The 55,674-nt window shown below is 72.7% G+C and carries 56 protein-coding genes (1 of these 56 running past the window's edge); 36 read left to right on the plus strand and 20 right to left on the minus strand.

Going from position 1 to position 55,674, the window contains the following annotated elements:
* Positions 1-584: 584 nt before the first annotated feature.
* A complete protein-coding gene (locus tag ACTVAJ_RS23305; RefSeq protein WP_470390369.1) occupies positions 585-1,352 on the minus strand; it encodes a winged helix-turn-helix transcriptional regulator in 768 nt (255 codons plus the stop codon).
* Positions 1,353-1,462: 110 nt separating this feature from the next.
* Here ACTVAJ_RS23305 and ACTVAJ_RS23310 point away from each other — a divergent pair, with 110 nt between their 5' ends.
* From ACTVAJ_RS23310 to ACTVAJ_RS23350, 9 genes are all read left to right on the plus strand, one after another.
* Positions 1,463-1,720, plus strand: a complete 258-nt coding sequence (locus ACTVAJ_RS23310; protein ID WP_470390370.1) for a MoaD/ThiS family protein — start codon at positions 1,463-1,465, stop codon at positions 1,718-1,720.
* 34 nt (positions 1,721-1,754) lie between these two features.
* Positions 1,755-2,021 (plus strand): glutaredoxin family protein, encoded by a 267-nt coding sequence (locus ACTVAJ_RS23315; RefSeq protein WP_470390371.1) that lies wholly within the window; start codon positions 1,755-1,757, stop codon positions 2,019-2,021.
* 450 nt (positions 2,022-2,471) lie between these two features.
* Entirely contained in the window at positions 2,472-3,167 is a 696-nt protein-coding gene (locus tag ACTVAJ_RS23320) for a redox-sensing transcriptional repressor Rex (protein ID WP_470390372.1), read from the plus strand.
* A 149-nt stretch (positions 3,168-3,316) separates the two neighbouring features.
* Complete coding sequence (locus ACTVAJ_RS23325; protein WP_470390373.1) at positions 3,317-4,843, plus strand: glutamyl-tRNA reductase; 1,527 nt, start codon at positions 3,317-3,319, stop codon at positions 4,841-4,843.
* Entirely contained in the window at positions 4,840-5,799 is a 960-nt protein-coding gene (hemC, locus tag ACTVAJ_RS23330) for a hydroxymethylbilane synthase (RefSeq protein ID WP_470390374.1), read from the plus strand. Before ACTVAJ_RS23325 ends, hemC begins: the two co-directional genes overlap by 4 nt.
* Positions 5,800-5,902: 103 nt before the next feature.
* Positions 5,903-7,591 (plus strand): bifunctional uroporphyrinogen-III C-methyltransferase/uroporphyrinogen-III synthase, encoded by a 1,689-nt coding sequence (locus ACTVAJ_RS23335; RefSeq protein ID WP_470390375.1) that lies wholly within the window; start codon positions 5,903-5,905, stop codon positions 7,589-7,591.
* Between the two features lie 36 nt (positions 7,592-7,627).
* Entirely contained in the window at positions 7,628-8,626 is a 999-nt protein-coding gene (hemB, locus tag ACTVAJ_RS23340; RefSeq protein ID WP_470390376.1) for a porphobilinogen synthase, read from the plus strand.
* Positions 8,627-8,772: 146 nt separating this feature from the next.
* A complete protein-coding gene (locus ACTVAJ_RS23345) occupies positions 8,773-9,387 on the plus strand; it encodes a bifunctional DNA primase/polymerase (protein WP_470390377.1) in 615 nt (204 codons plus the stop codon).
* An 81-nt stretch (positions 9,388-9,468) separates the two neighbouring features.
* A complete protein-coding gene (locus ACTVAJ_RS23350) occupies positions 9,469-10,329 on the plus strand; it encodes a hypothetical protein (RefSeq protein WP_470390378.1) in 861 nt (286 codons plus the stop codon).
* 35 nt (positions 10,330-10,364) lie between these two features.
* On the opposite strand, the gene ACTVAJ_RS23355 is transcribed toward ACTVAJ_RS23350, so the two are convergent.
* The gene (locus ACTVAJ_RS23355; RefSeq protein ID WP_470390379.1) at positions 10,365-11,033 is read right to left on the minus strand and encodes a response regulator; all 669 of its coding nucleotides are present in this window, start codon (positions 11,031-11,033) and stop codon (positions 10,365-10,367) included.
* Positions 11,030-12,376, minus strand: coding sequence for a sensor histidine kinase (locus ACTVAJ_RS23360; protein WP_470390380.1), 1,347 nt, complete (start codon positions 12,374-12,376; stop codon positions 11,030-11,032). The genes ACTVAJ_RS23355 and ACTVAJ_RS23360 overlap by 4 nt, the downstream gene beginning before the upstream one ends.
* Before the next feature lie 204 nt (positions 12,377-12,580).
* Here ACTVAJ_RS23360 and ACTVAJ_RS23365 point away from each other — a divergent pair, with 204 nt between their 5' ends.
* Positions 12,581-13,249 carry an SdpI family protein gene (locus ACTVAJ_RS23365; protein WP_470390381.1) on the plus strand — a complete coding sequence of 223 codons (669 nt, stop codon included), beginning with the start codon at positions 12,581-12,583 and terminating at the stop codon, positions 13,247-13,249.
* 34 nt (positions 13,250-13,283) lie between these two features.
* On the opposite strand, the gene rraA is transcribed toward ACTVAJ_RS23365, so the two are convergent.
* Positions 13,284-13,766 (minus strand): ribonuclease E activity regulator RraA, encoded by a 483-nt coding sequence (rraA, locus tag ACTVAJ_RS23370; RefSeq protein WP_470390382.1) that lies wholly within the window; start codon positions 13,764-13,766, stop codon positions 13,284-13,286.
* A 254-nt stretch (positions 13,767-14,020) separates the two neighbouring features.
* On the opposite strand from rraA, the gene ACTVAJ_RS23375 reads away from it, so the two are divergent.
* The 5 genes from ACTVAJ_RS23375 (at position 14,021) to ACTVAJ_RS23395 (ending at position 18,358) form a co-directional block, all read left to right on the plus strand.
* Complete coding sequence (locus tag ACTVAJ_RS23375; protein WP_470390383.1) at positions 14,021-14,686, plus strand: phosphatase PAP2 family protein; 666 nt, start codon at positions 14,021-14,023, stop codon at positions 14,684-14,686.
* A 165-nt stretch (positions 14,687-14,851) separates the two neighbouring features.
* The gene (gene hemL, locus ACTVAJ_RS23380) at positions 14,852-16,147 is read left to right on the plus strand and encodes a glutamate-1-semialdehyde 2,1-aminomutase (protein WP_470390384.1); all 1,296 of its coding nucleotides are present in this window, start codon (positions 14,852-14,854) and stop codon (positions 16,145-16,147) included.
* A gap of 41 nt (positions 16,148-16,188) precedes the next feature.
* Complete coding sequence (locus tag ACTVAJ_RS23385; protein ID WP_470390385.1) at positions 16,189-16,824, plus strand: histidine phosphatase family protein; 636 nt, start codon at positions 16,189-16,191, stop codon at positions 16,822-16,824.
* A 222-nt stretch (positions 16,825-17,046) separates the two neighbouring features.
* A complete protein-coding gene (locus tag ACTVAJ_RS23390; RefSeq protein ID WP_013155353.1) occupies positions 17,047-17,145 on the plus strand; it encodes a 30S ribosomal protein bS22 in 99 nt (32 codons plus the stop codon).
* A 223-nt stretch (positions 17,146-17,368) separates the two neighbouring features.
* Positions 17,369-18,358, plus strand: coding sequence for a Rossmann-fold NAD(P)-binding domain-containing protein (locus ACTVAJ_RS23395; protein WP_470390386.1), 990 nt, complete (start codon positions 17,369-17,371; stop codon positions 18,356-18,358).
* 229 nt (positions 18,359-18,587) lie between these two features.
* On the opposite strand, the gene ACTVAJ_RS23400 is transcribed toward ACTVAJ_RS23395, so the two are convergent.
* Entirely contained in the window at positions 18,588-19,385 is a 798-nt protein-coding gene (locus tag ACTVAJ_RS23400; RefSeq protein WP_470390387.1) for an HAD family hydrolase, read from the minus strand.
* A 280-nt stretch (positions 19,386-19,665) separates the two neighbouring features.
* Between ACTVAJ_RS23400 and ACTVAJ_RS23405 the strand changes: the two genes are divergently transcribed.
* The 5 genes from ACTVAJ_RS23405 to ACTVAJ_RS23425 all read left to right on the plus strand — a co-directional run bounded on the left by ACTVAJ_RS23405 (position 19,666) and on the right by ACTVAJ_RS23425 (position 24,339).
* Positions 19,666-20,835 carry a putative quinol monooxygenase gene (locus ACTVAJ_RS23405; RefSeq protein ID WP_470390531.1) on the plus strand — a complete coding sequence of 390 codons (1,170 nt, stop codon included), beginning with the start codon at positions 19,666-19,668 and terminating at the stop codon, positions 20,833-20,835.
* Positions 20,836-21,071: 236 nt separating this feature from the next.
* Positions 21,072-21,767, plus strand: coding sequence for an LmeA family phospholipid-binding protein (locus tag ACTVAJ_RS23410; protein WP_470390388.1), 696 nt, complete (start codon positions 21,072-21,074; stop codon positions 21,765-21,767).
* A gap of 565 nt (positions 21,768-22,332) precedes the next feature.
* Complete coding sequence (locus tag ACTVAJ_RS23415) at positions 22,333-22,635, plus strand: TlpA family protein disulfide reductase (RefSeq protein WP_470390532.1); 303 nt, start codon at positions 22,333-22,335, stop codon at positions 22,633-22,635.
* Between the two features lie 556 nt (positions 22,636-23,191).
* Positions 23,192-24,037, plus strand: coding sequence for a sulfurtransferase (locus tag ACTVAJ_RS23420; protein ID WP_470390389.1), 846 nt, complete (start codon positions 23,192-23,194; stop codon positions 24,035-24,037).
* The gene (locus ACTVAJ_RS23425) at positions 24,034-24,339 is read left to right on the plus strand and encodes a DUF1416 domain-containing protein (RefSeq protein WP_470390390.1); all 306 of its coding nucleotides are present in this window, start codon (positions 24,034-24,036) and stop codon (positions 24,337-24,339) included. Before ACTVAJ_RS23420 ends, ACTVAJ_RS23425 begins: the two co-directional genes overlap by 4 nt.
* A 123-nt stretch (positions 24,340-24,462) precedes the next feature.
* Here the strand turns inward: ACTVAJ_RS23425 and ACTVAJ_RS23430 are convergent, their stop codons facing one another.
* The gene (locus tag ACTVAJ_RS23430; RefSeq protein ID WP_470390391.1) at positions 24,463-24,918 is read right to left on the minus strand and encodes a winged helix-turn-helix transcriptional regulator; all 456 of its coding nucleotides are present in this window, start codon (positions 24,916-24,918) and stop codon (positions 24,463-24,465) included.
* 89 nt (positions 24,919-25,007) lie between these two features.
* Between ACTVAJ_RS23430 and ACTVAJ_RS23435 the strand changes: the two genes are divergently transcribed.
* The 4 genes from ACTVAJ_RS23435 to ACTVAJ_RS23450 all read left to right on the plus strand — a co-directional run bounded on the left by ACTVAJ_RS23435 (position 25,008) and on the right by ACTVAJ_RS23450 (position 30,655).
* A complete protein-coding gene (locus ACTVAJ_RS23435; protein WP_470390392.1) occupies positions 25,008-26,243 on the plus strand; it encodes an MFS transporter in 1,236 nt (411 codons plus the stop codon).
* Positions 26,244-26,492: 249 nt separating this feature from the next.
* A complete protein-coding gene (locus tag ACTVAJ_RS23440; protein WP_470390393.1) occupies positions 26,493-28,586 on the plus strand; it encodes a hypothetical protein in 2,094 nt (697 codons plus the stop codon).
* Positions 28,587-28,671: 85 nt separating this feature from the next.
* Positions 28,672-29,928 carry a MurT ligase domain-containing protein gene (locus ACTVAJ_RS23445; RefSeq protein WP_470390394.1) on the plus strand — a complete coding sequence of 419 codons (1,257 nt, stop codon included), beginning with the start codon at positions 28,672-28,674 and terminating at the stop codon, positions 29,926-29,928.
* A gap of 10 nt (positions 29,929-29,938) precedes the next feature.
* Positions 29,939-30,655: a type 1 glutamine amidotransferase gene (locus ACTVAJ_RS23450; RefSeq protein ID WP_470390395.1), complete on the plus strand. Its 717-nt coding sequence runs from the start codon at positions 29,939-29,941 to the stop codon at positions 30,653-30,655.
* Between the two features lie 106 nt (positions 30,656-30,761).
* Here ACTVAJ_RS23450 and ACTVAJ_RS23455 read toward each other — a convergent pair whose 3' ends face one another.
* The 3 genes from ACTVAJ_RS23455 to ACTVAJ_RS23465 all read right to left on the minus strand — a co-directional run bounded on the left by ACTVAJ_RS23455 (position 30,762) and on the right by ACTVAJ_RS23465 (position 33,247).
* Positions 30,762-31,250, minus strand: a complete 489-nt coding sequence (locus tag ACTVAJ_RS23455; protein WP_470390396.1) for a GNAT family N-acetyltransferase — start codon at positions 31,248-31,250, stop codon at positions 30,762-30,764.
* 120 nt (positions 31,251-31,370) lie between these two features.
* The gene (gene ygfZ, locus ACTVAJ_RS23460; RefSeq protein ID WP_470390397.1) at positions 31,371-32,399 is read right to left on the minus strand and encodes a CAF17-like 4Fe-4S cluster assembly/insertion protein YgfZ; all 1,029 of its coding nucleotides are present in this window, start codon (positions 32,397-32,399) and stop codon (positions 31,371-31,373) included.
* A gap of 299 nt (positions 32,400-32,698) precedes the next feature.
* Positions 32,699-33,247 carry a nitrobindin family protein gene (locus ACTVAJ_RS23465; protein ID WP_470390398.1) on the minus strand — a complete coding sequence of 183 codons (549 nt, stop codon included), beginning with the start codon at positions 33,245-33,247 and terminating at the stop codon, positions 32,699-32,701.
* Between the two features lie 197 nt (positions 33,248-33,444).
* On the opposite strand from ACTVAJ_RS23465, the gene ACTVAJ_RS23470 reads away from it, so the two are divergent.
* Positions 33,445-34,218 (plus strand): GIDE domain-containing protein, encoded by a 774-nt coding sequence (locus ACTVAJ_RS23470; protein ID WP_470390399.1) that lies wholly within the window; start codon positions 33,445-33,447, stop codon positions 34,216-34,218.
* Between the two features lie 14 nt (positions 34,219-34,232).
* On the plus strand, positions 34,233-34,595 hold the full coding sequence (locus tag ACTVAJ_RS23475; protein WP_470390400.1) for a DsrE family protein: 363 nt from the start codon (positions 34,233-34,235) through the stop codon (positions 34,593-34,595).
* 100 nt (positions 34,596-34,695) lie between these two features.
* On the opposite strand, the gene ACTVAJ_RS23480 is transcribed toward ACTVAJ_RS23475, so the two are convergent.
* The 5 genes from ACTVAJ_RS23480 to ACTVAJ_RS23500 all read right to left on the minus strand — a co-directional run bounded on the left by ACTVAJ_RS23480 (position 34,696) and on the right by ACTVAJ_RS23500 (position 39,738).
* Complete coding sequence (locus tag ACTVAJ_RS23480) at positions 34,696-35,442, minus strand: phosphoglyceromutase (protein WP_470390401.1); 747 nt, start codon at positions 35,440-35,442, stop codon at positions 34,696-34,698.
* 211 nt (positions 35,443-35,653) lie between these two features.
* Complete coding sequence (locus tag ACTVAJ_RS23485; RefSeq protein ID WP_470390402.1) at positions 35,654-36,166, minus strand: YbjN domain-containing protein; 513 nt, start codon at positions 36,164-36,166, stop codon at positions 35,654-35,656.
* Positions 36,167-36,189: 23 nt separating this feature from the next.
* Entirely contained in the window at positions 36,190-37,488 is a 1,299-nt protein-coding gene (gene mshA / locus ACTVAJ_RS23490; RefSeq protein ID WP_470390403.1) for a D-inositol-3-phosphate glycosyltransferase, read from the minus strand.
* 109 nt (positions 37,489-37,597) lie between these two features.
* A complete protein-coding gene (locus ACTVAJ_RS23495; RefSeq protein WP_470390404.1) occupies positions 37,598-38,593 on the minus strand; it encodes an alpha/beta hydrolase in 996 nt (331 codons plus the stop codon).
* 167 nt (positions 38,594-38,760) lie between these two features.
* Entirely contained in the window at positions 38,761-39,738 is a 978-nt protein-coding gene (locus ACTVAJ_RS23500) for a YbgA family protein (RefSeq protein ID WP_470390405.1), read from the minus strand.
* Between the two features lie 86 nt (positions 39,739-39,824).
* Here ACTVAJ_RS23500 and ACTVAJ_RS23505 point away from each other — a divergent pair, with 86 nt between their 5' ends.
* Complete coding sequence (locus ACTVAJ_RS23505) at positions 39,825-41,138, plus strand: cryptochrome/photolyase family protein (protein WP_470390406.1); 1,314 nt, start codon at positions 39,825-39,827, stop codon at positions 41,136-41,138.
* A 34-nt stretch (positions 41,139-41,172) separates the two neighbouring features.
* Here ACTVAJ_RS23505 and ACTVAJ_RS23510 read toward each other — a convergent pair whose 3' ends face one another.
* A complete protein-coding gene (locus ACTVAJ_RS23510) occupies positions 41,173-41,703 on the minus strand; it encodes an O-acetyl-ADP-ribose deacetylase (RefSeq protein ID WP_470390407.1) in 531 nt (176 codons plus the stop codon).
* Between the two features lie 157 nt (positions 41,704-41,860).
* On the opposite strand from ACTVAJ_RS23510, the gene ACTVAJ_RS23515 reads away from it, so the two are divergent.
* From ACTVAJ_RS23515 to ACTVAJ_RS23525, 3 genes are all read left to right on the plus strand, one after another.
* Positions 41,861-42,223: a BlaI/MecI/CopY family transcriptional regulator gene (locus ACTVAJ_RS23515; protein WP_470390408.1), complete on the plus strand. Its 363-nt coding sequence runs from the start codon at positions 41,861-41,863 to the stop codon at positions 42,221-42,223.
* A gap of 5 nt (positions 42,224-42,228) precedes the next feature.
* The gene (locus tag ACTVAJ_RS23520; RefSeq protein ID WP_470390409.1) at positions 42,229-43,176 is read left to right on the plus strand and encodes a M56 family metallopeptidase; all 948 of its coding nucleotides are present in this window, start codon (positions 42,229-42,231) and stop codon (positions 43,174-43,176) included.
* A 134-nt stretch (positions 43,177-43,310) separates the two neighbouring features.
* Complete coding sequence (locus ACTVAJ_RS23525) at positions 43,311-43,610, plus strand: DUF2516 family protein (RefSeq protein WP_470390410.1); 300 nt, start codon at positions 43,311-43,313, stop codon at positions 43,608-43,610.
* A gap of 48 nt (positions 43,611-43,658) precedes the next feature.
* Here the strand turns inward: ACTVAJ_RS23525 and ACTVAJ_RS23530 are convergent, their stop codons facing one another.
* From ACTVAJ_RS23530 to ACTVAJ_RS23540, 3 genes are read right to left on the minus strand one after another with little or no spacing between them, the layout of a single operon-like run.
* Complete coding sequence (locus ACTVAJ_RS23530) at positions 43,659-46,034, minus strand: hypothetical protein (RefSeq protein WP_470390411.1); 2,376 nt, start codon at positions 46,032-46,034, stop codon at positions 43,659-43,661.
* Positions 46,035-46,072: 38 nt separating this feature from the next.
* Positions 46,073-47,032 (minus strand): neutral zinc metallopeptidase, encoded by a 960-nt coding sequence (locus ACTVAJ_RS23535; RefSeq protein WP_470390412.1) that lies wholly within the window; start codon positions 47,030-47,032, stop codon positions 46,073-46,075.
* Positions 47,029-47,913, minus strand: a complete 885-nt coding sequence (locus tag ACTVAJ_RS23540; protein WP_470390533.1) for a neutral zinc metallopeptidase — start codon at positions 47,911-47,913, stop codon at positions 47,029-47,031. The genes ACTVAJ_RS23535 and ACTVAJ_RS23540 overlap by 4 nt, the downstream gene beginning before the upstream one ends.
* A gap of 156 nt (positions 47,914-48,069) precedes the next feature.
* Between ACTVAJ_RS23540 and ACTVAJ_RS23545 the strand changes: the two genes are divergently transcribed.
* The 3 genes from ACTVAJ_RS23545 (at position 48,070) to ACTVAJ_RS23555 (ending at position 51,556) form a co-directional block, all read left to right on the plus strand.
* On the plus strand, positions 48,070-49,932 hold the full coding sequence (locus ACTVAJ_RS23545) for a DUF2207 domain-containing protein (RefSeq protein WP_470390413.1): 1,863 nt from the start codon (positions 48,070-48,072) through the stop codon (positions 49,930-49,932).
* 108 nt (positions 49,933-50,040) lie between these two features.
* Positions 50,041-50,466 (plus strand): D-aminoacyl-tRNA deacylase, encoded by a 426-nt coding sequence (gene dtd / locus ACTVAJ_RS23550; RefSeq protein WP_470390414.1) that lies wholly within the window; start codon positions 50,041-50,043, stop codon positions 50,464-50,466.
* A gap of 466 nt (positions 50,467-50,932) precedes the next feature.
* Positions 50,933-51,556 carry a VanZ family protein gene (locus ACTVAJ_RS23555; protein ID WP_470390415.1) on the plus strand — a complete coding sequence of 208 codons (624 nt, stop codon included), beginning with the start codon at positions 50,933-50,935 and terminating at the stop codon, positions 51,554-51,556.
* A gap of 197 nt (positions 51,557-51,753) precedes the next feature.
* Here ACTVAJ_RS23555 and ACTVAJ_RS23560 read toward each other — a convergent pair whose 3' ends face one another.
* Positions 51,754-52,458, minus strand: coding sequence for a response regulator (locus ACTVAJ_RS23560; protein WP_470390416.1), 705 nt, complete (start codon positions 52,456-52,458; stop codon positions 51,754-51,756).
* Complete coding sequence (locus ACTVAJ_RS23565) at positions 52,455-53,624, minus strand: sensor histidine kinase (protein WP_470390534.1); 1,170 nt, start codon at positions 53,622-53,624, stop codon at positions 52,455-52,457. Before ACTVAJ_RS23565 ends, ACTVAJ_RS23560 begins: the two co-directional genes overlap by 4 nt.
* A gap of 148 nt (positions 53,625-53,772) precedes the next feature.
* Here ACTVAJ_RS23565 and phoU point away from each other — a divergent pair, with 148 nt between their 5' ends.
* The 3 genes from phoU to ispF all read left to right on the plus strand — a co-directional run.
* Entirely contained in the window at positions 53,773-54,435 is a 663-nt protein-coding gene (phoU, locus tag ACTVAJ_RS23570) for a phosphate signaling complex protein PhoU (RefSeq protein WP_470390417.1), read from the plus strand.
* 313 nt (positions 54,436-54,748) lie between these two features.
* Positions 54,749-55,231, plus strand: coding sequence for a CarD family transcriptional regulator (locus ACTVAJ_RS23575; protein ID WP_026122741.1), 483 nt, complete (start codon positions 54,749-54,751; stop codon positions 55,229-55,231).
* Positions 55,232-55,265: 34 nt separating this feature from the next.
* Positions 55,266-55,674, plus strand: the 5' portion of a protein-coding gene (gene ispF / locus ACTVAJ_RS23580) for a 2-C-methyl-D-erythritol 2,4-cyclodiphosphate synthase (RefSeq protein ID WP_470390535.1). The gene runs 62 nt beyond the window's last position; 409 of the gene's 471 nt are visible here — the first part of the coding sequence; the start codon lies at positions 55,266-55,268; the stop codon falls past the right edge of the window.

Below are 55,674 nucleotides of genomic sequence, written 5' to 3' on the forward strand. Positions count from 1 at the left end.
GCGCTGCGCTTGGGACCGGGTCCGGGCGTCCTCGGGGCAGGTGTGCTGCCCGCCCGTCGCCCGCCACCGCCCTCAACGGACGCCTGCGGCGCGGCCCCCATCCATGAGCACCCCGCCGGCGCCCGGGCTGTGTTTGTTGTGGTCCTGCGCTGCGCTTCGGACCGTGTTCGGGCGCCTGGGAGGCGGTGTGCTTCCTTCTCGGCTTCGCCTGTCGCTCGTACCTCGCTACGCGGCTCGCCTCGCCCGCCCGTCGCCCGCCACCACCCTCAACGGACGCCTGCGGCGCAGCCCTCATCCATGAGCACCCCGCCGGCGCCCGGGCTGTGTTTGTTGTGGTCCTGCGCTGCGCTTCGGACCGGGTTCGGGCGCCTGGGAGGCGGTGTGCTTCCTTCTCGGCTTCGCCTGCCGCTCGTACCTCGCTCGCGGCTCACCTCGTCGTGCAGCACCCCGCCGGCGCCCGAACGGTGACCCCCGGGGGGGTGACCGTTCCGGGGAGCGGGACCTGGGGCGCGCGGGACGGCGACCGGGACCCCGTCGGTCCCGGTCGTGCCGACCGTGCTCCCCGCGCGGCCGCTCCGCCGCCGCTACGCCCCGCTGTTCTCCGGGGTCCGGGCGGCGGGCAGCGACTCGGCTCCCTCGCCCTGCCCCGGGGCGGCCTTGGCCACCGGGTCCGGGACGAAGCGGTAACCCACGTTGCGCACGGTGCCGATGAGCGACTCGTACTCCGAGCCGAGCTTGGCGCGCAGGCGCCGGACGTGGACGTCGATGGTGCGGGTGCCGCCGAAGTAGTCGTACCCCCACACCTCCTGGAGGAGCTGCGCCCGCGTGAACACGCGGCCGGGGTGCTGTGCCAGGAACTTCAGGAGTTCGAACTCCTTGAAGGTCAGGTCCAGGATGCGGCCCCGCAGCCGGGCGATGTAGGTCGCCTCGTCGATCACCAGGTCACCGCGGCGGATCTCGTCCGGGTCGTCGGAGCCCGCGTCGGCCGAGCCCACGGCCAGACGGAGCCGCGCCTCGACCTCGGCGGGTCCGGCGCTGGTCAGGATGAAGTCGTCGACCTGCCAGTCCGGGGTCAGCGCCGCGACGCCGCCCTCGGTCAGGACGACCAGCAGCGGGCAGTCCAGCCCCGTGGTGTCGAGCAGGCGGCAGAAGTTCCGGGCGGCTGCCAGGTCGGTTCGCGCATCGACCAGAATGGCGTCGACGGGAGCGCTGGAGCTCCCGTTGCCACCGGAGGCCAGGAGCGCGCCAGCCTCAGCGGGCGCCACCCGCACCGAGTGCAGGAGGAGTCCGAGAGCGGGCAGCACGTGGTCGGACGGTTCGTTCGAGTTCGTCAGTAGCAGCAGATGGCTCATGCGTCTCTTCTCGTCAAACCCGCGTGATGCGGACGATCGAAGGCGCCTTTGCCCCCGGTGAAGATTTGTCGAATACGTCGCCTCCGAGCAACACCAAGGATAATCAACAGATGGCGAAGTGCACTATCAGGTACTGGGCCGCGGCCAAGGAAGCGGCCGGAACGGCCGAGGAACACGTCGAGGCGGGGACGCTCGCGGAGGCCCTGGCGGCGGCGTGTCGGCTGCACCCCGACGACCGCTTCCAGCGTGTTCTCGGGGCTTCGTCGCTCCTGGTCGACGAACGGCCGGTCGGTCGGCGGGCGCACGGGGAGGTCGCCGTCACGGACGGCACTGTGATCGAGGTCCTACCGCCGTTCGCCGGAGGGTGAGCCCGTCGAAAACGGTTCGGAACACGGAGGAGACATGGACGAAACACCGGAATGGGCGCGGCGTGCGCGCGTCGTCGTTCTCGGCAAGCCGGAATGCCACCTGTGCGAGGAGGCGTGGTCGGTCGTCGAGCGGGTCGCCGCCGACGTCGGCGCGACCCGGGCCGAGGTACGGCTCGACGAGGTGAGCGGGGCCGAGCGCGAGGAGTACTGGGACAAGATCCCGGTGACCTTCGTGGACGGGCGCCGACACGACTTCTGGCGGGTGTCGGAGAACCGTCTGCGCACCGCGCTGCGTGCCTGAGGGGCCGCCGCGCCACTCCGCGGCGGGAAGGGATGCGACTTTTCCGGAGAATGCGGATGAAGCGCAACAAATCTTCCCATCGGATTCCCGCCGGACGTCCGGAATGCCCGTCTCGGCCATACCGGTTCCCGGTGCGGCGGCGGCCTTCCCCGAAGCGGCCGGGGAGGGCGCGCGCGACGCGGAATCCGCCTGCCCGTACCACTGTTCGCCCCCTGACCTCGCGCGGGGGAATGCGCCGCGGTGCGCCGTTCCTCTGTGCGGGTCCGGGGCCGCGGCGGGTGGGAACTTATGGAGCGGGTCTCACAGGGCACCCCACTTTGTGCGCGCTTTCACAAGCACGTAATCTGTGGGGCACAGACCAGTCGGGGAAGGACGACGCACCGGCCCCCACGGCGCGCCGATCAAGGCCCGCACCCCGTCCGCACCACAGCCGCTCAGGAGCGCCCGCCTGTGACCAGTCGTCCACACCGGCCCCGGGAGAGGGGAATCCCCGAAGCCACCGTCGCCAGGCTGCCGGTCTACCTCCGCGCACTCCAGGCACTCCAGGAACGCGGGATCCTCACCGTCTCCTCCGAGGCGCTCGCCACGGCCGCCGGTGTGAACTCCGCCAAGCTCCGCAAGGACCTGTCCCACCTCGGGTCCTACGGAACGCGCGGCGTGGGGTACGAGGTCGAGTACCTCGTGTACCAGATATCGCGTGAGCTTGGTCTCACCCAGGACTGGGCCGTGGCCATCGTCGGCATCGGCAACCTGGGGCGCGCACTGGCCAACTACGGGGGCTTCGGCTCGCGCGGGTTCCGTATCGCGGCCCTCCTCGACGCCGACCCCGGGGTGGTCGGGCGGAGTGTGGCGTCCATCCAGGTGCGGCATATTGACAGCCTGGAGGAGGTTGTGCGTTCCAAGGGCGTGTCCATCGGGGTCATAGCGACGCCGGCGGCGTCCGCCCAGGGTGTGGCGAGCCGGTTCGTGGAGGCGGGGGTGACCAGCATCCTCAACTTCGCGCCCGTGGTGCTCAATGTGCCGGACGGGGTCGATGTGCGTAAGGTCGACTTGTCCATCGAACTCCAGATCCTGGCCTTCCACGCGCAGCGCAGGGCCGACGGCGACGGCCGCGACGCGCGGACGGCGGGACTGGAACTGACGTGAGACCGACACCGGGGCCGTGAGGCCTGCATGAGCGGCGACGAGCGAGCGTGCGCCGCGTCTCGGGAGGGGCCGCACACGGGGCTGGCGAGCCGTACCCGAGTATGGAGAGAAGCTGTGTAGGCCCGCATAGGACGCATGGGAGAGATCGGATGAGTGTCCTGGCCGTGGGGTTGAGCCACCGGAGTTCACCGGTGGCGCTGCTCGAACGCGTCGCACTGAACGGGGAGACGCGAACCAGGGCGGTCGGCGACATGCTCGGCTCCGACTCCGTGAACGAGGTCATGGTGGTCTCCACCTGCAACCGCACGGAGGTCTACGCCGACGTCGCGACCTTCCACGGCGGCGTCGCGACCGTCACCGAACTCCTCTCCTGGCACACCGGTGTCCCCCTGGGCGAGCTCTCCGAGCACCTGTACGTGCACTACGAGGACCGCGCCGTCCAGCACCTCTTCTCCGTCACCTGCGGCCTGGACTCCATGGTCGTCGGCGAGGGCCAGATCCTCGGCCAGGTCCGCGACGCCCTCAAGGAGGGCCAGGAGCACGCCACCGTCGGCCGGGTGCTCAACGACCTCGGCCAGCGCGCCCTGCGCGTGGGCAAGCGCGCCCACACCGAGACCCACCTCGACCACGCCGGGGCGGACATGGTCAGTTTCGGCCTCGGCGAGGCGCTGCGCCACCTCGGCGCCCCCGCCGCCCCCGAGCCCGCCGAGGTCACCGTCGACCGCACCACCCCCGCCGAGGGCGTCGTCGCCCCGGCGGGCTGCCCCATGTCCGGTGCCCCCGCCGCCCCCGCCGACTCCACCCCCTCCGCGGTCTCCGGCACCGGGGTCGCCCGGCCCGCCCCCGCGACGCTGTCCGGTGTCCGTGTTCTCGTCCTCGGCGCGGGCTCCATGAGCGCCCTGTCCGCCAACACCGTCGCCCGCCAGGGCGCCAGCCGTGTGGTGGTCGCCAACCGCACCCACGAGCGCGCGGCCCGACTCGCCGAGTGCCTCACCGAGGCCTACGACACCGTCGACGCCCACGCGGTGCCCTTCGACCGTGCCGCCGCCGCCCTCGCCGACGTCGACCTGGTCATCTCCTGCACCGGCGCCCAGGGGCTCGTGCTCGCCGCCGACGCCGTCGCCCCGGCCGCCGAGGGGCGCCACAGACCCCTGGTCTTCCTCGACCTCGCCCTGCCCCGCGACATCGACCCCCACGTGCGGGACCTGCCCGGGGCGCGCCTGGTCGACATCGAGGACCTGCGCCAGGCGGCCGCCACCGGCACCGGCGGCACCGACCGCTCCGGGTCCCTCACCCTCGTCCGCGGGATCGTGGAGGAGGAGGTCGCCGAGTTCGGCGCCGTCCGCCGCGCCAACCAGGTCACCCCGACCGTGGTCGCCCTGCGCGCCCAGGCGCAGGACGTCGTCGAGGCGGAGCTGACCCGCCTGCACGGCCGCCTGCCCGACGACCTCGGACCCAAGGCGCGCGAGGAGATCACCCGCGCCATGCGCCGGGTCGCCGACAAGCTCCTGCACCGGCCCACCGTGCGGGTCAAGGAACTGGCCAAGGCGCCGGACGGCGAGTCCTACGAGGCGGCCCTCAGAGAACTGTTCGACCTCGACCCCCAGACCCCGGAGGCGCTCGCCGCCCCCGCGGCACAGACCCATGCGGAGCGCTCCGCGCAGGAGAAGGCATGACCGGCACCACCGCCAAACTCGGCACCCGTCGCAGCACCATGGCGACCACCCAGTCCCAGATGGTCGCGGACGCGATCACCGAGCGCACCGGGCAGGCGATCGAGCTGGTGCTCATCACCAGCTTCGGCGACGTCACCAAGGCCCAGCTCACCCAGCTCGGCGGCACCGGCGTGTTCGTCAACGCCCTGCGCGACGAACTGGAGGCCGGGACGATCGACTTCGCCGTCCACTCGCTCAAGGACCTGCCCACGGCCCCGGTGGACGGCCTCACGCTCGCGGCCATCCCCGAACGCGACGACCCGCGCGACGCCCTGTGCGCCCGCGACGGCCTCAAGTTCGCCGACCTGCCGCCGGGCGCTCGCGTGGGCACCGGCTCCCCGCGCCGCGCCGCCCAGCTCGCGGCGCTCCGCCCCGACCTGACCTTCGTCCCCATCCGCGGCAACGCCGAGACCCGCCTGGGCAAGATCGCCTCCGGGGAGGTCGACGCCGTGGTCCTGGCCTACGCCGGCCTCGGCCGGGTCGGCCGCCTCGACGACGTCACCGAGGTGTTCGACCCCGAGCAGATCCTGCCCGCGCCGGGGCAGGGCGCCCTCGCCGTCGAGTGCGCCGCCGGGCGCGCCGCCGGGGACCTGGCGCACCTCTCCGCCGTGGACCACGCTCCCACCCGCGCCGAGGTCGTCGCGGAGCGGACCGTGCTGGCCGAACTGGAGGCGGGGTGCGCCGCGCCGGTCGGCGCCTACGCCCAGTACCGGGACGGCCGGCTCCGGCTGCGCGCCGCCGTGGTCGCCACCGACGGCGGCACCGCCGTGCGCCGGGAGCGCGTGATCGACCTCGACTCACCCGAGGACCTGGCCGCCGCCACCGGGCTCGGCCGGGACCTGGCACGGGAGATGATCGCCGAGGGCGCCGACGGCATCGTCGCCGCGGCCTTCACCGAGAGGGACGAGACACAGTAGGAGCCAGCCGGCGGACCGCCCGCACGCCCGGTCCCGCCGCACCGCCACCGCCCCGGAACCCCGCACCCCGGGAGCAGGCGACCCACACACGAGGAGCCAGTACGTGAACGCCAACGCCAACCCCCAGCCCGAGGAGTCGCGCGCCGCAACGCGGTCCGGACACGTGGCGCTGGTCGGTTCCGGCCCCGGCAGCGCCGATCTGCTGACGCTGCGCGGCGCCGACATGCTGCGCCGCGCCGACGTGGTCATCACCCTCAACGAACCGGCCCGGGAGGAGCTCGCCGGATTCCGCGAGGGGCTGCTCGCGCACTGCTCCGACGACGTGTCCGTGATCCAGGCGGACGAGTGCGGCGGCGACGTCAACGCCCTCGCCGTCACGCGCGCCCGCGAGGGGCAGCGCGTGGTGCGCCTGTACTCCGGCGACCCGTTCTTCGGCTGCCGGGGCGGGGAACTGGTCGCCGCCTGCCACCAGGCCGGGATCGACGTCGACGTGGTCCCCGGGGTCTCCACCGTCACCTCCGTGCCGACCTTCGCGGGCATCCCGCTGCTGAACGACGGGAACCCCGAGGCGCGGATCCTCAACGCCCGCGACCACGGCGGCGCCGAGGTCGACTGGCACGAGGCGGCCGCGAGCGACGCCACGCTGGTGATCCTGGGCGCCGACGCGCCCCCCGGGGAGACCGCCGCACACCAGGGCCCCGGGATCGACGTGCTGTGCAAGACCCTCATCGCGGGCGGGCGCCCGCCGACGACGCCCGTGGCGGTCGTGCGCGCGGGCGGCACCACCCGCCAGACCACGGTCACCTCGACGCTCAACCGCCTGGTCGCCGAGCTCAGGGCCAAGGACGCCAAGGGCCACCACCTGACCGTGCCCGCGCTGATGGTCGTCGGGGCGCCCGTGGGCCGCCAGTCCGAACTGTCGTGGTACGAGACCCAGTCGCTGTTCGGCTGGCGCGTGCTCGTGCCGCGCACCAAGGAGCAGGCCGCCGCCCTGTCCGAGCAGTTGCGCGGCCACGGCGCCGTGCCCGAGGAGGTCCCCACGATCTCCGTGGAGCCGCCGCGTACGCCGCAGCAGATGGAGCGCGCCGTCCGGGGCCTGGTCACCGGCCGGTACCAGTGGGTGGCGTTCACCTCGGTCAACGCGGTGCGGGCGATCCGCGAGCGGCTGGAGTCCTACGGGCTCGACGCGCGCGCCTTCGCCGGGGTGAAGGTCGCCGCCGTCGGGGAGGCCACGGCCGCGGCCGTGCGCGACTTCGGGATCCAGCCCGACCTGCTGCCGCCCGACGACGTGCAGTCCAGCGCTGGGCTCGTGTCGGTGTGGCCGCCCTACGACGCCGAGATCGACCCCATCGAGCGGGTCCTGCTGCCGCGCGCGGACATCGCCACCGAGACCCTGTCGGCGGGCCTCGGCGACCTCGGGTGGGAGGTCGACGACGTCACCGCCTACCGCACCGTGCGCGCCGCCCCGCCGCCCGCGCCGATCCGCGAGGCGATCAAGGGCGGCGGGTTCGACGCCGTGCTGTTCACGTCCTCCTCCACGGTGCGCAACCTCGTGGGTATCGCGGGCAAGCCGCACAACACGACCGCCATCGCCGTCATCGGCCCGGAGACGGAGAAGACCGCCGTCGAGTTCGGGCTGCGCGTCGACGTCGTCGCGGCCAAACCCTCCGTTTCGGCCCTCGTGGACGCGCTGTCGGAGTACGGTGCCGCCAAGCGGCGTGAGGCGGTCGAGGCGGGCAAGCCCGTCCTGAAGCCGAGCCAGAAGCGCCGCGGTCGCCGCCGCAAGCTCTGAGCCGCCCGCATCCGACGACCACCGGGGAGATCCCACATGACCGCCTCCAGCCACGACGCCGCGTTCCCCGCGGTCCGGCCGCGCCGACTGCGCCGGGGCTCCGCGCTGCGCCGCCTCGTCGCGGAGACCCGCGTGCTTCCGGAGAACCTCGTCCTGCCGATGTTCGTCAAGGAGGGGCTGACCGAGCCGGCGCCGATCTCCTCGATGCCCGGCCAGGTGCAGCACACGCGGGACAGCCTGCGCGAGGCGGCGGCCGACGCGGCCGCGGCGGGCGTCGGCGGGCTGATGCTGTTCGGCATCCCCCGGGAGAAGGACGAGCGCGGTTCGGCCGCCGACGACCCGGACGGCGTCGTGCAGGCGGCCCTGCGGGACCTGGCGTCCGAGGTCGGTGACGACATCGTGGTCATGGCCGACCTGTGCCTGTGCGAGTACACCTCGCACGGCCACTGCGGCCCGCTGATGACCGACGGTCAGGTGGACAACGACCTCACCCTGGAGCGGTACGCGTCCATCGCGGCGGCCCAGGCCGAGGCGGGCGCCGCCGTGGTGGCGCCCAGCGGGATGATGGACGGCCAGGTCGCGGCGATCCGCGCGGGACTCGACGGCGCCGGTCACCCGGGGGTGCCGATCCTCGCCTACGCCGCCAAGTACGCGTCCGCCTTCTACGGGCCGTTCCGGGAGGCGGCCGAGGGCGCGCCCCAGTTCGGGGACCGCTCCGGGTACCAGCAGGACCCGGCCAACGCGCGCGAGGCGCTGCGCGAGGTCGCCCTGGACGTCGCCGAGGGCGCCGACATGGTGATGGTCAAACCGGGGCTGGCCTACCTCGACATCGTCGCCAAGGTCGCCGAGTCTTCGCCGGTACCCGTGTCGGCCTACCAGGTCAGCGGTGAATACGCGATGATCGAGGCGGCGGCGGAGCGCGGATGGCTCGACCGCGAGCGCGTCATCGTCGAGACGCTCACCTCCTACCGCAGGGCGGGGGCCGAGCAGATCCTCACGTACTGGGCGACCGAGGCGGCACGCCTGCTGCGGTGAGGGACCGGGCCCTCACGCCTCCGGTCGCGGCCACCGGGCGTCGGGCCACCAGCCACCGGCCGCGTCCGGACACGTACGACCGACCAGCGGGGGGCTCCATGACAGGTGTGCTGTATCGACGCAGAAGGCGGCACACGACCGAGAACATGATGGAGTCCGCGCTCCGCTACGCACGGCTGGGCTGGCCGGTCGTGCGCGGGGCCGCACCCGGTGAGGACCGGGCGTGCACGTGTGACCGGATGGGCTGCCCTGACCCCGCGGCGCATCCGGTCACCATGGCGTGGGGCGTGGAGGCGAGCACCGACACCGACACCATCCGCCGGTGGTGGACCGCCTCCCCCGACGCGAACGTGATCCTGCCGACCGGTCGGGTCTTCGACGTGTTCGACGTGCCGCGTGAGGCCGGTGTGATGGCGCTGGCGCGGATGAGCCACGCGGGTGTTCCGGCGGGCCCCGTCGCGGCGGTGGAGTCCTCGCGGTACCTGTTCTTCGTGGCGACGCGCTCACCGGTGGACGAGGACGAGTGGTGGTCGTGCCACCTGGACTGCGTTCCGGAGACGGTGGAGGCGACCCCCGGCCTGCGGTGGCACTGCCGGGACAGCTTCGTCCTGGGCGCGCCGTCGGTACTGCCGTCCGGAGGCCGGGTGACCTGGATCCGGGCCCCCTACGACGAGGGCGGATCGGTGCCGCTGCCGGACCCCATCGCGGTGCTCGACATCCTCGCGGACGCGAGCGAGGAGTTCGCCGGGAGGGGGCGCTGACCGGACCGGCGACCGGAGCGTCCGCGGACCGGAACCGGCCCGGCGGACCGGCCACGGGGACGATGGCATAGGTTCGTCCGGGTGAATGGACAGACCCCGCCCCCATCCGTACCGCCGTCCCCGTACGCCTCCCAGGACCCCGCCGTGGTGCCGGGCCCTGCGCCGGGCGCCCAGCGACCGCCCGGGCGGTCGCCCGGAGCGCCGCGGGCCCGCCGCGGGCGCCGGGTCCCGACCGCGGTCGTCGTCGGCGGAGCGGTCGTCGTGCTCCTGGCGGCGGCCGGCGGCGGATTCGTCTTCGGCGCCGTCCGGGCCGGTGCGGACATCGCCGCGTCGGCGGCGGAGTCGGCGCGGGAGGGCCGTGCGGACGGGACCCCGGCCGTCGTGGACGGAGCCGACCCCGGGGCCGAGGCCGAGGCGGCGGAGGGCACCGCCGACCCCGGCCGCGCGGACCTGGGCGGACCGCGGGTGGCGGCGGCGGGCATCACCTTCGGCGTTCCCGCCGGGTGGGAGCCCCTGGAGTCCCTGCCCCCGGACATGTCCATGACGGCGGACGGCCCCGATGCCGAGACCGCGCACGCGCTGACCCGGCCCGACGGCACGATCGTCGCCTACACCAGCGTGATCACCGCCCGGGGGACGGTCACGGGAGGCAGCGCCGACCTCGCGACCCTGTACCAGTCCCTCTTCGGTTCGGTCAGCGGGACCGCCGACGTGTGGGACGAGGAGGCCGTCAGCCCCCACGACGTGCCCGGGAGCCCCGACACCACCCGGGTCGACCTGCGCTTCTCGCCCTCGCTCCACGGTTCCATGCTGGTCGTGGACACCGGGGCGCCGACCTACACCATGCTGTTCGCCGTGGTGAACGAGTCGGTCGCCGCGACCGAGGAGGAGACCGGCGACGCGGTCGTCGACGCGGTCCTGGCGTCGGTGTCGGTGCTCTGAGGCGCGCGGCCCACGCTCCGCGAGGGGCCGCCGCCTCAGGAGCGGCCGCGCCCGTTGACCCACAGGGCCAGGCCGGTGCGGTCGCGCAGTCCGAGCTTGCGCAGGATGCCGGTGACGTGGTTCTTGGCCGTGCCCTCGGTGATGAACAGGGCGCGCGCGATCTCCCGGTTCGTGGCGCCGGTCCCGACGAGGCGGGCCACCTCCCCCTCCCGCGCGGACAGCGGTGACTCCGGGGCCGCGGGGGCGTCCGACGGGCGGGCGGTCGCGGGTCCGGCGTCGCCCAGCGCGGTGACCAGGCTCCGGACGGCCGGGGCGCCGAGCACGGTGGCGCCCCGGGCCGCCTGGTGGACGGCCAGGACCAGATCCTCCGGCGGGACGTCCTTGAGCAGGTGGCCGCGCGCCCCCGCGCGTAGGCCGCCGACGACCAGCGCGTCGTCGTCGAACGTGGTGAGGACGATCGCCGCCACCCCGGGGTGCCGGTCGCGCATCGCCGTGATGAGCTCGATCCCGTCCATGCGGGGCATACGCGCGTCCACCAGGGCCACGTCCGGCGGCGGATCGGCCGCCGCCAGGAGCTCCAGGGCCTCGACCCCGTCCGCGGCGGTCCCGACCACCTCGACGTCCTCCTCGATCTCCAGGAGCTTGCGCAGGCCCTGCCGCATCAGCGCCTGGTCGTCGACGACGAGCACGCGGACCCGGCTCACGCGGCACCCTCCCGGACACCCTCCGGTCCCACGGGCGCGGTGGCGGGTCCGGCGCCGCCGGACCCGGCCGTCTCGGGGGTCCCGCCTGTCATGGCGGGGCCGGCCGGAACCTCCACCCGGAGCCGGAACCCGGTGCCGCGGTCCCCCTCGGGCGGGGAGGAGGCGCGGACGGTGCCGCCGACGGCCTCGGCCCTCTCGGCGAGGCCGCGCAGGCCGAAGCCGTCGGCCGCGGCCTCCTCCGGTGCGCCCCGGCCGTTGTCGGTGACGCGGACCGCCACCCCGTCGGGGCGCGCGGCCACGACGACCTCGATCCGATCTCCCCCGGAGTGCCGGAGCGCGTTCGTCAGCCCCTCCTGGAGCGCGCGGTAGCAGACCAGTTCGGCCTCCCCGGACAGTTCGGGCCAGCTCCCGGTGGCGGTGAACACCACACGCACGCCGCCGCCGTCGAAGGAGTCGGCCATCGCGCGCATGGCCGCCAGTCCCGCCCGTCCCTCCAGGCTCAGGGGGCGCAGGGCACGTACCCAGCGACGGGTGTCGGTCAGAGCCTCACGGGCCAGGTCGCGAGCCTGGCGCACCTCCGCCCAGGCGGCCTCGGTCCGGGCCTCGCGGAAGCGCAGGGCGTTCGACAGGGCCAGGGTGAGCGCGGTCAGGTAGTGGCCCGTGCTGTCGTGCATCTCCCGGGACATGCGGGCGCGTTCCTCGGCGACGGTCAGCTCCCGGACCCGCCGGGACCGGCGGCGCAGCTCCGCGTGGGCCTCCTCCAGTTCGGCCAGGACCTCGCGCGTGCGCTCGGCTCTGCGGGCGGCGACGACGAGGGCGGTGAAGACCGTTCCGCAGACCACGGACAGGAAGCCCAGCCGGCCCGCCGCGACCAGGGACTCCCAGAGCGCCACCTGGGGGAGGGCGAGGGCCACTGCCACGGGGAGGGCCACGGTGCAGCCGGTGTAGGCGAACCAGCCGGGCGGTCCGAAGACGGCCACCGCGTTCACTGTGGCGACGCACACCAGCAGGAACGTCACGTAGTTGTTGCCCAGGCAGCCGAGCACGGACAGGACGAGGAAGGCGCCGCTGGCGGCCCGACGGAGCCGGGAGGCCCCGGGCGACCAGGGCAGGAGGGGCCAGAGCGCGCAGCACAGCAGGGGGGCGGCCAGGCTGGCCGCGACCACGATCTCGGCCCGCGTGCCTGCTGGGGGGAGGGTCTCCCCGCGTCCCAGGACCAGCGCGTAGAGCGCCAGCGTGAGCAGAGAAGCCCCCCAGAAGAGTGCGTGCAGGGCCCGGGGCGGGCGGTCTGCGCGCAGGGCGATCCAGCCGGACAGGTCGGGGAGGGAACCGGGTGTCGGCATGCCCCGAGGGTAGCCGTGCCGGGCGCCGCGCTCCGGTGGCACGGGGTCATGCCCGGGTCACGTCCGGGACCGTGACCTCTGGCACGCCGCGCGGCGCACGGGGAGGTGACCGCACCGTTCCACACGGTCGATGCGCCCGGGGAGGACCTTTTCCTAGCGTCTTTCCCACGAACGTTCAGCGGTACGGGAAGGGTCGTGGAATTCATGACGGAAACGCAGTTCAGGGCGGGTTTTCCGGTGCTCGGGGCGGTGTTCTCGATCGGCTGTGCCGGTCTCATGGCGGCCGTTTCCTGGGCGGCGTGGCCCGACCTTCCGGAGGTGGTCCGCACCGGCACGAGGGGGACCGGACCCACGTTCGCCCCGAGGTGGCTGTTCACGGGTGTCATGCCCGCCACGGTGCTGTTCCTGGCGGTGCTCCTGTCGGTCCTCCCGGCGCTGGGCGCGCGGTGGCAGCGGTGGCTGGAGCTTCCCGGAGCGCTGACGCCGCACGGCACGGCGCGGGCCATGGACACGGTCCTCGTCCTGTTGTCGGTGTTCCTCCTGACGGTCCACGCGACGGTCGTCCTCGACGCGGCGGGGCGGGAGGTACCCGTCGAGCGGATCACGGGCGTGAGCGTGGGCGCCCTGTTCGCGGCGGTCGGACTGCTCCTAGCGCGGGCCGAGCCCGCGGCATCCCCGGAGAACGCCCTGGTGTCCTGGTGGAGGGGCGCCCGGTGGCCGGTCGGGACCGCGGTCGCCGGGTACGGAGCCGCCGTCGCCGTCGCGGGGCTGCTGGTGCCGCACCCGGTGGTGGTGGTCACCTGCGCACTGCTGCTGGTCCCGGCGATCGTCACCGGGATCGTGGTCCACCACCTGAGGACGCGGAGGGGGTGAGCGGGCGGTGGATCCCGCCGCCCGCCCCGCGCGCCTACACGCGCTCGGCGTTGACGACGATCCCGTCCTCGTCGCTGTAGAGCCACTCGCCGGGCACGAAGGTGACGTCCCCGAAGGTGACCGGAACGTCCAGCCGACCGGCGGCGTCCTTGGCGGACTTGCGCGGGTTGGAGCCCAGGGCCTTCACCCCCAGGTCGAGTCCGCCCAGCGCGACGGTGTCGCGGACGGCGCCGTGGATCACCACCCCCGCCCAGCCGTTGGCCACGGCGGCCTCGGCGATCATGTCGCCCATCAGGGCCGAGCGCAGGGAGCCGCCGCCGTCCACGACCAGCACCGCGCCGTCACCGGGTGTGTTGAGGACCTGCTTGACCAGGCCGTTGTCCTCGTGGCACTTGACGGTGCGGAGGGGACCGGAGAACACGGGGCGTCCGCCGAACCGCCGGAACTGCGTGGAGCAGCTGCGCAGGGTGTCGCCGTGGTCGTCGATGAGGTCCGCGGTGGTGAAGTTCGTGGTCATGCCGACTCCCGTGGGTGGAGAAAGGTGTACGCCACCAAAGCTACTCACCGGTAGGAAACCGTCTTCGGTCGGGATCACCCGACTCCTTCGTCGATGTGACGCCGCAGAGGGCGCGAATCGGTCGTATTCGATGGCAGGATAAGGGCCTTCCCTTCATTTTCCCGTGGGAATCCCGTCACCTGTTGGTCGCTTTCCGGCTGTCCAGCGTTCCCCCGAGCGTGCGGTTCTTCCCCGATCGACCCCTGTGGAGAGAGATGGTCTCGGAGATCGTCGCCGTCAGCGCCCAATGGTCGCGAGCCGTGGTCGGAGCGGTCGCGGAACTCGACCCCCGGATACAGCACACCTTCGACGTGGGCACCGAACTGCTCCTCGGGGTGTTCGCGCTGCTGTTCGTCGCCTCGTGGTGGAGGGCGCGCTCCATCGACGCGCGCACGGTCGGCCTGGCGCTGTTCGCCCCCGTCGCCACGGTCATCGCCTACCTGGTCAGCCGCTCGCTCAAGGAGGTCGTCGCACAGCAGCGCCCCTGCCAGGCGATGCCCGACCTGCCCGCCGTCGCCACCTGCCCGCCCGCCGGTGACTGGTCCTTCCCGAGCAACCACGCCGCCATCGCGGGGGCCTGCGCCGCCGTCCTCGTCATCGCCTGGCGCCGCATCGCCGTCGTGGTCGCCGTCTTCGCGGCGGTCGAGGCCTTCTCCCGGGTCGTCGTCGGCGTCCACTACCCCCACGACGTGACCGTCGGCCTCCTCGTCGGCGCGCTCGTGGCCACGCTGGTCTCACTCGCCCTGGCCCGACCCCTGACCGTGCTCGTCGAACGGCTCGCGCGGATCGCCCCGCTGCGCCCGCTGCTGCGCGCCGAGGCGCGGTTGCGCCCCGCGTCCGAGGACGGGGAGCCCCGGGACCGGACCCTCGCGGGCGTCTGAGCCCGCGGCGCCCGCGCCCGGCGGCTCCACCGCCCACGGTGGTCCCGGAGCCCGCGTCCGCGCCACCGGTCCGGTCCCTCCCCGGGGACTGAGCACCGGCGTCACCGGACGCGGTACGGGGCGGGTCACGGTCGCCGGACCGGACGCAACTGACACACTGGTGACGTGGGTATTCAACAGACTTCCGCAGAGCTCTTCCAGCGTGCCGCCGCCGTCGTCCCCGGCGGTGTGAACTCCCCCGTGCGCGCCTTCGGCGCCGTCGGCGGCACCCCGCCCTTCTTCGTCAAGGGCGAGGGCCCCTATCTCACCGACAGCGAGGGGCGCCGGTACGTCGACCTCGTGTGCTCCTGGGGGCCGCTCGTCCTCGGTCACGCGGACCCCTCCGTCGTGGCGGCCCTCCACTCCGCGGTCGACGCCGGGACCTCCTACGGCGCTCCCACCCCCGGCGAGGTCGAGCTCGCCGAGCTCATCGTCGAGCGCACCCCCGTGGAGAAGGTCCGCCTGGTCAACTCCGGTACCGAGGCGACCATGTCCGCGATCCGCCTCGCGCGCGGCTTCACCGGTCGCGGCAAGATCGTCAAGTTCGCGGGCAACTACCACGGCCACGTGGACGCCCTCCTGGCCGCCGCCGGGTCGGGCCTGGCCACCTTCGCCCTCCCCGACTCCCCCGGCGTGACCGGAGCCAGTGCCGCCGACACCCTCGTGCTGCCCTACAACGACCTCGACGCCGTCGAGCGCGCCTTCGCCGAGCACGGCGGCGAGATCGCCTGCGTCATCGCCGAGGCCTGCCCCGCCAACATGGGCGTCGTCCCGCCCAAGGCCGGGTTCAACGCCCGCCTCAAGGAGATCGCGCACGCCAACGGCGCCCTCCTCATCCTCGACGAGGTGCTCACCGGCTTCCGCGTCAGCTCGTCCGGCTGGTACGGCCTGGAGGGCGTCGCCCCCGACCTCATGACCTTCGGCAAGGTCATGGGCGGCGGCCTGCCCGCCGCGGCCTTCGGCGGCCGCGCCGACGTCATGGACCGCCTCGCCCCCGAGGGGCCCGTCTACCAGGCGGGGACCCTCTCCGGGAACCCGCTGGCCACCGCCGCCGGAATCGCCACGCTGCGCGGCGCCACCCCCGCGGTCTACGCCCACATCGACCGCGTCTCGGCGCAGGTCGAGTCCGAGGTCTCCAAGGCGCTCAGCGAGGCCGGTGTCCCCCACCGGGTCCAGGGCGGCGGCAACCTCTTCACGGTGTTCTTCACCGACCGGGACGTCCACGACTTCGACACGGCGCGCACCACCGACACCTCGGCGTTCGCCGCCTTCTTCCACGCCATGCTCGACCAGGGTGTCTACCTGCCGCCCGCGGCCTTCGAGGCGTGGTTCTTCTCCTCCGCCCACGACGACACCGCGATCGACCGCGTGGTCTCGGCGCTGCCCCGTGCGGCCCGTGCCGCTGCGGAGGCCCAGGGCTAGCCCGGCGCGCCCACGAGTTCAGCACACGAAGGACGACCACGATGACGACGACCACCGTCGTGCACCTGCTGCGTCACGGCGAGGTGTACAACCCCGACAGGATCCTGTACGGCAGGCTGCCCGACTTCCACCTCAGCGACAGGGGCCAGCAGATGGCCGAGCTGGCCGCCGAGTGGTTCGACGGACATGACGTGGCCGCCCTGTTCTCCTCCCCGCTGGACCGCACGCAGGAGACCGCGGTCCCGCTCCAGAAGCGGCTCGACCTGCCCGTCGCCCTGGACGACCGGCTCATCGAGTCCGCCAACCACTTCCAGGGCATGTCGCTGTCGGCCCGCTCGGTACGCGACCCACGGGTGATCCGTCGCATGTACAACCCGTTCCGCCCGTCCTGGGGGGAGCCCTACACCCGGATCGTCGCCCGCATGGCCGAGGCGATCCGGGCCGCCCGCCAGGCCGCGTGGGGCCGTGAGGCGGTGTGCGTGAGCCACCAGCTGCCGATCTGGATGGCCCGCCGGGCCGCCGAGCACAAGCACCTGTGGCACCGCCCGGACCGGCGCGAGTGCAACCTGGCCAGCGTCACGTCGTTGACCTTCGCCGACCAGCGGCTGACCAGCGTCAGCTACGCCGAACCGGCCGCCGAGCTGTACTCGGACGGTATGGCTCTCCCGGGGGCGTGACCCTGACCGCGTGCCCGTACCGGTAAGCTGGGGCTTCGGGTGCGGTGGGCGTACGCCTCAGCCGTCGGCCTCACCGGGGTCCGCCCCGGCCGCACGGGCCACCCCGCGCCCGGCACAGGTCGGTGCCCCGCGGGCACGGCGACCGCATCCGAGCTCCATGCCGGTAGGCACCGCCCACTGGTGCGGCATGTCCGGCACTCTAGTCAGCGAGAAGGTGATCCCATGGGTTCCGTCATCAAGAAGCGCCGTAAGCGGATGGCGAAGAAGAAGCACCGCAAGCTGCTCAAGCGCACGCGTGTGGCGCGTCGCAACAAGAAGTAGGACCGGTCGCGGCGAACGTCGTCTCTCCGCGGGCGTGGGCGGGCCCAGAGCGCGCCCTCGGACGCGGAGACACCACCCTCTCCTGTGGTGTCGAGCGGCGCGCAGGAATTTTCCGGGCGGGCCACTGTTGTGGTTCACGGGTCACGACCTCCGTTTCACCTCCTCGTGAACGGTCGTTGACCTCCCGGAATCTCGGCTCCCGTCTTCCAAGGAACGTGTCGCCATGACTCGTGTCGTACTCGTCACCGGTGTCTCCAGCCCCATGGCTGCCAGGGTCGCTCGGACCCTGGAGGGGGCGCCCGGTGTGCGCCGGGTCGTCGGGGTGGACTCCGCTCCGCCCTCCGGTACGGGGTGGTCGGCCTACTCGCCGGAGGGGGCGGAGGAGACCGACGGCGGCGGTTCGCGTCGTGAGTACGCCCACGTCGACCTGCACGACGAGAGCCTCCCCCAGATCGTCGCCGACTCCGGCGCCGACCTCGTCCTCCACCTGGGGCTCGACGCCGACCGCGGTCCCCACCGCGAGGACCACCTGCTGGGCACGATGCGCGCTCTGACCGCCGCCCAGCGCTCCGCGTCCGTCCGGCGGCTCGTGGTGCGTTCCAGCGCCACCCTCGACGCCGACGACGCGGCCGAGGTCGAGCGGCACACCCGGGGCCTCCAGCGGCGCCGGCCGGATCTTTCCGTGGCGGTCCTGAGGTTCGCCAACCTCATCGGGCCCTCCACCGACACCCCCCTCACCCGTTACCTCGACTCCCGTGTCGTCCCGACCGTCCTCGGCCACGACCCGCGTGTCCGCTTCCTCCACGAGGACGACGGAGCCGAGGCGCTCGTGCGGATGGCACTGAGCCAGGAGACGGGCTTCTTCGACCTCGCGGGCAAGGACTCCGTGCCGCTCTCGCACTGCCTGCACAGGGTCGGCGGCCAGCGCCTCCCGGTGCCCGCCTCCGGCCTCAGGATGCTGCGAGGCCTGGCCCGGAACGGCCGGATCGCCTACGCCAGCGCCAACGCCTCGCGTACCGTCCGCGCCGCCGTGAACGCCTCCCGCTGGGACACCGCCCCCCTGGAGCGCGTCCTGCGCTGGTCGCCCGCCTACAGTTCGGCGCAGGCCTTCGAGTCCTACGCCTCGTCCCGCGCCGCCGCCCAGCCTCCGCGCGGTCCCGGGCTGCGTCCCGTCCACGTACTCGCCCTCGCCCGGGCGACGCTGGGGCGCTGAGGCTCCGTGTCCTGTCCGGGCCGCCGCCTCGCCTCGGCCCGTGTCCGGGCGCCCCGGACACAGGGATTCTTCATCCCCGCCTGACCCGTGTTCCCCGGTCGCGGCTCGACCCGCCCGCCCGTCGCCCACCGCCACCCTCAACGGACGCCCACGGCGCAGCCTCGATCTCGTGGAACCCCGGCGGCGCCCGAACGAAACCCCCTGGGGTGACCGCTCCGGGTGGCGGACCTCAGGCCCGGCGGCGGTGCCGGACCGCGCGCATCGCCACGCCCCCGGCCACGGCGCCCGCCACGGCCGCGGGCACGGCCACCTTCAGTGCCTTTCTGTGTCTGCGGAAGTCGTGCACCGGCCACTGGTGGGTGCGCGCGTACCTGCGCAGGTCACCGTCGGGGTTGACCGCGTGCGGATGGCCGACCAGCGACAGCAGCGGGAGGTCGTTGGAGGAGTCGCTGTAGGCCGAACAGGCCGTCAGGTCCCATCCCTCCTTCCGCGCGAGGGCGCGCACCGCCACCGCCTTGGCGGGTCCGTGCATCAGGTCGCCGTTGAGCCGCCCCGTGTACACGCCGTCGACGCACTCGGCCTCGGTGCCCAGCGCCCCCGTCAGTCCCAGGCGTCTGCGGATGATCTGGGCGAGTTCGACCGGCGTGGCCGTCACCAGCCACACGGGCTGCCCGGCGTCCAGATGGCGTTGGACGAGCCTGCGGGTTCCCTCCCAGATGCGGTCGGCCATGGAGTCGTCGTAGATCTCCTCGCAGAGCGCGACCAGGTCGCCCACGTCGTGCCCGGCGACGAACGCCAGGGCCGCCTCGCGCGCCGCGTTGATGTGGTCGGGCTGCTCGGCGCCGGTCACCCGGAACACCGTCTGCCCCCACGCGAACCGCAGCAGGTCGCGGGTGGTGAACAGGTCCCGGGACGCCAGGCCCCGTGCGAAGTGGTAGATCGACGCGCCCCGCATGAGGGTGTTGTCCACGTCGAAGAATGCGGCTCCCGGCCCCGCCGAGGGCGGGCGCGGCGCGTCGTACGGCACGGTTCTCTCCTGGCTCGGCTGGGGGAGGCGGCCCTCCGATGTCCGGGGTGACGCTCCCCGCTGATCCGAGCCTACGGGCACCGGTGAGTCGCATGTGGTCACCGGAGCTCCGGTGCAATCCTGGTGATGAAGGTCACATCCGGATGGGCGGGTTGTGCCGCCACTCTGCGGGATCTTCCTCCACACTGACCTCCCCGGCGCTCGTGACGTGCACATCCACCTGTGAACGTGCAGCATGATGGTCGGGATGGTGACGGTAGGACTGGCATTCACAAGCGCGTTGGTGGCCTGGAGCGCCACCGCGGCCCTGGCCGCGTACGCCCAGCGCCGCCCCGGTATCGCCAGGGTCGGCTGGTTGGTCGCCGCCCTCGGCGTCGCGGTCGGCCTGAGCGCCGCGGTGCTCGGCACGATCCTGGACTTCGGTCCGCTCACCTTCCGGCTCTACCAGATCGGCGTCAGCCTCCTGGCCCCGCTGTACATGGCCTGGGGCGCGGTCGAGTACGGCGTGCGCTCCGCGCAGGGCCGGTTCACCGCACGCCTGTTCCTCAGCGCCCTCACGATCGTTCCGCTGGTGGTCCTGTCCGTCGACCGGGTCAGGAGCCAGTTCGGGCGCTCCTACCCGGCGTTCGCCGACCACTACGACATCATCCCCCAGTGGCTCGTCGGCGCGGTCCACATCCTGGTCCTGGTCCTCCTCGTCTGCGCGGTCGTCGGCATCCTGCGCCGGCCCGGCCGGAGCCGACCGCTCCCGGACCTGGCGGTGGTCGGACTGGTCGCACTGGCCGCCGTGCTCAGCGTGGTCGTGGGCCGGCTGGGGCTCGGTGCCCTGGGCCCGCTGCTGATGCTCGGCTCCGTCGCCGCCCTCTGGGGGGCCTCGGCGGTGGCCGTGGGAGCGCGCCGCCGCGACCGGTTCGAGGATGAGGATCCCTACGACGACGAGGAGCCCTACGATGGCGGGGACTCCTATGACGAGGGCCCCTACGACGGCTACGACGATGCCGACGAGCCCTTCGAGTCCTACGCCGATCCCCAGGAGGAACCCGTGCGCCGCAGGCGTCGCAACCCCGCGCCCGAAGACGACCGCCACGACGCCCCGCCGCCGCGCCGGGCACCGTCGCGGCTGCGCGGCGTCATCACCATCTACACCCTCGCCGAGGGGCGGCAGGACGGGTTCGACCAGATCGCCGACGCCGTCGTCGACCAGGTCGCCCACCAAGAGCCGGACACCCTCCTCTTCGCGTGCCACACGGTGCCCAACGCCCCCCTCCAGCGGATCGTCTACGCGATCTACCGCGACGAGCTCGCCCGCGAGGAGCACGAGCGCCAGCCGCACACCCTGGAGTTCGCCCGCCTGAGCGCCACCCACGTGGTCGCCACCAACGTGATCGAACTCTCCCTCTCCGGCGCCTCGGCCAGCGACGGCCTCGCCGCCATGCTGATGCCCGGCTGAGGCCCCTCCAGCCAGGGACACCACGCGGTTCCCCGCGGCGCGAGGTCTCGAACCGGTGTCGTCGGCCGACGTCGACGAACCATCATGAGGCCCGCGACGTCGCATTCCGGGTGAAGTACCCTTCCCTACAGGTTTTTCATGACCGGCCCCATCGGGTGCCGACGGCGTGTGACCTAGACCGGTGGGACGAACCGGCCGACAGGCGCGCCTGAGCGAAAGAAAGTGTGCTGGGACTCATGCGTAAGTTCCTCGTCGTCCTGTTGTTGCTCCTGGGAGTCGCGGTGGTGGTCGCCGACGTGGCGCTGCGCGGTGTCGCGGAGGGTGTGGTCTCGGAGCGGATGGCCCAGCGGTTGGACATGGCCGAGGAACCGGACGTGGCCATCGAGGGGTGGGCGTTCCTGCCCCAGGCCGTCACCGGTGACTACTCGCGGATCACGATCACCGCTGACAGCGTCGCCACGGCCGGAGTGACCGTCGAGCAGATCGAGGCGTCCGCGAGCGACGTCCGGGCGCCCCTGGCCGAGCTGCTCGACCAGCCCGAGGTCGTCGCCGGGACGGTCGACGGGTCCTTCGTGGTCCCCTACTCCTACTTCAACTCCCACCTTCCCGAGGGCATGACGGTCACCACCGAGGGCGGCGAGCCGCGCATCACGGGCGAGCTGGCCCTTCCGGAGCTGGGTCTGAGCACCTCCGTGTCGGCGGGCGGCGAGTTCACCGTCGAGGGCGACACCGTGCGGCTCACCCCCGTGGACGTGCAACTGGGCCAGACGCCCATCGACCCCGGCCTCGTCGAGGGCATGCTGAGCTTCAGCGTCCAGGCGCCCGAACTCCCCTTCGGCCTGACCGTCACCGACATGGAGGCCACCTCCAACGGTCTGCGGATCACCGGAGTGGGCCGGGACGTCCCGCTGATGGGCTCCGAGGCCGTCTGACCGGGGCTGTGCCCGCCGTGGTCCTGCGCTGCGCTTGGGACCGGGTCCGGGCGTCCTCGGGGCAGGTGTGCTGCCCGCCCGTCGCCCGCCACCACCCTCAACGGACGCCTACGGCGCGGCCCCCATCCATGAGCACCCCGCCGGCGCCCGGGCTGTGTTTGTTGTGGTCCTGCGCTGCGCTTCGGACCGTGTTCGGGCGCCTGGGAGGCGGTGTGCTGCCCGCCCGTCGCCCGCCACCACCCTCAACGGACGCCTGCGGCGCAGCCCCCATCCATGAGCACCCCGCCGGCGCCCGGGCTGTGTTCGTCCTGGTCCTCCGCTGCGCTTCGGACCGTGTTCGGGCGCCTGGGAGGCGGTGTGCTTCCTTCTCGGCTTCGCCTGTCGCTCGTACCTCGCTCGCGGCTCACCTCGTCGTGCAGCACCCCGCCGGCGCCCGAACGGTGACCCCCGGGCGACCTCTCCGGACAACAGATCCGGCCGACCCACACATGGAGGGACCGTGAACGACCACGACCGACCGGACGGTGTCGGCGGCGACACCGCGCAGCCCTGGGACGGCCAGGTCCTGGTCGCCGGGGACCTGGGCGCCGACACGGGTGAGCGCGCCACGCTCGTGCAGTTCTCGACGGCCTTCTGCCAGCCGTGCCGGGCCACCCGGCGCATCCTCGACGACGTCGCCGGCATGGTCGCGGGTGTGGCGCACGTGGAGGTGGACGCCGAGTCCAGGCTCGACCTCGTGCGCAGGCTGGGCCTGCGGGGCACCCCCACCGTCCTCGTCCTGGACGCCTCCGGCAGGATCGTGCGCGGTGCCGCCGGCCAACCCCGCAAGGCCGACGTGATCGCCGCGCTCGGCTCGGCGATCCTCTGAGCGGCGCGCCGCGCGACCGCCCCAGCGGAGCCGACACGACCTGCTGTGATCCAGCCCACCCGTGACAAACGCCTCGGCCGACCTGTAGCGTCTACGACGTGACTTCCTTGACGAGCGCGTTTCTGACGAAGCGACGGGCAGTGGACTACTGCCACGTCGCCGCCGCGCTCTGTCTGTGTCCCTAGGGCGGACGGGCCTCCCGGCCCTCGCTCCCTCCGTGCCACCGGTCCGTTCTCCGTGCACGCAGTAGGGGACCCCACGCCATGCAGGTCGGCCCTCGCGGGCGGCGTCCCGCCGTCCCGACATCCTTCTCTCCCGTGATCCACGGTTCCGTCGCCGTGCCCGGTGTCCGCCGGGCACCGGACCGGAGCCGGGCGGGAGCGGGTCCGGAGCGCCGGCCCGGCACACCGCGTTCCACCGTCCCCGACCGGCGGGGCCGGGGACGCCGCGTCCGCCCGCACACTGATCGCCTGACCCCCGACCTCCGGACGCCGTACGGCCGGAGGGCACCGACCAGCACACGCGACACCGCATCACGAATCACAGGAGGTTCCCCATGAGCCGCTCCGACGTCCTTGTGGACGCCGACTGGGTGGAGGCTCACCTGGACGATGACAACGTGGTCCTCGTCGAGGTCGACGAGGACACGTCCGCCTACGACGGGGGCCACATCCCCGGCGCGGTCAGGATCGACTGGAAGAAGGACCTCCAGGACCCGGTCCGCCGCGACTTCGTCGACCGCACCGGGTTCGAGAAGCTCCTGTCCGCCAAGGGCATCGCCAACGACGACCTGGTCGTGCTGTACGGCGGCAACAACAACTGGTTCGCCGCCTACGCCTACTGGTACTTCAAGCTCTACGGCCACGACAGCGTCCGCCTCATGGACGGCGGCCGCAAGAAGTGGGAGCTCGACTCCCGCGAGCTCGTCAAGGAGGTCCCGGAGCGGGCCGCCACCGAGTACAAGGCCCAGGAGCAGGACCACGCCATCCGGGCCTTCCGCGACGAGGTCGTCGCCGCGATCGGCGCCAAGGACCTGGTCGACGTGCGCTCGCCCGACGAGTTCACCGGCAAGCTGCTGGCTCCGGCGCACCTGCCGCAGGAGACCTCCCAGCGCCCCGGCCACATCCCGACCGCGCGCAACATCCCGTGGGCCAAGACCGCCAACGAGGACGGCACGTTCAAGACGGCCGAGGAGCTGCGCGAGCTCTACACCGAGGCCGGCGTGGACCTCGACAAGGAGATCATCGCCTACTGCCGTATCGGCGAGCGCTCCTCGCACACCTGGTTCGCCCTGCACGAGATCATCGGGCTGGAGAACGTGAAGAACTACGACGGTTCCTGGACCGAGTACGGCTCCCTGGTGGGCGTTCCGGTCGAGCTCGGAGAGGCGGAGGCCAAGTGAGCGACAGCTGCGGAGCTCCGGTCGGGGGCGTGGCCCTCGCCGACGTTGACGCGGGTGACCAGGCGGTCATCCAGGGCACGGTGACCCGTGACGGCAAGCCCCTGCGCGGTGCCTACGCCCGGCTCCTGAACGACTCCGACGACTTCGTGGGCGAGGTGGCCACCGGCGACGAGGGCACCTTCCGCTTCTTCGCGGCCGACGGGGCCTGGAAGGTGCGGGTCCTGGCCTCCCAGGGGTTCACCGGCGAGTACCCGGTGACCGCCGAGGTCGGCAAGGTCATCGACATCCAGGTGCAGGCCTGACCCACGGGCTCGGTCGCGGGCGCCGCCGGGCGTCCAGGGCCGGACCGGTGCGGATGCGGAGCGCCGGTGCCGACGTGAGAGCGTCGGCACCGGCGCTCCGCCGTGTCCGGGGTCCGACCGCCGTCACGTCCGTTCCGCCCGGCCCACCTTCCTGACGACGACGTCGTCGGGGCCGAGCGCCCCTCCGTCAGCGGCGCGCACCTCCAGGGCGCGGGGAGGACGGCCCCGGCCGTCGAGCATCTCCGAGTGCGGTTCGCCGGGGTCGAAGAAGTGCGCCTCACCCCACTGGCGCAGCGCCACGATCACGGGGAAGAGGTCCCTCCCCTTCGGGGTCAGGACGTACTCCCGGTAGGAGCTCCCGTCGGACGCGGGGACGCTCTCCAGGACCCCGCCCTCGACCAGCGTCCGCAGGCGGGCGGTGAGGATGTTCCTCGCCACGCCCAGGCTCCTGCGGAAGTCACCGAAGCGACGGCTGCCGTCGAAGGCGTCGCGCACGATGAGCAGGGACCACCAGTCACCGATCGCGTCGACCGAACGCGCGACCGGACACTCGCTGTCGTCGAACCTCGTCCGCTTCACCACGGCATCCCCCGCTCTTTCTGGTTGCAACATGATACCAGTGATGGCTATCGTCCCTTTAGGTAGCAACTTGAAACCAGGAGGGGTGGATGAACGACGGAACCAGGTCGCCCAGCGACGCCGGGAGCCCACGGCGGACGGTACCCGGCGGTCCGCTCACCAGGGGCGTCACACTCCTCGTCGCCGTCGCCAGCGGCGCGGCCGTCGCCAACGTCTACCTCGCTCAGCCCCTGCTCGCGACCATGGCCCGGGAGTTCGCGATCGGGGAGGCGGCCGCCGGGGCCGTCGTCACGTTCACCCAGACCGGCTACGCCCTGGGGCTCCTCCTCCTCGTCCCCCTCGGCGACATGCTCGACCGGCGGCGCCTGGTCGTGCTCCAACTGGCGGCTCTGGCGCTGGCCCTGGTCGTCAGCGGTACGGCACCCGTCGCGGCGCTCCTGCTGGTCGGTACGGCGGCCGTGGGCCTGCTGGCGGTGGTGGCCCAGACCCTGGTGGCGCACGCCGCCTCGCTCGCCGAGCCGGAACGGCGCGGAAGGGTCGTCGGGTGCGTCACCAGCGGCATCGTGATCGGCATCCTGCTGGCGCGCACCGCCTCCGGAGCCCTGGCGGACCTCGCCGGCTGGCGTTCGGCCTACCTCGTCTCGGCGGCGCTCGTCTGCGCGACCGCCCTGGTCCTGTACCGGACGCTCCCCGCCGGGCCCGCGCCCGCCCCCGCCGTGACCTACGGGCGGCTGCTCCGCTCCACCCTCACCCTGTTCGCGACGGAACGCCTCCTCCGGGTACGCGCGCTGCTCGGCCTCCTCGTCTTCGCCGCCTTCAGCACCCTGTGGAGCTGCGTGGCACTGCCGCTGAGCGAGCCCCCGCTGTCCCTGTCGCACACCGCGATCGGCGCGTTCGGGCTGGTGGGAGCGGCGGGAGCCCTCGCCGCGACGGCGGCGGGCCGCCTCAACGACCGGGGGCTGTCCCACTGGACCACCGGTGCCGGACTGGTCCTGCTCACCGCCTCCTGGCTCCCCCTGGCGTTCGCGCACCGGTCGCTCTGGGCCCTGGCGGTGGGTGTGGTCGTGCTCGACCTCGCCGTGCAGGCCGTCCACGTCACGAACCAGAGCCTGGTCCACGCCCTGCGTCCCGAGGCGGGAAGCCGCCTGATCGCCGGGTACATGGTCTTCTACTCGATCGGCAGCGCCCTGGGCGCCATCGCCGCGACCGGGCTCTACGCCGCCTTCGGATGGGGGGCGGTGTGCGCTCTGGGCGCCGGGGTCAGCGCGCTCGGCTGCCTGGTGTGGGTGTGGGCCGCAAACGTCCCGCCGTCCCCCGCCGCGTGACCCCCGGCCGCGGCTGCTCCGGGGCGCGGCACGCCGGTTGTCCACAGGCGGGGCGAAGAGACTGGCAGGCCGTCGTGCGGCCTGCTTGACTTGGTTCGGCGGGCTGGTGACGGCCTCATGCCCCACTCCGGGCGCGCCCGGAGCCCTCCCCGAGGCCGGTCAGGAGGTGTTCGGACGGTGCCCAACCCACGGTCAGACGGCTCACCCAGAGGAGGGTCCGGGAGGACCTACCTCGGTTGGCGGCACGCCGTGCTCCTACCGCACCCCGGCCCGGCTCCGCGCCGACCGGCACCCGACGAGCAGCGGACCCTCAGCGAGGAGTGGATCGCCGGTCAGCGTGACAGTGAGGCCCGGACCAACCGCCCCCTGTACGCGGTGCTGGGCGGGTTGGCCCTGCTCACCGTCCTCGTCCTCGCCCTGTGGTCGCAGCGGATCCTTCCCGCCGCGCTGGCTCAGGGGGCCGTGTTCGCCTGCGCGGCCGTCGCCGCCCCGGTGGGCTTCGCGCTGGTGCAGAGCCGTCAGGTGATCGCCCAACGCCTGGCCAGGGCCAGGGAGAGGCTCGCCGCCGAGCGGGAGGAACGTGACCGCGTCCTGCACGAGCGCCAGCGCGAGCACGCCCGGCGGTACACCGAGTGGCGGGCCGCGAGCCGCGCGTACGAGGCGCAGCCGCGCTGGTACGGGGTCACCGTCCCGGCCGACCGGGAGTCCGTCGTCGTGGTCGGCGGAACCGACGCCGGCTGGTCCGCCCTGCTCACCACGGTCGGGGTCGCGCGGCTGCGGGAGGGCGGGGACCTCACCGTCGTCGACCTCACCGGCAGGGCGGTCGCCCGTGAGCTGGTCCGGCTCGCCCGGCGGTGCGCCGTGGCCCCGCGCCGCTGGGTGCTCCCCGCCGACCTGCCGCGGATGACGCTCGGCACCAACCTCGACGCGGGCCAGCGCGCCCGCGTGCTGTCCGCGGTCGCCGCCGCGTCGGGAGAGCCCGAGGACGCCGACGCGGACGAGACCCTCCTCCTGCGCCTGCTGGAGGTGCTCGGACCGCGCGCCGGGATCGCCGAACTCATCGGCGGACTGCGCACCCTGTGCACGCCGGAGGGCGACGAGGCCGCGGACGACCCGGCGCTCGGGCTGCTGTCCGCCGACCAGCGCGCCCGGGTGCGCGAGCGCTGCGCCGACATCCCCGGAGCCTGGGAGCGGGCCTGGGAGCTGGAGCGGCGGCTGAGCCCGTTCGAAGCGGTCGGGACCCGGGCCGAGGACGGCACGTACGCGCAGGTCAAAATCATCTCCACCGACCGGGCCTCCGGTGAGGTCGCGGCCCGGGTGTACGGCACCTACGCGGTGGCCGCGCTCAGCGAACTCCTGGAGGACGGCCCCGGCGGCGGCGCGGGGACACCCGGGGGCGAGCCGCGCCGGGCGCGCCCGAACCGCACCCGCACGGTCGTGGTCTGCGGGGCCGAGACCCTGCCCCAGGGCGAGGTGGACCAGATCCTGCGTGCCGCGGCCGACGGGGGCGTGGAGGTCGTGCTCATGTTCCGCACCCCGGTTCCGGCCGCCCTCACCCGGTTCGCCGACCCCGCCTGCCTACCGGTGGTCATGCGCCAGCGCGGCGGGTCGGCGGACGCGGTCGCGCGCGCCCTGGCCGCGGTGCCGGGGGTGGCCGACCACCCGGACACCGGGATCGGGGCGCACCAGCTCAGTGAGGTCATCGGTGAGGCGGTCGGAGCCGCGGTCACCGAGCCCCACCCGGACCCGGAGGCCGAGGCGGAGGCCGACGACCGGTTCTTCCCCTCCCCGCACACCGAGTCGGGCGCGATGATCCGCGACACCGCCTCCGGCATCGCCCCGCTCGACCTCGTCCGCCATGTGAGATCGGCCACGGCATGGGGAAGGGCCACCGCGCAGGCCGAGGAGATCGACACGCCCGCCGTGGCCGACGCGGAGGGCGAGGGGCCGCTGCGCCCCCTCGGCCTGGACGCCGGGTCGCTGCGGCGGCTGCCGTGCACGGCGGCGCTGGTTCTGGGCGACGAGGGGCCTGTTCTCACGGACACCAACCCGGGTATTCTCACCCTGTCCACAGCCACTCTGGCCACGGTGACGGACTCCCGTACCACCGGCCACGGCGCGGACGCGGTGTCCGACACGGACGAACGGGCCACCGCGCCGGGCGACCGTGCCGATCGCCTTCGGCCACGGATCGCGCCCGCGGGCCGTCCCCCGGCCGAACGGGAGTCGGCGCCGAGCCGACCCGATCCCCTCCGCCACGGCACGGTCACCGACGAGGAGGTGCCCGAACGGGTGCCGCCCAACCTGGGGCCGCCGCCCGAGCGTCTGGACTGGCGGGTCTGACCGGAGGTGGACAATAGTCTTGGCCCGACACGTCACCCGCGACCATCACGTACCGGCGCGGGCGATCCAGCGACCTGGAGAATTGATGAGCGAGCTTCCCCTGCGCGCCCAACTGGCATCGGTACTGGGCAGGAGTGCGGCCAGCCTGTCGCGCGCGACCGGACGCGGAGACGGTTCCGTGATCGGTGGCCGGGTCGCGCTCAAGGTCGAACCCGACCTGCTCGCCAAGCTCGCCCAGGGGCGCCGCCTGGCCCTGGTCAGCGCCACCAACGGCAAGACCACCACCACCAAGCTCATCTCGCAGGCCCTGCGCGAGCTCGGTGAGGTGGCCACCAACGAGTTCGGCGCGAACATGCCCACCGGGCACATCACCGCGCTGTCCGGCAACGCCTCCGCCGTCAACGGTGTGCTGGAGGTCGACGAGAAGTACCTCCCGCAGGTCCTGCGCGCGACCAACCCGGCCTTCGTCGTCCTGATGAACCTGAGCCGCGACCAGATGGACCGCGCCTCGGAGATCAACCTCCTGGCCAAGAAGTGGCGCACGGCCCTCGGCGAGACCAACACGCACGTCATCGCCAACGCCGACGACCCCCTCGTCGCCTGGGCGGGACTGGGCGCGCCGAACGCCACCTGGGTGTCGGCCGGTCAGCGCTGGAAGGAGGACTCCTGGTGCTGTCCCGAGTGCGGCGGCCACCTCAAGCGCGACGTCGACCCGTACTGGGAGTGCCCCGAGTGCGGCCTGGCCCGGCCCCGGACCACCTGGGGGGTGGAGAACGAGACCGACTCGCTCGTGTGCCCCGACGGCCAGCGGGTCCGGCTCCAGCTCAACCTGCCCGGTGACGCCAACCGGTCCAACGCGGCCATCGCCGCCGCCACCGCCGCCGGGTACGGCATCCACCCGGTGCGCACCGTCGAGCGGCTGCGCGAGATCACCTCCGTCGCGGGCCGCTACACCTCGGTGGTCACCATGGGCGTGGAGATGCGGCTGCTGCTCGCCAAGAACCCCGCCGGGTGGCTGGAGTCCTTCGCCGTCCTCGACCCGCCCCGGGTTCCGGTGATCCTCTCCGTCAACGCGCAGATCCCCGACGGCAAGGACACGTCGTGGCTGTGGGACGTGGACTACACGGTGCTGCGCGGACGCCGCGTGTTCGTCATGGGCGAGCGCCGCACCGACCTCGCGCTGCGCCTGGAGACCGACGGCGTGGCCTTCGAGACCGCCGACCGCGTCGACGAGGTTCTGGGCCGGCTCAAGGCGGAGCAGCCCGACATCACCAAGGTCGACGTCATCGCCAACTACACCGCCTTCCAGCAGATCCGCACGGCCTACGGCCGCGTCCAGTAGGGGAGAACTCATGACGGACACCAGCAGCGCCCTGCGGATCGTGTGGATCTACCCCGACCTGCTGAGCACCTACGGCGACCAGGGCAACGCCCTCATCCTGCGCCGCCGCGCCGAACTGCGCGGCATCCGCACCGAGATCGTGCACGTCCACTCCAGCGACTCGGTGCCCGAGCAGGGCGACATCTACCTGCTCGGCGGCGGTGAGGACCGCCCGCAGATCCTGGCGGCCGAGCGGCTGCGCGCCGACGGCGGCCTGGCCCGCGCCGCGGCCCGCGGCGCCTGCGTCTTCGCCGTCTGCGCCGGGTACCAGATCATCGGTGAGAGCTACGGCGACGACGAGGCCAACCCGCTGCCCGGCGTCGGCATCCTCGACATCCGCAGCGGCCGCGGCCAGACCCGCGCCGTCGGCGAGATCGTCGCCGACGTCGACCCCTCCCTCGGGGTGGGCCGCATCACCGGTTTCGAGAACCACCAGGGCCGCACCGCCATCGGCCCGTCCGCCCGCCCGCTGTCCACCACGGTGCGCGGTATCGGCAACGACGACCGCACCGAGGGCGCCTACCAGGGTCAGGTCCTGGGCACCTACCTGCACGGCCCGGCGCTGCCGCGCAACCCCGAGCTGGCCGACCTGCTGCTGCGCTGGCGTGTGGGCCAGCTGGCCCCGCTGGCCCCGTCCTGGGGGGAGCGCCTGCACGATGAGCGTCTCGCCGCGGCCCTGAACGGCTGACGCCACAGGCGGGCGCCCGAGCACCGCGCCGACTCTGACCACCCGGGCCCCCGCGACCCTCCGTCGCGGGGGCCTTCGGGTGCCCGCGCTCCGCGCGAACCCCGGGTCACAACCTTCGGTACATGATGTGCAGACCGACGTAGCCGTGCCCGGGGTGGGCGAACCCCTCGGGCAGCGTGCCCACGACGTCGAACCCGAGCGACTCGTACAGCCGCACCGCGCGCGTGTTGGTCGCCACGACCGCGTTGAACTGCATGGCCCGGTAACCGGCCGCGCGCGCCCACTCCAGCGTGTACTCGCACAGGGCGCGGCCCACCCCGCCGCCCTCATGGGCGGGGTCGACCATGTAGCTGGCGCTGGCGATGTGACCGGCGTTGCCCTGGTGGTTCCGGTTCATCTTCGCCGTGCCCAGAACCGTGCCGGTCCCGTCCACGGCGACCACCGTGCGGTCGGGTTCGGGCAGCAGCCACCAGCCGCGCCCGTCCTCCCTGCCGAGGTCGGTGGGGAAGGTGAACGCTTCACCCGCCGAGACGATGCGCTGGAAGAAGGGCCAGATGGCGGGCCAGTCCTCGGGGGTGGCGACGCGGATGTGCATGCCCCCATTCTGGTGCTTCGCCCCGCCGGTCGGCCATCGGTTTTCCCGCCGGTGCCGCGTCGGAGGCACACCGCCACCGCGCCCCGCCGACGCCAGACGCTGTTCCCGCCGCTCCGGCCGCTACCGGGGGCGGCGGCGCAGGTCGATCTGGGCGTTGGCGCCGGTGTCCGGGTCCACCACGACCTCCTGGCCCGCCGCGATGCCCTCGACCACGAGGTCGGTGTCGGTCGGTGCGGCCCGCTTCACCACACCCAGGGCGATCGGACCCAGTTCGTGGTGGCGCGCCGACGAACCCACCCGGCCCACCGTGCGTCCCTCCAGTTCGATCGCCGCACCCACCTCCGGCAGCCGCTCGGCGGTGCCGTCCAGGTGCAGTAGCACCAGGCGGCGCGGCGGACGGCCCAGATTGTGCACCCGGGCGACCGTCTCCTGCCCCGGGTAGCAGCCCTTCTCCAGGTGCACCGCGCGGCCCACCCAGTCCACCTCGTGCGGGATCGTGCGGTCGTCGGTGTCCACCCCCGGCCGCACCCGGTGCCCGGCGATCCGGTGCGCCTCGTAGGCCCACATCCCGGCGGGGCGCGCACCGGCCGCGGTGAGCGCCTCGGCGGTCTCGACCAGCCGCTCGGCGGGCAGGAACAGGTCGATCTCGTCCTCGGTCCGCCGCTGGACGACGCCGTCGAGGACGTCGTCGGTGTCGTCGACGGCCTCGGCGCACTTCGGGCCGAGCACGGTCAGCACGGAGTGGGAGTCGCTGAGGTCGGTGATCTCCACACGCAGCATGAACCGCATCGAGTCCAGGAAGGCGGCCAGTCCCGGACCGCCCCCCGGCTCGGTGTGGATCCACGTGGACTCCCCGTCGTCCACCAGTGACAGGTGGTGCCGCAGGTGGCCCCGCGTGTCCAGGACCAGTGCCTCGGTGGCCGTGCCGGGCGGCAGGTCACGCGTCAGCTGGCTGGTCAGGTCGTTGAGCCACCCCAGGCGGTCCGGTCCGCTCACCCGGACCACGCCCCGGTTGCTCCGGTCCACCCACGCGCTGGAGCGTTCGATGGCGCGGCCCTCGTGGGAGGGGTCGCCGTAGTGCGCGGCGACGCCCGCGTCGGTCGACTCGGCGGTCACGGCGCCCGGTGTGGTCAGCAGCGGCGATGTCATACCGCCGAGACTATCCGGCCCGTGAAGCCCGCCGGAAGCACGGTCCTGACCTGGGGTTACGTCCACAGAAAAAACATTTGCCCCACACGTCGCGGGCGACGTACCTTCGAGACACGCAAGAAAGGAGGTGGTCCGAGAAATGGTTGACTCTAGGACTGGCGAGGTGGCCGTCCGCTAGGACGACGCAGCGCGTTCGCGCGACGTCGTTCGCAGCGAATCCCAGACGGACACCCGGACCCCGGGCCGCCGGAACTCGTCCGACCGGCCCCGCCCCCCGGCGGGAGAAGGCCCGGGGTCTGCTACTTCTTCTGGTCGACCCGCTTCAGCTGCGCCGACATGTACGACCGCAGCTTGTGGCCGCGCGCGGCCAGGTCCCAGGCGTACCCCAGCGTCTCCCGGTCGTCGCCGAACAGGCCGTACAGCCGGTGCGAGGCCGTCACGTCGATCCCGGTCTCGGTGTGCACCACCGCGTCGGTGGACATCTCCACCCGGTTGGCGAACACGTTGCCCACGTACACCTCGGTGAAGCCCTCCGGGTGCGCGTACAGCGCCTCCAGGTGGATGACCGGCTCACCGTCGGCGGGGCCCTCGTCGTCCTTGGCGGGCTCCGGGCGCGCACGCCAGTAGGCGTGCTCCTCCGTGACCAGCTCGCCCAGCGTCCCGTCGGCGTTCATCCGCCACGCCTTGCTGGAGAAGGTCAGGTACGGCAGTCCCGCCGTGTGGGCGAACTCGATCTCCTGGCCGAACTGGAACTCCTCCACGTCGGCGTATCCGGCGACGCCGACGCCCTCCCAACGGCCGATCAGGAAGGACAGTTTCGCCAGATCGGGGTGTACATCAGCGTCCATGCCTCCAGAGCGTAGCCGTGTCCGGAGGGTGGCGGTGACAGCCCGCTCCGGCCACCCCCGCGCATCGGTCCGGTCACGCCCAATTGGCCCCGGTTTCCCGAAGAACTGGTAAAGATTGTCACCGACGCGGTGTGGCCACGGGGTGTCACGCCCACCGCGCCCCACGACCTCCGACGCATTCTCCGAAAGGGTGGCCTGTGTTACTGGTGATCGGTTCGGTGTTGCTCGTCGCCGCGGTGGTCCTCCTTCCGTTGACCGTCATCGCCGTGCGGCGCTGGCTGCGTCAACGCGGCCTGGCCCGCCTGCGCCCGAGTGCCCTGGCCGCGCGGGTCGGGCGCCGGGTCACCCTGACCGGCGTCGCGGCCCCCGGCCCCGCCGGTCCCATCTCCTCCGGGCTGGCCGGTGCGGAGTGCGTGTGGCACGGCCACGAGGTCCTGCGCCACTACTGGCCGCTCACCCGTGACCGGGGCGACAGCGCGGTGCGCGAGCGGGCCTGCGACCCCATCGCCGAGTACGGCTCCGAGGAGCTGTTCGGGCTGGTCGCCCAAGGTACGGCCGAGGACGCCGACCGGGTCTTCGTCGACCCCTCAGGGAGCGACCCCCGCGAGGCCGAGCTGTGCCTGCAGCGTGTGGTGGGGCGTCCCCAGCCGGGGGTGGCGGCCGCAGCCGACGACCTCCTGCCCCGCGTGCGCGGACGGATCTCGGGTGTCTTCCGCGGGGAGACCATCGAGTTCGAGTACCGCGAGTGGGTGATCCGCAGGGGTGCGCGCGTCCGTGTGACCGGCGAGGTGCAGATGAGGAACGGGCAGGTGGTGATCGCGGCCCCCGAGGGCGGCCGCCTCACCGTCGAGCACGGTGTGGACGACCAGCCGGTGCGCCTCTCGCCCCGGCGACGGGAGGCGATCGCCTTCTCGGCCGCCCTGGCCGTCTGCGCTGTGGCGGGCCCGGTGCTGGTCGCCCTCGGGCTCTGAGTAGGCTGGCGCCCATGGCTCGATCGATGGTGATCAAGGTCACCGCGGGGGACGACGCCCCCGAGCGGTGCAACCAGGCGTTCACGGTCGCCGCGGCGGCCCTCGCCAGCGGCGTGGAGGTCTCGCTGTGGCTGACGGGGGAGTCGGCGTGGTTCGCCGTCCCCGGACGCGCGGACGACTTCGAACTCCCGCACGCCGCGCCCCTGTCCGAACTCCTGTCCGCCGTGCTCGCGGCGGGCCGGGTCACGGTGTGCACGCAGTGCGCCGCGCGACGGGACCTGGCGCAGGGGGACCTGATCGAGGGGGTCCGCATCGCCGGGGCGCCCACGTTCGTCGAGGAGACCCTGCGCGACGGCGTCCAGGCGCTCGTCTACTGAACCGGCCCCCGCGCCCGGGCCCCGGCGGTACCGGCCGTCCCGTACGCGACGGTGCCCGTGCCACCGGCGGTGGCACGGGCACGGGGCGCGTGGGTCGGGGCTACTTCTTGCCCTGGTTGGCGACGGCCTGGATGGCGGCCTCGGCGGCCTCCGGGTCCAGGTAGGTGCCGCCCGGGTTGGTGGGCTTGAAGTGCTCGTCGAGGTCGTAGCGCAGCGGGATCCCGGTGGGGATGTTCAGCCCCGCGATGTCGGCGTCGCTGACCCCGTCCAGGTGCTTGACCAGCGCGCGCAGCGAGTTGCCGTGCGCGGCGACCAGCACCGTCCTGCCCGCGGCCAGGTCGGGGACGATGGAGTCGTACCAGTACGGCAGCGCGCGGTCCAGGACGTCCTTGAGGCACTCGGTACGCGGCAGCAGCTCCGGCGGGAGGCCGGCGTAGCGCGTGTCGCCCGACTGCGAGTAGGGGTCGTCGTCGGCGATCGGCGGCGGCGGGGTGTCGTAGGAGCGGCGCCAGACCATGAACTGCTCGTCGCCGTACTCGTCGCGCGTCTGCGCCTTGTCCTTGCCCTGGAGGGCGCCGTAGTGGCGCTCGTTGAGGCGCCAGGTGCGCCGGACCGGCAGCCAGTGCAGGTCGGCGGTCTCCAACGCGAGGTTCGCGGTGCGGATGGCGCGCTTGAGGAGGGAGGTGTGCAGGATGTCCGGGGTGATCCCGGCCGCCTTCAGCAGCTCCCCACCGCGGCGGGCCTCGTCCTCGCCCGTGGCGGACAGGTCCACGTCCACCCACCCGGTGAACAGGCCCTTCGCGTTCCAGACACTCTCACCGTGTCGCAGCAGTACCAGAGTTCCCATGGCACCAAGCGTATCCACCCCGGCCGTCCGCTCCGGGAGCGCCCCACAGCTGTGCGCTCCGGCGCGCCCGTCGCCCTCCGCCACCCCCGACGGACGCCTGCGGCGCGGCCCTGCTCCCGGCCCGTTCCCCGCTCACCGCCCGCCTCGCCCCGCGGCACCCTGCCGGTGCCCGAACGGCCGACCCCCCGGGGGCCGCCCCGGGAACCGGACGCTAATCGTGGTGCCCGGGCTCCGCCAGGTGCGCGAACGCCTTCAGGTTGCGCATGTCGTGGCCGCGCTCGGCGCGCCAGCGCCACTCCTTGCGGATCGCCGACGCGAACCCGCGCTCCAGCGCCGCGTTGAAGTTCTCGTCCGTGTACGTGAGCGCGCACCCCAGCAGGCGGTCGACCTCCCGCGGCGTGATCCCCTCCAGCGGCAGGCGTCCGCGCAGGTACACGTCGCCGACCTCGTCGGCGGCGAAGGCCATCCCGTACATGTCGGAGTTGCGGCGCATCAGCCACTGGTAGAACTCCGCGTGGTTCTCGTCCGGCTGGCGGCAGAAGAACGACGTCAGGGTCAGGCTGTGCGGTCCGACCTCCAACCACACCAGCGTCTTGAGCTTGGCCGTCCCCGGCAGGGTGACGAGGAAGGAGCCCTCGCGCGGACGCTCCGTCTCCAACCCGGCCTCGGCCACCGCCTCCGCGATCGCCACGGTCGCGTCCTCGCGCGCCGAATCCGTTCCCACGTCCCATCCTTCCCTTCGGTACGTCACCGGCACGCGGCCAGCGGCAGCGGGCTCGGAGCGGTGATCGACCGGTACACGTCCAGCAGTTCGTCCACCGTCCGCGACCAGCCCAGCGTGGCGGCGTGTCGGGGGGCCGCCAGGGCCAGCTTGGCACGCCACGCGGGCTGGGTGATCAGCCGGTGCAGCTCGGCGGCGTAGTCGCCCGGGTCGTGGCCCTCCACCAGGACACCGGAGGACCCGTCCGCCACCGCCGTGGTCAGGCCGCCCACCCGCGAGGCGACCACCGGTGTCCCGCAGGCCTGCGACTCCACCGCGACCAGGCCGAAGGACTCGGAGTAGGACGGTACGACCGTCGCCGTGGCCGCCCGGTAGTAGTCGGCCAACCGTACGCGGTCCTGCGGCGGTTCGATCCGGACCACGTCGGCCACGCCCAGGGAGCGCGCCAGGTCGGTCAGCAGGCCGGGTTCGCGCGTCCCGCCGCCGGACAGGCCGCCGACCACGCCGACCACCAGGCGTGAGCGCAGGGACGGGTCGCGCTCCAGGAGCCGTGCGGCGGCGCGGATGAGCACGTCGGGGGCCTTGAGGCGCTGCACGCGTCCCACGAAGAGCAGGAGTTCGGTGTCGGGGGCCAGGCCGATCCGGCGCAGCGCGTCGGGCCGTGACCCGGGTGTGAAGGTCTCCAGGTCGACGCCGGGCGGAATGACGCTGAGCTGGGACTCGCGTGCGTCGTAGTGGTCGCGGAGCTGGTGGGCCTCGTCGTCGGTGTTGGCGATGAGCCGGTCCGCCTGGCGCACGAGCTGGTCCTCACCGCGCACCCGGACCTCGGGTTCCGGGGCGTCCCCCTCGGCCAGGAACGCGTTCTTGACCCGCGCCATGGTGTGCATCGACTGCACGAACGGCACCCCCCAGCGGCGGGCGGCCACGACGCCCGCCCGGCCGGAGAGCCAGTAGTGGCCGTGCACGAGGTCGTAGTGGCCCGGTTCCCCCTGGGCCTCGGCGCGGAGCATCCCGAAGATGAACGGGCACAGGTGGTCGGCGAGCGCGTTCTTGTCCAGGTGGCCGTAGGGGCCCGCGGGTACGTGACGGACGTTCACCCCCGGGGCGAGTTCGACGACCGGCGGCAGGTCCGGACGGGTGGCCCGGGTGAACACGTCGACGGCCACGCCGCGCTCGGCCATGCGCCGTGCCACCTCGACCACGTACACGTTCAGTCCCCCGGCGTCACCCGTCCCCGGCTGGTCCAGCGGCGAGGTGTGCAGACTGACGGTCGCGACGCGGGACGGGGCCGCCGCGTGTTCGCCCTCGGGAGCGTTTCCGGACACCGGTGGTCCCCTCCGATCGTGTATACAGCCGCTGTCGTCAACAGCGAAGAAGGTACACACTGTTCCCCTCCGGAATGTCCGAGGGTCCTGCTATAGGGGGTGCTCCGGCTCAGGGGGTCGCCGACCAGCCCGACACCAGGAAGTCGACAGTGTCGGGGAACGTGCGGCTCCAGGCCCGGAAGTCGTGCCCGCCGCGCGGGTGGAGGGTGGCGACCGTCACTCCGTGCTCGGTGAGCAGGGCGGCGAAGCGGGCCGCCTCTCCCTGGATGCTCCCCTCCTGGAGCGGAGTGTGGTCCTCCTCTCCCTCGGCGAGCACGAACCTGAGGTCGCCTACCTCCGTGGAGTTCAGCAGCCGGTCGGGGGAGTGGTCCGCGGTGTCGTCCCCGAAGATCCCGTCCGGATCGTCCACCCGGAAGTATCCTCCCCAGCTCGCCACCTGCCCGTACAGGTCGGGGTTGCGCAGCGCGGTGGCCGCGGCTCCGTAGCCGCCCATGGAGAAGCCGCCGAGGGCGCGCAGACCCCGCGGCCGGATGTGGTCGCCCTCCACGGCGCGGATCACCGCGTCGGTGACGAAGGACTCCAGGGCGAAGGAGCCGTCCGCGGCGTCACCCCACTCGGTGGTGGCGCCCGACGCCACCTGCCCGTGCGGTGCCGCGATGACGAACTCGACCCCCGTACGGCACATCTGCTCGTCCAGGAGCGCGCCGACGCCCTCGTCCATCAGCGTCCGGTGCGTGGAGGCGGAGCCGTGCAGCAGGTACAGGACGGGTCGGTCGGCGCTGTCGGGGCCGGGCGGTCGGCGGATCCACACCGGGCGTCCACCCCCGGAGGCGGACGCGTCGGGGAGCGTGACCACCTCGTCCCGGCCCGGTTCGTCGCAGACCGCGACCTGGCCGGGCTCGGGGATCGGCGCGGGGGTGGTCACCCCCTGGAGGGGCGGGAAGCGGACCTCGCTGGTACCGGCCTCCGGGTCGGCCCCGACCAGGTGCTGGCCGATCTGTTCGGGGAGCCCCCCGGGCGGGGCGGTGGCCAGGACCGCCGCGGAGACGACGACCGTGCACGAGGAGACGAGCACGACGGCTCGTCGGGAGAAAGACGCGAACACACCGAAACCTCAGGGTCGGGGCAACCGATATCCGCTCCCAGCGGGGCGGAGCGATACGGAATGTGACTCACTGTAGTCGACCGAGGTCTTTGTGTGTGGAGTTTGCCGCTTGAGCCCCAGGATCCCCGTTCCTGAGCTCCTGCGTCGAGTGCCGGGAGGCCGCGGGCTCAGACCGCGAGGGCGTGCCTGAGCCGCAGCTCGTCCGGATAGGGGCACAGGTAGGTCTGCTCGCGCGCCCACTCCACGTCCTCCGCCGCGCAGTGGTGCCGGATGAGTGTGACGGGCAGGCTGAGCGGCACCAGTTCCGCCCGGTAGTCCTCGATCGCCGTGAGCAGGTCGTGTCGGCGCGTGTCGTCCAGGAGCGGGCTGAGCATGCCGAACGCGTGCTGGAGCGCGTTGGCGTGTTTGCCCCGGGTCGTCCGTACGGCCATCGCGTGGTGGAACGCCGAGGCGTAGGCGGTGGCGGTCTCCTCCCGGTCGGCCGACCCCGCGTCCGCCACGATCCGCCCCGTCCTCCGGTACCCCTCGGTGGAGTGCGACATGAGTTGGAGCTTGTGGCGGGTGTGGAAGGCCACGAGGTCCCGCGGCCGCCAGTCCGACTCCAGCAGCGCGCGCAGCCGGGCGTGCGCGAAGACGCGCTGGACGAAGTGCTCCCGCAGCGCCGCGTCCGACAGGCGGCCCTGCTCCTCGACCGGCAGGTTCGGCAGGAGCAGGGTCAGCCGCTCGGCGAAGGCGCCCCGGCCCCTGCCCCCGACGCGGTCCCCGTCGGGGGAGAACACCGGCAGGGCGAGCAGGCCGCAGCTGGGCGACTTGTTCTTGAGGATGTAGCCGTCCGCCCGGCGCAGCTGGAGGACGTGGCGGTCGGCGACGGCCGCGAGGTCGTCGGTGTGGTCGGCGCCGTCCTTGTTGGAGACCACCCGGTCGGCGCCGTCGCGCCGCTGGAGCCGCAGTGTCGGGCGCGGGACGCCCAGGCCGATCTCCGCCTCCGGGCAGACGGGGAGCCAGTCCACGTGGTGGTCGAGTTCGTCGGTGAGGAATCGGGACCGGGAGTGCCCCCCGTTGTAGCGGACGGGCGCGCCGAGCAGACAGCTCGACACCCCCAGCAGGGGTCGCTCGGCGGTCGTGGGCTCGTGCGCTGGTCGCATACGGTCTTCCTACCCGGGATTCGGCCGAATCCCCGTTCAGATCACAGTACTGTCGGTGGGGTATTCGTCGCCGTGGGCGAGGGGGATTGGTGCCGCCGACCATCATGTTGTTCACTCAGGACCTGCGCGTCCACGACCATCCGGCGCTCACCGCCGCCGTCGGCGCGGGGGACGCCGTGCTGCCCCTGTTCGTGGTCGACCCCCGGATCGTGGAACGCTCCGCCCGCAACCGCTGCGGCTACCTGGCCGAGTCGCTCGCCGCCCTGCGCGCCGCGCTGCGCTCGCGCGGCGGTGACCTGGTCCTGCGCGCGGGGGACACGGCCGAACACGTCCGCGGGCTGGCGGAGCGGACCGGGGCCGACACGGTCTACCTGACCGCGGGGGTCAGCCGGTGCGCGGCCCGGCGGGAGGACCTGCTGCGCGGATCGGGCCTGACCGTGCGCGCCCTTCCCGGGCTGACGGTGGTCCCCCCGGGAGAGGTCACCCCCGCGGGCGGCGACCACTACAAGGTGTTCACCCCCTACTGGCGGGCCTGGGCCGAACACGAACGCAGGGCCGTCCTGCCGGCCCCGGGCCGGGTGCGCCTCCCCGGAGGAGTCGAGCCCGGAGCGATCCCCGGGGACCTGGCCGGTGCGGGGGTGGGCGCCGCTGCGCCCGACCGCCTGGCCGGAGGCGAGGACGCGGCGCGCGGACGACTGCGCGCCTGGCTGGACCGGGGGCTGTCCCGTTACGCGCAACACCGCGACGACCTGCCCGCCGCGGCCACCTCCGGGCTCTCCGCCGACCTGCGGTTCGGCTGCCTCTCACCCCTGGAACTCGCCGAGGCCGCCGAGGCGGCGGACGCGGGGGAGGGGGCCGAGGAGTTCGTCCGCCAGCTCGCCTGGCGGGACTTCCACCACCAGGTGGCCCGTGCCTTCCCCGAACTCCCCGCACGCGACTACCGCCCCCGGGACCGTGAGTGGCGCGAGGACCCGGACGCCCTGGACGCCTGGCGGAGGGGGCTGACCGGGGTGCCGATCGTGGACGCGGGTATGCGCCAGCTCCTGCGGGAGGGGTTCATGCACAACCGGACGCGCATGATCACCGCGGCCTTCCTCACCCGGACCCTGCGCGTGCACTGGAGGGCGGGCGCCGAGCACTTCCACGCCCACCTCGTGGACGGCGACGTCGCCGACGACTACGGGAACTGGCAGTGGGTCGCCGGGACCGGGAACGACACCAGGCCCAACCGCCCGTTCAACCCGCTGCGCCAGGCCCGGCGGTTCGACCCGGAGGGGGAGTACGTCCGCCGCCACGTCCCGGAGCTGCGCGACCTTCCGGGGCGGCGGGCACTCACACCCTGGCGGGAGACCGAACCGCCGGACGGCTACCCGCCGCCGATCGCCGACCCGGGCCGGTGACGCCGCGGGCGGCCGCCCGCCCGCGGAGGGCGTCTCAGGTGGGGTCGAAGGCCCTGCGGAAGGCGGCCAGGGCGCGGTCGTCGAACAGGACGAGCCGCACCTTTGGCACCCGTACCCGCGCCCCGTGGATCGCCTCCGCCGCGATCCGCGCGGCGTCGTCCAGCGGCCACCGGAAGATCCCGGTGGAGATCGCGGGGAAGGCCACCGACTCCGCGCCGAGCCCGTGCGCCACGCTGAGCGACTCCGTGAAGCACGACGCGAGCAGGGCGCTCCGGTCCTCCGACGCGCTGTACACCGGGCCGACCGTGTGGATCACCCAGTGCGCGGGGAGCAGGCCGGCGGTGGTCGCCACCGCGCGGCCGGTCGGCAGGCCGCCGCCGTAGTGGGAGGCGCGCAGTCGGCGGCACTCCTCCAGGATGGCTCTGCCGCCCCTCCTGTGGATCGCTCCGTCGACCCCGCCGCCGCCCAGGAGCGAACTGTTGGCGGCGTTGACGATCGCGTCGACCCGCTGTTCGGTGATGTCGCCCCTGATGACACTGAGGCGAGTGCGATCCGTGCTACCCATGTTCGTTTCCTTCCCGGCTCCGAGGGGTTCCTCCCGGGCTCGCCCCACCCTCGCAGACCGGAGCGCGGAGCGTGGGAACCCCCGGTGGTCACGGGTAACCAGGATTTAACCCGGGGGTACGACACTGTGTAGTACTAGCACCGGTAGACTCGGTGTTATGACTCGGCTTGGCGAACTCGAACGCGCGGTGATGGATGTACTGTGGGCGCAGAACGAACCCATGACGGTTCGCGAGGTCGGCAGGGCACTCGCCGAGCGCGATCTCGCACACACGACCGTCATGACCGTGCTCGACCGGCTGGCCAAGAAGAAGGTCGTCACCCGGGCACGTGAGGGTCGTGCGTGGCGGTACCGTCCGGCAGCCAGCCGCGAGGCGTACGTGTCCGAGCTGATGTTCGACGCTCTCGGGCAGACGGGAGACCGTGACGCCGCCCTGGCCGCCTTCGTCCAGTCCATGGACGGCCAGGAGGCTGAAGCGCTTCGGCGCGCACTCGCGGAAATCGAGCAGCCAAGGAACTAGTCCGAATGGTCAGTGCCGCCCTCCTCTCACTCGTCGCGGTCGGCTGCGTCCTCGCCATGGAGGTCCTCCACCGGGCGAAGTGGCCCTCGCGCGGTCCCTACACCGCCGTGATCACCTGGCAGGCACTGGGCCTGGCCTGGGGCGTGTCCACCATCGGCGCGCTGCTGGCCTACGGGCTGTCCACCTACGAACTCGGGGCCGCGGCGGGCCTGCTCGCGCTGGCCGCCGACATCGTCACCGGCCAGCTCCTGTCCGCCGAACTCGCCCGGGGCCTGGAGGGCGTCAGCCACATCGCGGCCGTCCTCCTGGCCGTCGCGCTCACCCTCGTCCTCTTCTACGGACTGGTCTCCTCCTTCGTCCACGTCGTGCGGGTGCGCCGCCGCCACCACGACCTCCTCGAACTCGTCGCCAGCGAGCACCCGGACGTCCCCGGCGCCCGCGTGGTCGACCACCCGGCCGCCGCCGCGTACTGCCTGCCGGGCGTGCTCCGCTCCCAGGTCGTCATCAGCGCCGGGGCCCTGGCGGTCCTGGACAACAGGGAACTGGCCGCCGTCCTCGCGCACGAGCACGCGCACCTGCGCCAGCGCCACGACCTCGTGCTGCTGCCGTTCTCCTCGCTCAAGCGCGCCTTCCCGCGCGCTCCCCTGATCCGGACGTACTACGAGAGCGTCGCCCTGCTCATCGAGATGTGCGCCGACGACCAGGCCCGCAGGACCAGCTCCTCGCGCGAGCTCGCGATGGCCCTCCTGCGCTTCGGCGCCGCCGGGCCCGCGCCGGTCCCCGCCGGGGCGATGGCCGCCCTGGACGAGGGCGCGCAGGCCGGTGTGGTCCGCCGCGTCAACCGCCTCCTGCGACCCGACGACGAACTCCCCTACCACGCGGGGGCGGTGATCATGGGCGGCTCGGCCTTCCTCCTCGCGGTGGTCACCTGCCTGTGGCACATCCCGGTCTGACCGCGTCCGGGCCGCCCGCGCGCGGCCCGCGGATGTGATCCCGGGCTCGGTCGGGCACGATCGGCGCCGCTGGTGCGTTTACCGTGGAGAGCGGGCGGAACACCCGCCGGGACACGTCGTCGGGAGTGTGCGTTTTGTTCGGACTGATCTGGCAGGCCATCTACCTGGTCACCTTCGTGGCCAGTCTGTACGCGCTGATCGAGGCGATCCGCACGCCCGCCCAGGCGTTCGAGTTGATGGACAAGCAGACCAAGAAGCTCTGGCTGGTCCTCACGGGTGCCGCCACCGGCCTCTCCCTGCTGGCCGTGTTCTCCGGGACCGGGATGTTCGTCATCCTCGGGCTGGTCGCGACCCTCGTCTTCCTCCTGGACGTGCGTCCGGCGGTCAAGGGTGCGAGCGGTGGACGCAACAACGGTCCCTACGGCCCCTGGTAAGACCATCCGTCCACCCCGTGCGCCGCGCCGGCCACGGAGACGGCGGACTCACGGGTGGCGGTCGCCCGTGTCGTTGAGGACCTTCCACACCGACTCCGCGTAGGCCGGGTCGTCCGTGTACCGGCTGTGCCCCAGGATCTCCGGCCGCAGGGCCTCACCCGGTGCCGGATCGTAGCCCCGCGGGTCCGGCAGCGGCTCGGCCGGGGCGATCACCCCGGGAACGTCCGGCCCGTCGGCGGACCCCTCCATCGTGCGCACGGGATCGGCGATGGCGTCGGTGACCCGCCACAGGTTCCGCCAGCCCGACACCCGGCGGCGCAGGTCGGCGAAGGCGTACGGGCCGAAGTAGGCGGGGAAGTAGCGCGCGTAGAGCCGGTCCAGCGGCGACCCGTGCGTGATCAGCGCGACCCGTCCCACGCAGTCCTCCGGCAGCTGCCAGACCGTGGCCGCGGCCAGCACCGACCCCTGCGAGTGTCCCGACAGCACCACGTCGGTGCCGTCCCGCACCATCCGCGCCACCCGGGCGGTCAGCTGCGGTACCGCGCGCTCCGCGTAGGAGGGCGGGGCCAGGGGGTGCGCCGCACGGGGCCAGAACGTGCCCACGTCCCACAGCACGCCCACCGCCTGGCGGGTCGGCCGGTTCCGGTACGCGCTGCGGCCGACCCAGGCCACCCCCAGCAGTGCCGCTCCGCCCAGGACGGACCCCATGCTGACCAGCGCCGCCACGGTCTCCCGCGCCAGCCCCTCGATCCCGCCGGACACGGCGGTGTCGGCCGACCGCGGGCCCGCCACGACGTCGCCGGAGAAGGCCGAGTACAGCACCAGGACCACCAACGGCACCACGGGTGCCAGAAGGGTCGCCAGAACGGCGGGAAGGGCCTCGGTCATCCGGCCGAGCGCCCTCGCGCGGGCGATCTCCCACGTGCGCCGGTCGCGCACGCTGCGGGCGTACTGCTCGGTGACCTCCGGGAGGTGGGCGCGGGTGGCGCGGCGCACCTCCAGGGCGACGACGGCGGCGACGACCAGCGCGATGACCGCCTCCAGGGTGAACGCGAGCTGGAGCCACGAGTAGGCCGTCGGCGGGTCCAGCTCCAGGCAGGCCGACCCGCCCGGGGCCAGCGGGTCGCATCCGCTGAGCCACAGCGACCCCTGGTAGACGAGGGCGGCGGAGAAGCCTCCGCCCAGGAGCGCGCCGAGGGCGGCGGTCGCCGGTCCCGCCATGCCCCGCATGGCGGTCCGGTCGTGCGCCCGGTCGCGCACGTACAGCACCGCCGACGCCACCAGGAGCACCAGTACCAGGAGCGCCTGGGCGGTGAACAGGGTGTTGAGCGTCGCACCGCCGCCCGGCAGGCGGCCCGAGGCCTCCCACCCCGGGCGCGGCCACACGGTGTACACCGCCGCGCCCGCGCCGAGGGCGACCGTCGCGTCCCGCAGCATCCGGCAGACGCGGTCGACGCGCGCGTTCCACTTCGTGTCGCCCTCCGGCACCGCCACACTCGCCGTGCTCGCGGTCATCACCGCTCCCAGCATCACCACCAGTACCGACCCGACCGTCCACGCCGCCGGGCCGGGGCCCGCCGCACGCGCGACCAGGTCGTACCGCAGTGCCGGGAGCAGCAGCAGGAGGGCCACGGCGCCCAGGGCCATCGCGATGTGCGCGGACCGCAGCCGCGCCAGAACCTCCCCGTTGTGCCAGAAGTCGGACCGGCTGAGCGGCGCGGCGTCGCCGGTCACCGGCGGGATCGGCCCGCGGACCACCTCGTACTCGCTCTCCGTGCGCCGGGACAGGATCCACAGCACCACGACCACGGCCACCGGCAGCAGGGCGCCCACCAGCAGGGCGCTGCCCGGGGCCGACAGCGGGGAGGCGGGGGAGGCCAGGAAGGTCAACCACGGGCGCGCGCGGACGCAGGTCTGGGCCTGGGCCGTGCACTGCCACGCGACGAGGTCCATCCCGATGCCCGCGGCGGCCAGGGTGATGAGCACGGTCAGGGACAGCGCCAGCAGGCGCACGGAGCCGTCGTAGACGCGGTCGGCCGTCCGGGGCGCGCCGCCCGGGGTCCGGTCCACGCGCCTCGGCCTCGTCCAGTACGCCAGGTTGAGCAGCATGAAGGGGAGCAGCAGCAGCCACAGGGCCCGTGAGGAGCTGCCCGAGGTCAGGTTCCCCCACGCGAAGATCTCCCGGCGCACGCCCGGAACGGTCTCGGTGTCGCGCGGGCCGCGCCAGCGGAAGAACCCCGCGAGGCCGTCGCCCGCCACCCGCATGGCCGGCTCGACGTCGAGGAGCTCCTCGGCCTGTCCTCCGGCCACCCCGTGCACCCGCAGTTCCACGCGGTCGCGTTCCGCCGGCGCCGGCGCCGGCGGCGGCGGCGTGGTCGGGTCGGTGGCGGGGTGGGGGCCGGGGGGTACGGCTGCGTCCGACATATCAGCATCCTGCCACGCTACGTGTTCGCGTGACAGCGTTACTGGACGAGTGACTCGTCCGTCGTGCTCCACGTGTTGCACGCGCCCGGCGTCTGTTCCTCCCAGCCCCGTCGCGTCCACCACACGCCGTTGTCGGCCGAACCGTGGGTGCGTTCCTCCTCGTGGCCGCCCTCGCGGTCGGCGGTGGCCGCCGCGTCGTCCAGGAGCGCGCGCAGATCGTCGTCGCCCAGCGGGTAGCCCACCCGGACCGAGCCGAGGAAGGCGCCGGCCAGGCAGTTGGCCTGGAGTTCGCTCCGCCGCGTCCAGGAGTTCCGTTCCAGGACGTCGTCCTCCTGGCGGCGCTGCGCGTGGTAGTACTCCAGCAGTCCGGACTCGCCCTGGACATGGTGCGCGTACTCGTGCGCGAGCAGGGAGGCGTACACGACGCTCTCCGTCGTCCCGTTCCACTTCTCGACCACGTCCGCCGTGCCGATGTAGATGCTCCGGCCGGCCCGGCAGTAGAAGGCGCCCGCCGCGGACGGGTAGGCGCGGCACGGGCTCACCCCGGGCTCCTCCCAGAACACGCGCATCGGGGGTTCGAAGGGGATCCCCGCCCGTGCGAACTGGGTGCCCCACGCGTCGTCCAGGCAGTCCGCGATCCGGTGGAGGAAGGCCTCCATCGACTCCGGCCGGTCCACGTCCGGCTCGGGCACCGGGCACGGCAGCGGGCTGAGCCGACCGCTGCCGTAGAGGGGGTTGGCGACCAGGGCGGTACGGCCGGACGGCCGCCGCCGCTGGTCCGCGTTCCGGGAGACCGTGTCCGCGGTGGCCGAGACGTCGCCCCCGGCCGCGTCGGCGCCGCCGCCCTCCGCCGCCGGGGCGGACCCGGCCACGGACCCGTCCCCGGTGGTGGACCAGGACAGCACGGCCAGTGCCAGAAGCAGGGACAGCAGGGCGGCCACCGTGCCGAGCACACGGCGGTTGGCCTGGCGTTCGGCCGGTCCCGGCGCCCCGCTCACCGCACCAGTTCCTCGTCGGCCTTCCACGTGTTGCACGAGGCCGGATCCTTCCGGTCCATGCCGTGTTCGGTCCACAGGCGCCCGTTGGACTCGTGCCCGTGCGTGTGCTCGGCGCCGCGGTCGCTGCGCCGTGCGACGTCGTCGAGGATGTTCCGCCGCTCGTCCTCCCCCAGCGCCAGGGAGGCCCCCGAGGCACCGAGGAACACCCCGCCCAGGCAGTTGGCCTGGAGTTCGTTGCGGCGGGTCAGCTCGTCCGCGGTCTCCTGGTCGGTCCCGGCGCGTTCGGCCCGGTACTCCGCGAGCATCCGGGACTGGCCCTGGACGTGGTGGCCGTACTCGTGGCTGAGCAGGAAGGTGTAGGCCTCCGGCCGGTCGGTGCCCGCCGAGGCCTCGACGATGTCCTCGACCCCCAGGTACAGGCCCTGGTTGGCCGGACAGTAGAAGGCCGCGGTGTCCCGCTTGGGGAAGGGGCCGCACGGGCTGTGCCCCTCCGCGTACCAGTAGACGCGGTTGGGGGAGGTGAACGCCAACCCGGCGTCCGCGAAGTAGCCGCCCCACGCCTCGTCCAGGCAGTCGGCGATCGCGTGGACGAACGCCTCCATGGACTCGGAGTCGTCCGGGTCCAGCTCGGGGGCGTGGCACGTCACCTCGCCCAGCTCGCCCACCTCGTAGAGCGGGTTGTCCCGGAGGAGGTCGGCGCCGGTGTCGACCAGCGGCGCCTCGGCCGTCGCGGGCCCGGGGACCCGGCCCTGCGCGTCGAACGGGTACGGGCCGGACCAGGAGGCCTCGGCGGAGGGGAGCATCTCCGAGATCGAGAGGAAACCGGTGAAGCCGACCGCGGCCAGTCCGACGCACAGTGTGAACGACACGCCCACACTCAGCCGCTGGAGGAACCCCGGACGTTCGGACCAGAAACCGGCACCGGCTGGTGGTGCGGGGCTCACCGCGGGACCACCCGTCGGCGGTGGGGGACGACACCCGCGGGGAGGGATGTCAGTGCACGGGGGGAACGGGGGGACCGGATAGGCTCTCGCGTCATGTGGTGGGTCGGCTCCAGGTGCCCGGCCGTCGCTTCCGCGGCGGCCGCTCTCGTGTTCTCCTCGCTGTTCACGGTGGTCACCGTCGTCGGGTCAGTGGGGACGGCCCATGCCGTGACGGCGGCGGCACCGGCACCAACAGTACAAGGGACCCCCGGCGCCGACCCAGACCGGAGTTCGGACACCGGGTCGGTCGCCGAGACGGTGATCACCAACGACATCCGCCTCGACCTGGACGAGGACGGGGTCCTGCACGGTGAGGAGACGCTCTCCTTCGAGGGAGGCGCGCCGGAGACGTTCACCCGTGCGCTCACCGAGACGATGCTCTACACCACCGACCACGACCGCGTCTACGCGGTGCACGGGGTCACGGCCGTCGACGGCTCGGGCGCGGAGCTGGCGGTCGAGACGGAGAAGGTCAACGGCACCCTCTACGCGCACATCAACACCGGGGGCGCCGAGACCGTGGTGCTCGGCTACCGGGTGACGGGGGCGGTCAGCCAGGTCGCCCAGGGCGTCCAGCTGGAATGGCGGGCGGTGGGCGCCTACAGCCACACCGTCCAGTCCACCGACGTGACCGTCACCGCGCCGATGCCCCCGGAGGGGCTGTCGTGCCTGGCGGGCGAACCGCGCAGCGCGCTGTACTGCACCGCGTCGGACATGGGGAGCGACCTGGCCTTCGCGCACTTCCTCCAGGCGGACATGCGTCCCAGCGACCGCCTCGACATCGCTGTCACCTACCCGCCCGGCACGGCGGAGGGGGAGCCGATCCTCGAACGCCGTTGGTCGCTGGCCTCGGCCTTCGAGGTCACACCGTGGACGGCCGGGGTCTTCGGCCTCCTGCTGCTGGTCCTGGTGGGCGGACTGGTGGTGCTGATCCGCGTGCGCGGCCGGGACGAGCGCGCGCTGCGCGAGGAGGCGGCCCGGGGCGACCAGGCCCCGGTGACCACCGGAGAGCACGGACGGGCGCGGTTCGAACCGCCGGACGGCGTCCACCCCGGCCAGATCGGGACCCTCTTCAACGAGACCGTCGACATCACCGACCTCACGGGCGCGGTCGTCGACCTGGCCGTCCGCGGCTACATCCGGCTGGAGGAGCTGCCGCACGAGCACTTCACGTCGGTGGACTGGCGGCTGGTGCGCCTGGACGGACCGCCCGGCGACAGCCTCCGGCCCTACGAGTGGCTCCTGCTGGACGCCCTGTTCGCCGAACGCCGGACCGTGCGGCTGTCCCAGGTGGGTACGGCGCGCGTGTGCTCCGACTTCCCGGCCCGTATGGACCGGGTCCGGGAGGAGCTGTACCGGGACATGGTGCGGCTCAGGTGGTTCGCCCGCTCGCCGAACCAGGTGCGCGGGCGCTGGAGCACCATGGGGATGGTGACCACCGCCCTCGGCGTGCTGCTGACCGTCCTGCTGGCCATGTTCACCACGGCCGCGTTCACGGGCCTGGCGGTGGTGATCGCCGGAGCCGCGGTCACGGTCGCCGCCCAGTACATGCCCGCCAAGACCCGCCTGGGCAGCTCGGTGCTCGCGCACACCATCGGCTTCCGGGACTACCTGCTCAGCCAGCGGTCGGCGACGGAGCGCCCCGGGGAGCGGGTGGAGATCTACTCGCGTTACCTGCCGTACGCGGTCATCTTCGACGACGTCGACCGCTGGGCCAACATCCTGGCCTCGGCCGCGCTGACCGACCTGACCGACGAGGAGCTCACCGGGGACGGTCTGGCCTGGTACACCGGGCCGCGCGAGTGGCGGATCGAGGACTTCTCCGACTCCATCAGGACGTTCGCCGTCACCCTCACCGGAATCATCACCAACGCCCGCCGCATGCGGCTGGTCAACCAGTTCCAGCGCAGGCGCTGAGGCCCCGGGGAACACGGCCGGTCCGGTTCCGCTCCGCGCCTGCCGTATCGTCGGGGCTGTCCGTCCGCGGGGGAGCGGCTCCGCGGCGAGGAGCCACGAGGAGGGAACATGCGCGCGGTCGTACAGCGCGTGTCGCACGCGTCGGTGACGGTGGACGGCGAGGTGGTCGGGCAGATCACGGCTCCCGGGCTGATGGCGCTGGTCGGAGTCACCCACACCGACACCGAGGCGGAGGCGCGCAAGCTCGCCAGGAAGCTGTGGACGCTGCGGATCCTGTCGGACGAACGCTCCTGCTCGGACGTCGGCGCCCCGCTCCTGGTGGTCAGCCAGTTCACGCTCTACGGTGACGCGCGCAAGGGCCGCCGACCCACCTGGCAGGCGGCCGCCCCCGGGCCGGTCGCCGAGCCGCTGGTCGACGCGGTGGTCAAGGAGCTGCGCGACCTGGGTGCGGAGGTGGCCACCGGCCGGTTCGGTGCCATGATGTCGGTGGCGCTGACCAACGAGGGACCCTTCACCGTCATCGTCGAGGTCTGACCGTTCGTCCCGAAGGATTCTCCCCCGGGTTTTTCGCGCAGGTCACGTGTGTTTTTCGGAAAAGCGAGAAAAGTACTTCCCTGCGCCGTTGACGATCGCTGAGGGTGTCCGTACAGTTGCGGTGTGAATCATCCCTCGATTGTGGGAGTCGTCATTTGTTATCCGGTTGCCGGTTTTCCGTTCGGACAGCTCTCTGGTTGACGATTTCCGCTGTGGTCGGGGCGGTTTTTCCGATCGGCTCGTCGGCGCCTGAGGCGCAGGTGTACGCAGTGCGTACGGCCGTTCGCGTCTGGCTGGAGAGTCGGTCGTGGCCTCCTTCTCCTTTTCCGTCGACAATACCCGGAGAACGCGCGTGAACAGCACGGTGAACAGTGCGTTGTCCGGCGTCGGATAAGACCGTTCCACACCTCCGGGCGCGGACTTCGGAGGAGTCGGTGGAAAAGGGCCGTCAGGCCATGGAAAGGTGATGGGAACAGTGCACGGCTGGTCTGTTTGGCATGCCGTCCTGCATATCGACGCGGGTGCCGCGCCGCTCCTTCTCGGGGCACTGGCCATACCCGCCCTACCGCTCGCCTGGCTCTGGCTGGTGCGCCCGCGGGCCGCCCGGGCCCTGGGTGTCCTCGGCATCGTCGCCTTGCTGTCCGCCCACCTCGTCTTCGTCGTGGGTCTGGGCGGGGAGTGGGCGGCGGTGGAGCACGTCCACAAGGCTCCGCTGCCCTCGAACGGGATCGCGGCGAACGTGGCGGTCGCCGACCCCGAGCCGGTGGAGCCGCCGCCCCCGTTCACCGACGGGCTCCTCGCCCAGGCCGTGCTCTTCGTCCCGCTCGGGCTGGCGGCCTTCCCGACCCTCACCTCCGTGTGGGGCCGCGTCGCCCTCGGGCCGCTCGTGTCCGCAACGGTGGAGGGCCTGCAGGTCGCGTTCGCGTCGGGCCAGGGCGCGAGCCTGACCGACCTGTGCGCCAACACCGTCGGCCACCTGGTGGGCCTGGTGATGATGGCCGCCGCCTCGGTGCTGCTCGGCTGCCGGGTGGACCACCCCGAACACGAGTCGGTCCCGGACCGCGGTGCGACCGCGGTCCGGGAGCGGTGACGGTGCTTGTTCTGGTCCTCCGCTGCGCTTGGGACCGGGTTCGGGCGCCTGGGAGGCGGTGTGCTTCCTTCTCGGCGTCGCCTGTCGCTCGTGCCTCGCTCGCGGCTCGCCTCGTCGTGCAGCACCCCGCCGGCGCCCGAACGGTGCTTGTTCTGGTCCTGCGCTGCGCTCCGGGCGGCGGTTCCGGGAGAGGGGACCTACTCGACGCTCGCGGTCACCGGCTCGAACTTGTAGCCGAGACCGCGCACGGTCACGATGTACTGGGGGCTGCTCGGGTCCTCCTCGATCTTGGCGCGCAGCCGCTTGACGTGCACGTCGAGGGTCTTGGTGTCGCCGACGTAGTCCGCGCCCCAGACACGGTCGATGAGCTGCATCCGGGTGAGGACCCGGCCCGCGTTGCGCAGGAGCACCTCCAGCAGCTCGAACTCCTTGAGCGGCAGCTGCACGTTCGTCCCGCGGACGGTCACCACGTGGCGCTCGACGTCCATCCGGACGGGTCCGGCCTGCAACGCCGCGGGCAGCGGCTCGCCGCCGTCGCTCGTCTCGTGGCGCCGTATGACGGCCCTGATCCGCGCGACCAGTTCGCGGGACGAGAAGGGCTTGGTCACGTAGTCGTCGGCGCCGAGCTCCAGACCGACGACCTTGTCGATCTCGGAGTCCTTGGCGGTCAGCATGATCACGGGGACGCTCGACTTCTGCCGGAGGGTCCGGCAGACCTCGGTCCCGGACAGGCCGGGCAGCATCAGGTCGAGCAGCACCAGATCGGCTCCGGTGCGGTCGAAGGTCTCCAGAGCGATGGTGCCCGTGGGGGCAACCGCGACCTCGAAACCCTCCTTGCGCAGCATGTACGAGAGGGCGTCGCTGTAGGATTCCTCGTCCTCGACAACGAGTACGCGCGTCACTGGGCCGCCTCCTGACGGTCGGTGTTACCGGTGGTTTCGGTCCCCCGGCTCTCGGGCCTGGGCAGACGCAGAGTGAACGTCGACCCGGACCCCTCCTTGCTCCACACGGTCACTTCTCCACGGTGGTGGGTCATGATGTGCTTGACGATGGCCAGGCCCAGACCGGTACCTCCGGTGGCCCGGCTCCGAGCGGCGTCCACACGGTAGAACCGCTCGAAGATCCTCTCCAGGTCCTGCTGGGGGATGCCGATCCCCTGGTCGGCGACGCTGATGTCCACGCTCGACCTGGACACCCCCACCGTGACCGCCACCCGCGTGTTCTTCGGGCTGTAGGAGACGGCGTTGGCGATCAGGTTGCGCAGCGCGGTGCCCAGCAGCCCCGCGTCGCCCAGGACGGTGACGCCCTCGGCGCCGCTGCCGACCAGCTCGATCCCCTTGGCGTCGGCGGGCATGCGCACCGCGTCGAGCGCCTCGTCCACGACGTCGCCCAGGTCCACCCGTGTGGGCTCGGCCATGGGTTCGGCGCCCTGGATGCGGGAGAGCGTGATCAGGTCCTGGATGACCGCCGTCAGCCGGGCGGCCTCCTGCTGCATGCGCTCGGTGAAGCGGCGGACGGCCTCGGGGTCGTCACTCGCGTCCTGTACGGTTTCCGCCAGCAGTGACAGGGCGCCCACCGGGGTCTTCAGCTCGTGCGAGATGTTGGCGACGAAGTCCCGGCGCACCGCCTCGACGCGGCGGTGCTCGGTCTGGTCCTCCGCCAGCACCAGGACCAGGCCGGTACCCCCGAGGGGAGCCACCCGCACGGCGAAGGAGGTGGCGTCGGGGCCGAACTTGCGGACGGCCACCTCGATGTCGGTCTCGCGGATGACCCCGTCCCTGCGCACCTGTCGGGCGAGGGTCAGGAGTTCGCCTATCACCAGCTCCTCGCCCCGGACGATGCCGAAGGCCCGCGCGGCGGACGAGGCCCGCAGGACCCGGTCGGCGGGGTCCAGGATGACCGCGGACGAGGGGAGCGCCGCCAGGACCTCGGCGATGCCGGGCGGGAGGACGCCTCCGTCGCGGCGCTCGGGCGAGGGCGCCCGTCGCTCGGATGAGCTGGTACGGAGGTAGAGACCGGCGACGACGCCGATCACGACGCCCGTCACGAGTCCGACGATGCCGGTCACGGCGGCGAGAAGTTCCCCTTGCACGATTCGATCGTAAACGGGCGGACCGGATCTTTACCCGGTCAGGGTGGGTGACACAACCGAGCTTCTCGTACCGTTCACCGAAACTTGGCCGATTCTTCAACAAACCACTGGGAGCATTGACGACATGCGGGATACCTACCATGAGGACCTCGACAGCCTGGGCGAACGCCTCGTCGAGATGACGCGGTTGGCCAGGCACGCGGTCGCTCGCGCCACGACGGCCCTTCTGGACAGCGACCTGGCCGCCGCGCAGGAGGTGATCTCCGGTGACGAGGAGATCAACCGGCTGGACCAGGAGATCGAGGACACCGCCTTCAGCCTGATGGCGCGGCAGCAGCCGGTCGCCTCGGACCTGCGGACGATCATCACCTCGCTGTACATGCGGGGGGATCTGGAACGCATGGGTGACCACGCCGTTCACCTGGCCAAGATCGCGCGGAGGAGGCACCCGGACTCGGCCATCCCCAAGCCGGTCAGGTCGATCGTGCTGGAGATGGGCCACCAGGCCGAGCTGCTCGTCACCAAGGCGGGCGAGGTCATCAGCGAACGCGACCCGGACACCGCGCTGGAGCTGGACAAGGACGACGACCGGATGGACCGTCTGCGCCGCAAGCTGCTCCAGCGCATCCTCGCGCCGGGGTGGGAGTACGGCGTGGAGGCCACCATGGACGTCACCCTGGTGGGCCGGTTCTACGAACGTTTCGGTGACCACGCGGTACATGTCGCCGACAATCTCGTCTACATGGTGACCGGCGAGAAGCGGGAGGACTACGACCCCGAGTCGTGACCCCGGGTGACGGTGGCGCCCCGGGTACCGGCCGCCGCCGGGAACGTGACATCCGTCGCTCCGGTGCCGTCGAGGAGGCCCGGGGAGGGGCCGGCGGTCCCTCCCCGATCCCCCGTGCGCGGCCGACGCCTCACCTGGCCAGTAAGGGGTTCGGGCCCTTCGCCGAACGCCCTGACCAGGCCCTCGACAGGACTCGGGTACACTTTGTCAAGCCCTGAAAAGTGGGGCTTGACCTGCGTGTTCGCAAACCTAATAGGTACGTTAAGTCACAGATTCGTGGTATCCTTGTGGTAGCGGAAGGGGTACCTGTCACATGGCTTTCAAGGTCGGCGACACTGTTGTCTACCCCCATCATGGGGCTGCTCGTATTGAAGCGATCGAGACTCGCACCATTAAGGGCGAGGACAGAACCTACCTCGTTCTGAGGGTCGACAAGGGCGATCTGACGGTGCGTGTGCCGGCTGAGAACGCCGAGGACGTCGGCGTTCGTGACGTGGTGGGACAGGAGGGCCTGGACAAGGTCTTCGAGGTGCTGCGCGCGCCGCACACCGAGGAGCCCACCAACTGGTCCAGGCGTTACAAGGCGAACCTTGAGAAGCTGGCGTCCGGTGACGTCAACAAGGTCGCCGAGGTGGTCCGGGACCTGTGGCGTCGGGACAAGGAACGCGGGCTGTCCGCTGGTGAGAAGCGGATGCTCGCGAAGGCCCGCCAGATTCTCGTCAGCGAACTCGCGCTCGCCGAAAAGACCAACGAGGACAAGGCTGAAGCGCTCCTCGACGAGGTTCTGACGAACTGACACCGGTCGAAGAAGCACCTTATTCATGAAGAATATGCCTCGGGTGGGCGTCGGAACGGACGTCCACCCGTTTTCTCCTGGAAGAACACTTTTTCTCGCCGGCCTGGAATGGCCGGGAGAAGACGGGGTCAGCGGTCATTCGGACGGTGACGTCGCCGCCCACGCCGCGTGCGACGCCCTGCTGTCGGCCTGCGGACTGGGGGACCTGGGGTCCAACTTCGGCACCTCCGACCCCCGTTGGCGGGGCGCCTCCGGGGCGGCCCTGCTGACCGAGACCGTAGCGCGGGTGCACGCGGCCGGGTTCGGGATCGGCAACGTGTCCGTCCAGATCATCAGCAACCGTCCCAAGTTCGCGCCGCGGCGCGAGGAGGCGGAGAAGACCCTGTCCGAGGTCGTGGGGGCACCGGTGAGCATCTCGGCCACCACCACCGACGGGCTGGGCC

It is taken from the genome of Nocardiopsis sp. KDC1DS13DA1 (assembly GCF_055632325.1).

Excerpts from the sequence above, each read along its gene's own strand:
- ACTVAJ_RS23305 (WP_470390369.1), bottom strand. The coding sequence starts at position 1,352 with ATGAGCCATCTGCTGCTACTGACGAACTCGAACGAACCGTCCGACCAC.
- ACTVAJ_RS23310 (WP_470390370.1), top strand. The coding sequence starts at position 1,463 with ATGGCGAAGTGCACTATCAGGTACTGGGCCGCGGCCAAGGAAGCGGCC.
- ACTVAJ_RS23315 (WP_470390371.1), top strand. The coding sequence starts at position 1,755 with ATGGACGAAACACCGGAATGGGCGCGGCGTGCGCGCGTCGTCGTTCTC.
- ACTVAJ_RS23325 (WP_470390373.1), top strand. The coding sequence starts at position 3,317 with ATGAGTGTCCTGGCCGTGGGGTTGAGCCACCGGAGTTCACCGGTGGCG.
- hemC (WP_470390374.1), top strand. The coding sequence starts at position 4,840 with ATGACCGGCACCACCGCCAAACTCGGCACCCGTCGCAGCACCATGGCG.
- hemB (WP_470390376.1), top strand. The coding sequence starts at position 7,628 with ATGACCGCCTCCAGCCACGACGCCGCGTTCCCCGCGGTCCGGCCGCGC.
- ACTVAJ_RS23345 (WP_470390377.1), top strand. The coding sequence starts at position 8,773 with ATGATGGAGTCCGCGCTCCGCTACGCACGGCTGGGCTGGCCGGTCGTG.
- ACTVAJ_RS23360 (WP_470390380.1), bottom strand. The coding sequence starts at position 12,376 with ATGCCGACACCCGGTTCCCTCCCCGACCTGTCCGGCTGGATCGCCCTG.
- ACTVAJ_RS23365 (WP_470390381.1), top strand. The coding sequence starts at position 12,581 with ATGACGGAAACGCAGTTCAGGGCGGGTTTTCCGGTGCTCGGGGCGGTG.
- rraA (WP_470390382.1), bottom strand. The coding sequence starts at position 13,766 with ATGACCACGAACTTCACCACCGCGGACCTCATCGACGACCACGGCGAC.
- ACTVAJ_RS23375 (WP_470390383.1), top strand. The coding sequence starts at position 14,021 with ATGGTCTCGGAGATCGTCGCCGTCAGCGCCCAATGGTCGCGAGCCGTG.
- ACTVAJ_RS23385 (WP_470390385.1), top strand. The coding sequence starts at position 16,189 with ATGACGACGACCACCGTCGTGCACCTGCTGCGTCACGGCGAGGTGTAC.
- ACTVAJ_RS23390 (WP_013155353.1), top strand. The coding sequence starts at position 17,047 with ATGGGTTCCGTCATCAAGAAGCGCCGTAAGCGGATGGCGAAGAAGAAG.
- ACTVAJ_RS23395 (WP_470390386.1), top strand. The coding sequence starts at position 17,369 with ATGACTCGTGTCGTACTCGTCACCGGTGTCTCCAGCCCCATGGCTGCC.
- ACTVAJ_RS23410 (WP_470390388.1), top strand. The coding sequence starts at position 21,072 with ATGCGTAAGTTCCTCGTCGTCCTGTTGTTGCTCCTGGGAGTCGCGGTG.
- ACTVAJ_RS23420 (WP_470390389.1), top strand. The coding sequence starts at position 23,192 with ATGAGCCGCTCCGACGTCCTTGTGGACGCCGACTGGGTGGAGGCTCAC.
- ACTVAJ_RS23435 (WP_470390392.1), top strand. The coding sequence starts at position 25,008 with ATGAACGACGGAACCAGGTCGCCCAGCGACGCCGGGAGCCCACGGCGG.
- ACTVAJ_RS23445 (WP_470390394.1), top strand. The coding sequence starts at position 28,672 with ATGAGCGAGCTTCCCCTGCGCGCCCAACTGGCATCGGTACTGGGCAGG.
- ACTVAJ_RS23450 (WP_470390395.1), top strand. The coding sequence starts at position 29,939 with ATGACGGACACCAGCAGCGCCCTGCGGATCGTGTGGATCTACCCCGAC.
- ACTVAJ_RS23455 (WP_470390396.1), bottom strand. The coding sequence starts at position 31,250 with ATGCACATCCGCGTCGCCACCCCCGAGGACTGGCCCGCCATCTGGCCC.
- ygfZ (WP_470390397.1), bottom strand. The coding sequence starts at position 32,399 with ATGACATCGCCGCTGCTGACCACACCGGGCGCCGTGACCGCCGAGTCG.
- ACTVAJ_RS23465 (WP_470390398.1), bottom strand. The coding sequence starts at position 33,247 with ATGGACGCTGATGTACACCCCGATCTGGCGAAACTGTCCTTCCTGATC.
- ACTVAJ_RS23475 (WP_470390400.1), top strand. The coding sequence starts at position 34,233 with ATGGCTCGATCGATGGTGATCAAGGTCACCGCGGGGGACGACGCCCCC.
- ACTVAJ_RS23480 (WP_470390401.1), bottom strand. The coding sequence starts at position 35,442 with ATGGGAACTCTGGTACTGCTGCGACACGGTGAGAGTGTCTGGAACGCG.
- ACTVAJ_RS23500 (WP_470390405.1), bottom strand. The coding sequence starts at position 39,738 with ATGCGACCAGCGCACGAGCCCACGACCGCCGAGCGACCCCTGCTGGGG.
- ACTVAJ_RS23510 (WP_470390407.1), bottom strand. The coding sequence starts at position 41,703 with ATGGGTAGCACGGATCGCACTCGCCTCAGTGTCATCAGGGGCGACATC.
- ACTVAJ_RS23515 (WP_470390408.1), top strand. The coding sequence starts at position 41,861 with ATGACTCGGCTTGGCGAACTCGAACGCGCGGTGATGGATGTACTGTGG.
- ACTVAJ_RS23520 (WP_470390409.1), top strand. The coding sequence starts at position 42,229 with ATGGTCAGTGCCGCCCTCCTCTCACTCGTCGCGGTCGGCTGCGTCCTC.
- ACTVAJ_RS23530 (WP_470390411.1), bottom strand. The coding sequence starts at position 46,034 with ATGTCGGACGCAGCCGTACCCCCCGGCCCCCACCCCGCCACCGACCCG.
- ACTVAJ_RS23545 (WP_470390413.1), top strand. The coding sequence starts at position 48,070 with ATGTGGTGGGTCGGCTCCAGGTGCCCGGCCGTCGCTTCCGCGGCGGCC.
- dtd (WP_470390414.1), top strand. The coding sequence starts at position 50,041 with ATGCGCGCGGTCGTACAGCGCGTGTCGCACGCGTCGGTGACGGTGGAC.
- ACTVAJ_RS23555 (WP_470390415.1), top strand. The coding sequence starts at position 50,933 with ATGGGAACAGTGCACGGCTGGTCTGTTTGGCATGCCGTCCTGCATATC.
- phoU (WP_470390417.1), top strand. The coding sequence starts at position 53,773 with ATGCGGGATACCTACCATGAGGACCTCGACAGCCTGGGCGAACGCCTC.
- ACTVAJ_RS23575 (WP_026122741.1), top strand. The coding sequence starts at position 54,749 with ATGGCTTTCAAGGTCGGCGACACTGTTGTCTACCCCCATCATGGGGCT.